At 64.5% G+C, this 54,133-nt stretch carries 60 protein-coding genes and 1 pseudogene (2 of these 61 only partly in view); 32 read left to right on the top strand and 29 right to left on the bottom strand.

The genetic code is table 11. The annotated features are described in order from the left end of the window. The 6 genes from ACYVF5_RS11470 to ACYVF5_RS11445 form a co-directional block, all read left to right on the top strand. Positions 1-560 carry the 3' portion of a nucleoside/nucleotide kinase family protein gene (locus tag ACYVF5_RS11470; protein ID WP_460946431.1) on the top strand. 157 nt of this gene lie to the left of the window's left edge, so the window shows 560 of its 717 coding nt (coding positions 158-717); the start codon falls outside the window, past its left edge; it ends in the stop codon at positions 558-560. An 84-nt stretch (positions 561-644) separates the two neighbouring features. Further along, the gene (locus ACYVF5_RS11465; protein ID WP_460946429.1) at positions 645-1,388 is read left to right on the top strand and encodes an SDR family oxidoreductase; all 744 of its coding nucleotides are present in this window, start codon (positions 645-647) and stop codon (positions 1,386-1,388) included. 19 nt (positions 1,389-1,407) lie between these two features. Continuing rightward, complete coding sequence (locus ACYVF5_RS11460) at positions 1,408-2,427, top strand: zinc-dependent alcohol dehydrogenase family protein (protein ID WP_460946427.1); 1,020 nt, start codon at positions 1,408-1,410, stop codon at positions 2,425-2,427. Continuing rightward, entirely contained in the window at positions 2,424-5,084 is a 2,661-nt protein-coding gene (locus ACYVF5_RS11455) for an ATP-binding cassette domain-containing protein (protein WP_460946425.1), read from the top strand. The genes ACYVF5_RS11460 and ACYVF5_RS11455 overlap by 4 nt, the downstream gene beginning before the upstream one ends. Beyond that, positions 5,081-6,169, top strand: a complete 1,089-nt coding sequence (locus ACYVF5_RS11450; RefSeq protein WP_460946423.1) for an ABC transporter permease — start codon at positions 5,081-5,083, stop codon at positions 6,167-6,169. Before ACYVF5_RS11455 ends, ACYVF5_RS11450 begins: the two co-directional genes overlap by 4 nt. Positions 6,170-6,264: 95 nt before the next feature. After that, positions 6,265-7,296, top strand: a complete 1,032-nt coding sequence (locus ACYVF5_RS11445; RefSeq protein WP_460946421.1) for a substrate-binding domain-containing protein — start codon at positions 6,265-6,267, stop codon at positions 7,294-7,296. Between the two features lie 311 nt (positions 7,297-7,607). Here the strand turns inward: ACYVF5_RS11445 and ACYVF5_RS11440 are convergent, their stop codons facing one another. From ACYVF5_RS11440 to ACYVF5_RS11430, 3 genes are all read right to left on the bottom strand, one after another. Continuing rightward, positions 7,608-8,462 carry an SDR family NAD(P)-dependent oxidoreductase gene (locus tag ACYVF5_RS11440; protein WP_460946419.1) on the bottom strand — a complete coding sequence of 285 codons (855 nt, stop codon included), beginning with the start codon at positions 8,460-8,462 and terminating at the stop codon, positions 7,608-7,610. Between the two features lie 66 nt (positions 8,463-8,528). Beyond that, entirely contained in the window at positions 8,529-9,524 is a 996-nt protein-coding gene (locus ACYVF5_RS11435) for an alpha/beta hydrolase (protein WP_460946417.1), read from the bottom strand. A 2-nt stretch (positions 9,525-9,526) separates the two neighbouring features. Continuing rightward, a complete protein-coding gene (locus tag ACYVF5_RS11430) occupies positions 9,527-10,084 on the bottom strand; it encodes a hypothetical protein (RefSeq protein ID WP_460946415.1) in 558 nt (185 codons plus the stop codon). Between the two features lie 232 nt (positions 10,085-10,316). Between ACYVF5_RS11430 and ACYVF5_RS11425 the strand changes: the two genes are divergently transcribed. The 3 genes from ACYVF5_RS11425 to ACYVF5_RS11415 all read left to right on the top strand — a co-directional run bounded on the left by ACYVF5_RS11425 (position 10,317) and on the right by ACYVF5_RS11415 (position 13,014). Beyond that, positions 10,317-11,345, top strand: a complete 1,029-nt coding sequence (locus tag ACYVF5_RS11425) for an AraC family transcriptional regulator (protein WP_460946413.1) — start codon at positions 10,317-10,319, stop codon at positions 11,343-11,345. A 116-nt stretch (positions 11,346-11,461) separates the two neighbouring features. Then, positions 11,462-12,394, top strand: coding sequence for an alpha/beta hydrolase (locus tag ACYVF5_RS11420; RefSeq protein WP_460946411.1), 933 nt, complete (start codon positions 11,462-11,464; stop codon positions 12,392-12,394). Positions 12,395-12,504: 110 nt separating this feature from the next. Continuing rightward, a complete protein-coding gene (locus ACYVF5_RS11415) occupies positions 12,505-13,014 on the top strand; it encodes an EXPERA domain-containing protein (RefSeq protein WP_460946409.1) in 510 nt (169 codons plus the stop codon). Between the two features lies 1 nt (position 13,015). On the opposite strand, the gene ACYVF5_RS11410 is transcribed toward ACYVF5_RS11415, so the two are convergent. The 3 genes from ACYVF5_RS11410 to ACYVF5_RS11400 are packed head-to-tail and all read right to left on the bottom strand — an operon-like array spanning position 13,016 to position 15,331. Then, positions 13,016-13,207 (bottom strand): hypothetical protein, encoded by a 192-nt coding sequence (locus ACYVF5_RS11410; protein WP_460946407.1) that lies wholly within the window; start codon positions 13,205-13,207, stop codon positions 13,016-13,018. Next, entirely contained in the window at positions 13,204-14,763 is a 1,560-nt protein-coding gene (locus ACYVF5_RS11405; RefSeq protein ID WP_460946405.1) for an endo-1,4-beta-xylanase, read from the bottom strand. Before ACYVF5_RS11405 ends, ACYVF5_RS11410 begins: the two co-directional genes overlap by 4 nt. A gap of 52 nt (positions 14,764-14,815) precedes the next feature. Continuing rightward, on the bottom strand, positions 14,816-15,331 hold the full coding sequence (locus tag ACYVF5_RS11400; protein WP_460946403.1) for a hypothetical protein: 516 nt from the start codon (positions 15,329-15,331) through the stop codon (positions 14,816-14,818). A 322-nt stretch (positions 15,332-15,653) separates the two neighbouring features. Between ACYVF5_RS11400 and fdhA the strand changes: the two genes are divergently transcribed. From fdhA to ACYVF5_RS11375, 5 genes are all read left to right on the top strand, one after another. Next, entirely contained in the window at positions 15,654-16,874 is a 1,221-nt protein-coding gene (gene fdhA / locus ACYVF5_RS11395) for a formaldehyde dehydrogenase, glutathione-independent (RefSeq protein WP_460946401.1), read from the top strand. Positions 16,875-16,958: 84 nt separating this feature from the next. After that, entirely contained in the window at positions 16,959-17,900 is a 942-nt protein-coding gene (locus tag ACYVF5_RS11390; protein WP_460946399.1) for a pseudouridine synthase, read from the top strand. Positions 17,901-17,999: 99 nt separating this feature from the next. Further along, positions 18,000-18,437 (top strand): VOC family protein, encoded by a 438-nt coding sequence (locus tag ACYVF5_RS11385; RefSeq protein ID WP_460946397.1) that lies wholly within the window; start codon positions 18,000-18,002, stop codon positions 18,435-18,437. 174 nt (positions 18,438-18,611) lie between these two features. Beyond that, positions 18,612-19,031 carry a YciI family protein gene (locus tag ACYVF5_RS11380; RefSeq protein WP_460946395.1) on the top strand — a complete coding sequence of 140 codons (420 nt, stop codon included), beginning with the start codon at positions 18,612-18,614 and terminating at the stop codon, positions 19,029-19,031. Positions 19,032-19,037: 6 nt separating this feature from the next. Beyond that, positions 19,038-20,291, top strand: a complete 1,254-nt coding sequence (locus ACYVF5_RS11375) for an RNA polymerase sigma factor (protein ID WP_460946393.1) — start codon at positions 19,038-19,040, stop codon at positions 20,289-20,291. Between the two features lie 122 nt (positions 20,292-20,413). On the opposite strand, the gene ACYVF5_RS11370 is transcribed toward ACYVF5_RS11375, so the two are convergent. The 3 genes from ACYVF5_RS11370 to ACYVF5_RS11360 are packed head-to-tail and all read right to left on the bottom strand — an operon-like array spanning position 20,414 to position 22,819. Then, positions 20,414-21,079: a response regulator gene (locus ACYVF5_RS11370; RefSeq protein WP_460946391.1), complete on the bottom strand. Its 666-nt coding sequence runs from the start codon at positions 21,077-21,079 to the stop codon at positions 20,414-20,416. Next, on the bottom strand, positions 21,076-22,209 hold the full coding sequence (locus ACYVF5_RS11365; protein WP_460946644.1) for a sensor histidine kinase: 1,134 nt from the start codon (positions 22,207-22,209) through the stop codon (positions 21,076-21,078). Before ACYVF5_RS11365 ends, ACYVF5_RS11370 begins: the two co-directional genes overlap by 4 nt. Positions 22,210-22,225: 16 nt before the next feature. Continuing rightward, the gene (locus ACYVF5_RS11360) at positions 22,226-22,819 is read right to left on the bottom strand and encodes a DUF2306 domain-containing protein (protein ID WP_460946389.1); all 594 of its coding nucleotides are present in this window, start codon (positions 22,817-22,819) and stop codon (positions 22,226-22,228) included. Positions 22,820-22,953: 134 nt separating this feature from the next. Here ACYVF5_RS11360 and ACYVF5_RS11355 point away from each other — a divergent pair, with 134 nt between their 5' ends. Further along, on the top strand, positions 22,954-23,613 hold the full coding sequence (locus ACYVF5_RS11355) for a nitroreductase/quinone reductase family protein (protein WP_460946642.1): 660 nt from the start codon (positions 22,954-22,956) through the stop codon (positions 23,611-23,613). Positions 23,614-23,817: 204 nt separating this feature from the next. Continuing rightward, positions 23,818-24,843 (top strand): PHP domain-containing protein, encoded by a 1,026-nt coding sequence (locus tag ACYVF5_RS11350; protein WP_460946387.1) that lies wholly within the window; start codon positions 23,818-23,820, stop codon positions 24,841-24,843. Between the two features lie 203 nt (positions 24,844-25,046). Here ACYVF5_RS11350 and ACYVF5_RS11345 read toward each other — a convergent pair whose 3' ends face one another. Further along, the gene (locus ACYVF5_RS11345; RefSeq protein ID WP_460946385.1) at positions 25,047-25,574 is read right to left on the bottom strand and encodes a hypothetical protein; all 528 of its coding nucleotides are present in this window, start codon (positions 25,572-25,574) and stop codon (positions 25,047-25,049) included. A 221-nt stretch (positions 25,575-25,795) separates the two neighbouring features. Beyond that, on the bottom strand, positions 25,796-27,568 hold the full coding sequence (locus ACYVF5_RS11340) for a DEAD/DEAH box helicase (protein WP_460946383.1): 1,773 nt from the start codon (positions 27,566-27,568) through the stop codon (positions 25,796-25,798). Between the two features lie 298 nt (positions 27,569-27,866). On the opposite strand from ACYVF5_RS11340, the gene ACYVF5_RS11335 reads away from it, so the two are divergent. Next, on the top strand, positions 27,867-28,271 hold the full coding sequence (locus tag ACYVF5_RS11335) for a recombinase family protein (protein WP_460946381.1): 405 nt from the start codon (positions 27,867-27,869) through the stop codon (positions 28,269-28,271). Further along, positions 28,165-28,455: pseudogene (locus tag ACYVF5_RS11330) on the top strand (recombinase family protein); the annotation flags it as partial. The gene ACYVF5_RS11335 and the pseudogene ACYVF5_RS11330, both read left to right, overlap by 107 nt. A gap of 115 nt (positions 28,456-28,570) precedes the next feature. Here the strand turns inward: ACYVF5_RS11330 and ACYVF5_RS11325 are convergent. The 3 genes from ACYVF5_RS11325 to ACYVF5_RS11315 are packed head-to-tail and all read right to left on the bottom strand — an operon-like array spanning position 28,571 to position 29,574. Further along, positions 28,571-29,023, bottom strand: a complete 453-nt coding sequence (locus ACYVF5_RS11325) for a nuclear transport factor 2 family protein (protein WP_460946379.1) — start codon at positions 29,021-29,023, stop codon at positions 28,571-28,573. Positions 29,024-29,071: 48 nt separating this feature from the next. Next, positions 29,072-29,230: a hypothetical protein gene (locus tag ACYVF5_RS11320; protein WP_460946377.1), complete on the bottom strand. Its 159-nt coding sequence runs from the start codon at positions 29,228-29,230 to the stop codon at positions 29,072-29,074. Beyond that, positions 29,227-29,574 carry a hypothetical protein gene (locus ACYVF5_RS11315; RefSeq protein WP_460946375.1) on the bottom strand — a complete coding sequence of 116 codons (348 nt, stop codon included), beginning with the start codon at positions 29,572-29,574 and terminating at the stop codon, positions 29,227-29,229. Before ACYVF5_RS11315 ends, ACYVF5_RS11320 begins: the two co-directional genes overlap by 4 nt. Positions 29,575-29,791: 217 nt before the next feature. Between ACYVF5_RS11315 and ACYVF5_RS11310 the strand changes: the two genes are divergently transcribed. From ACYVF5_RS11310 to ACYVF5_RS11300, 3 genes are all read left to right on the top strand, one after another. Beyond that, positions 29,792-30,406, top strand: a complete 615-nt coding sequence (locus ACYVF5_RS11310; protein ID WP_460946373.1) for a TetR family transcriptional regulator — start codon at positions 29,792-29,794, stop codon at positions 30,404-30,406. A 306-nt stretch (positions 30,407-30,712) separates the two neighbouring features. Continuing rightward, positions 30,713-31,018 carry a hypothetical protein gene (locus tag ACYVF5_RS11305; protein ID WP_460946371.1) on the top strand — a complete coding sequence of 102 codons (306 nt, stop codon included), beginning with the start codon at positions 30,713-30,715 and terminating at the stop codon, positions 31,016-31,018. A gap of 242 nt (positions 31,019-31,260) precedes the next feature. Continuing rightward, a complete protein-coding gene (locus ACYVF5_RS11300; protein ID WP_460946369.1) occupies positions 31,261-31,764 on the top strand; it encodes a DUF2231 domain-containing protein in 504 nt (167 codons plus the stop codon). A 33-nt stretch (positions 31,765-31,797) separates the two neighbouring features. Here the strand turns inward: ACYVF5_RS11300 and ACYVF5_RS11295 are convergent, their stop codons facing one another. Next, positions 31,798-32,094 (bottom strand): DUF503 domain-containing protein, encoded by a 297-nt coding sequence (locus ACYVF5_RS11295; RefSeq protein WP_460946367.1) that lies wholly within the window; start codon positions 32,092-32,094, stop codon positions 31,798-31,800. Between the two features lie 253 nt (positions 32,095-32,347). On the opposite strand from ACYVF5_RS11295, the gene ACYVF5_RS11290 reads away from it, so the two are divergent. Continuing rightward, on the top strand, positions 32,348-33,037 hold the full coding sequence (locus ACYVF5_RS11290; RefSeq protein ID WP_460946365.1) for a hypothetical protein: 690 nt from the start codon (positions 32,348-32,350) through the stop codon (positions 33,035-33,037). A gap of 63 nt (positions 33,038-33,100) precedes the next feature. After that, positions 33,101-33,583, top strand: coding sequence for an FBP domain-containing protein (locus tag ACYVF5_RS11285; protein ID WP_460946363.1), 483 nt, complete (start codon positions 33,101-33,103; stop codon positions 33,581-33,583). Here the strand turns inward: ACYVF5_RS11285 and ACYVF5_RS11280 are convergent, their stop codons facing one another. The 3 genes from ACYVF5_RS11280 to ACYVF5_RS11270 form a co-directional block, all read right to left on the bottom strand. Continuing rightward, the gene (locus tag ACYVF5_RS11280) at positions 33,584-33,865 is read right to left on the bottom strand and encodes a glutaredoxin family protein (protein WP_460946361.1); all 282 of its coding nucleotides are present in this window, start codon (positions 33,863-33,865) and stop codon (positions 33,584-33,586) included. 186 nt (positions 33,866-34,051) lie between these two features. Beyond that, the gene (locus tag ACYVF5_RS11275; protein ID WP_460946358.1) at positions 34,052-35,068 is read right to left on the bottom strand and encodes an NYN domain-containing protein; all 1,017 of its coding nucleotides are present in this window, start codon (positions 35,066-35,068) and stop codon (positions 34,052-34,054) included. A 101-nt stretch (positions 35,069-35,169) separates the two neighbouring features. After that, complete coding sequence (locus ACYVF5_RS11270) at positions 35,170-35,898, bottom strand: ribonuclease H family protein (protein ID WP_460946356.1); 729 nt, start codon at positions 35,896-35,898, stop codon at positions 35,170-35,172. Between the two features lie 85 nt (positions 35,899-35,983). Here ACYVF5_RS11270 and ACYVF5_RS11265 point away from each other — a divergent pair, with 85 nt between their 5' ends. Further along, positions 35,984-36,640 carry an FMN-dependent NADH-azoreductase gene (locus tag ACYVF5_RS11265; RefSeq protein ID WP_460946354.1) on the top strand — a complete coding sequence of 219 codons (657 nt, stop codon included), beginning with the start codon at positions 35,984-35,986 and terminating at the stop codon, positions 36,638-36,640. Here ACYVF5_RS11265 and ACYVF5_RS11260 read toward each other — a convergent pair. Beyond that, a complete protein-coding gene (locus tag ACYVF5_RS11260; RefSeq protein ID WP_460946352.1) occupies positions 36,633-37,694 on the bottom strand; it encodes an ATP-dependent DNA ligase in 1,062 nt (353 codons plus the stop codon). The two genes, ACYVF5_RS11265 and ACYVF5_RS11260, sit on opposite strands and share 8 nt — an antisense overlap. 93 nt (positions 37,695-37,787) lie before the next feature. Between ACYVF5_RS11260 and ligD the strand changes: the two genes are divergently transcribed. Continuing rightward, positions 37,788-38,816 (top strand): non-homologous end-joining DNA ligase, encoded by a 1,029-nt coding sequence (ligD, locus tag ACYVF5_RS11255; protein WP_460946350.1) that lies wholly within the window; start codon positions 37,788-37,790, stop codon positions 38,814-38,816. A gap of 106 nt (positions 38,817-38,922) precedes the next feature. Continuing rightward, entirely contained in the window at positions 38,923-39,672 is a 750-nt protein-coding gene (gene lepB, locus ACYVF5_RS11250; RefSeq protein ID WP_460946348.1) for a signal peptidase I, read from the top strand. Positions 39,673-39,789: 117 nt separating this feature from the next. Here the strand turns inward: lepB and ACYVF5_RS11245 are convergent, their stop codons facing one another. Next, positions 39,790-40,968: an alpha/beta hydrolase gene (locus ACYVF5_RS11245; protein WP_460946346.1), complete on the bottom strand. Its 1,179-nt coding sequence runs from the start codon at positions 40,966-40,968 to the stop codon at positions 39,790-39,792. 107 nt (positions 40,969-41,075) lie between these two features. Here ACYVF5_RS11245 and ACYVF5_RS11240 point away from each other — a divergent pair, with 107 nt between their 5' ends. After that, complete coding sequence (locus ACYVF5_RS11240; RefSeq protein WP_460946344.1) at positions 41,076-41,258, top strand: hypothetical protein; 183 nt, start codon at positions 41,076-41,078, stop codon at positions 41,256-41,258. A gap of 100 nt (positions 41,259-41,358) precedes the next feature. On the opposite strand, the gene ACYVF5_RS11235 is transcribed toward ACYVF5_RS11240, so the two are convergent. Then, on the bottom strand, positions 41,359-41,805 hold the full coding sequence (locus ACYVF5_RS11235; protein WP_460946342.1) for a nitroreductase family deazaflavin-dependent oxidoreductase: 447 nt from the start codon (positions 41,803-41,805) through the stop codon (positions 41,359-41,361). A 170-nt stretch (positions 41,806-41,975) separates the two neighbouring features. Here ACYVF5_RS11235 and ACYVF5_RS11230 point away from each other — a divergent pair, with 170 nt between their 5' ends. Together ACYVF5_RS11230 and ACYVF5_RS11225 are read left to right on the top strand one after the other, a co-directional pair. After that, positions 41,976-42,830 (top strand): DUF72 domain-containing protein, encoded by an 855-nt coding sequence (locus ACYVF5_RS11230; protein ID WP_460946340.1) that lies wholly within the window; start codon positions 41,976-41,978, stop codon positions 42,828-42,830. A gap of 68 nt (positions 42,831-42,898) precedes the next feature. Continuing rightward, positions 42,899-43,531, top strand: coding sequence for a UdgX family uracil-DNA binding protein (locus tag ACYVF5_RS11225; RefSeq protein WP_460946338.1), 633 nt, complete (start codon positions 42,899-42,901; stop codon positions 43,529-43,531). A 24-nt stretch (positions 43,532-43,555) separates the two neighbouring features. Here the strand turns inward: ACYVF5_RS11225 and ACYVF5_RS11220 are convergent, their stop codons facing one another. Both ACYVF5_RS11220 and ACYVF5_RS11215 read right to left on the bottom strand, forming a co-directional pair. Further along, positions 43,556-44,092 carry a mycothiol transferase gene (locus ACYVF5_RS11220; protein ID WP_460946336.1) on the bottom strand — a complete coding sequence of 179 codons (537 nt, stop codon included), beginning with the start codon at positions 44,090-44,092 and terminating at the stop codon, positions 43,556-43,558. Positions 44,093-44,175: 83 nt separating this feature from the next. Continuing rightward, positions 44,176-44,445 (bottom strand): hypothetical protein, encoded by a 270-nt coding sequence (locus tag ACYVF5_RS11215; protein WP_460946334.1) that lies wholly within the window; start codon positions 44,443-44,445, stop codon positions 44,176-44,178. A 127-nt stretch (positions 44,446-44,572) separates the two neighbouring features. On the opposite strand from ACYVF5_RS11215, the gene glgX reads away from it, so the two are divergent. The 3 genes from glgX to treZ are packed head-to-tail and all read left to right on the top strand — an operon-like array spanning position 44,573 to position 50,867. After that, positions 44,573-46,762 carry a glycogen debranching protein GlgX gene (gene glgX / locus ACYVF5_RS11210; RefSeq protein ID WP_460946332.1) on the top strand — a complete coding sequence of 730 codons (2,190 nt, stop codon included), beginning with the start codon at positions 44,573-44,575 and terminating at the stop codon, positions 46,760-46,762. Further along, positions 46,759-49,080 carry a malto-oligosyltrehalose synthase gene (gene treY / locus ACYVF5_RS11205; RefSeq protein ID WP_460946330.1) on the top strand — a complete coding sequence of 774 codons (2,322 nt, stop codon included), beginning with the start codon at positions 46,759-46,761 and terminating at the stop codon, positions 49,078-49,080. Before glgX ends, treY begins: the two co-directional genes overlap by 4 nt. After that, entirely contained in the window at positions 49,077-50,867 is a 1,791-nt protein-coding gene (gene treZ, locus ACYVF5_RS11200; RefSeq protein WP_460946328.1) for a malto-oligosyltrehalose trehalohydrolase, read from the top strand. Before treY ends, treZ begins: the two co-directional genes overlap by 4 nt. Here treZ and ACYVF5_RS11195 read toward each other — a convergent pair. The 6 genes from ACYVF5_RS11195 to ACYVF5_RS11170 form a co-directional block, all read right to left on the bottom strand. Then, positions 50,854-51,225: an RNA-binding S4 domain-containing protein gene (locus ACYVF5_RS11195; RefSeq protein ID WP_460946326.1), complete on the bottom strand. Its 372-nt coding sequence runs from the start codon at positions 51,223-51,225 to the stop codon at positions 50,854-50,856. The genes treZ and ACYVF5_RS11195 overlap by 14 nt on opposite strands. A gap of 1 nt (position 51,226) precedes the next feature. Next, entirely contained in the window at positions 51,227-52,387 is a 1,161-nt protein-coding gene (locus ACYVF5_RS11190) for a baeRF2 domain-containing protein (RefSeq protein ID WP_460946324.1), read from the bottom strand. Beyond that, positions 52,384-52,638 carry a hypothetical protein gene (locus tag ACYVF5_RS11185; protein ID WP_460946322.1) on the bottom strand — a complete coding sequence of 85 codons (255 nt, stop codon included), beginning with the start codon at positions 52,636-52,638 and terminating at the stop codon, positions 52,384-52,386. The genes ACYVF5_RS11190 and ACYVF5_RS11185 overlap by 4 nt, the downstream gene beginning before the upstream one ends. Then, entirely contained in the window at positions 52,635-52,817 is a 183-nt protein-coding gene (locus ACYVF5_RS11180; protein ID WP_460946320.1) for a hypothetical protein, read from the bottom strand. Before ACYVF5_RS11180 ends, ACYVF5_RS11185 begins: the two co-directional genes overlap by 4 nt. 58 nt (positions 52,818-52,875) lie before the next feature. Then, entirely contained in the window at positions 52,876-53,178 is a 303-nt protein-coding gene (locus tag ACYVF5_RS11175; RefSeq protein ID WP_460946318.1) for a hypothetical protein, read from the bottom strand. A gap of 203 nt (positions 53,179-53,381) precedes the next feature. Further along, positions 53,382-54,133 carry the 3' portion of an SGNH/GDSL hydrolase family protein gene (locus ACYVF5_RS11170; protein ID WP_460946316.1) on the bottom strand. 100 nt of this gene lie beyond the right edge of the window, so the window shows 752 of its 852 coding nt (coding positions 101-852); its start codon lies beyond the right edge, outside the window; the stop codon is at positions 53,382-53,384.

The raw sequence follows: 54,133 nt of genomic DNA, 5'->3' as shown, positions 1-54,133 counted from the left end.
GTGTGGGGAAGTCGACGGTGTCCGAACGTATTCTCGACACCTTCGGCGACGCGTGTGTGATCGTCGCGATGGATGGGTTCCACTATGCGGCATCTGCTATCGCAGGTACTGAACGTGCGGCGCGCCGTGGCGCGCCAGACACCTTCGACGCCGAGGGGTTTGTTCACCTGCTCACGAGGATCCGGTTGCGGGTCGAGGGCGCTGTCTATGCGCCCACGTTCGACCGTCGGATCGAGGACCCTGTCAACGCCGCCACGGCGATTCGGCGTGACACGCTTCTGGTGGTCGTGGAAGGCAATTACCTGCTGGGAGATGGAGTGTGGAGCCCCGTCAGGGAACTGCTCGACGAGGTGTGGTTCATCCAGCGGGCGAACGAGGATCGTATCGCCGATCTGATCGCCCGGCATCGGCGCAACGGCAAATCGGAGCCGGAGGCACGTGCATGGGCAACGGGCTCGGACGAACGAAATTCACAGGTGATCACACAGAACGCGCATCGCGCCGATCTCACTCTCGACATCGCCAGCGGCACTCTCTCCGGCTCTCGAGCGGGGTCTTGACCTTCCCGCGATGAGATTCGCGAGATGAACCAGAAGAACACGCCTGGGCAGAGCTGATGCTGCCAGGCGACGAAAGGAAAACACGTGGACGCCGAACTCAGAGATCTTCACGATGCAGTGATCGTCGTCACCGGTGCGGGCTCCGGAATTGGAGCCGTCACGGCGCGCCAGCTCCTCAGCGCGGGTGCACGCGTGGTCGCGGGCGAGCTGTACCCGGATCGGCTCAGCGAACTCGCCGATGAGTACGGTGACCGTGTCGTCGTTGTGGGCGGCGACGTCGGCAAGCCAGAGACAGCGGAGGCCCTCATCTCTGCCGGGGTGGAGGCTTGGGGTCGTGTCGACAGCGTGATCGCCAATGCCGGTGTCGGCTACTTCGGGAGTGTGCTCGACTATAACGAGGATCGTATTCAGCGCATGGTGTCGACGAATTTCCTCGGCACCGTCTGGCTGGCTCGCGAAGCCGTCAAGCACTACCGCGAAAGAGGCGGCGGCGGTGACGTCGTCGTCGTCGGATCCGTTGCGGGCCTGGGAGCCGGTGGAGGCAACGAATCCGTCTACGCGGCCACGAAAGCTGCGCAGATCCAGTTCGGTACCTCCCTCGACCGTGAGGTCCGCCACGAGGGCATCCGGGTCGCCGTGGTCGCCCCCGCGGCAGTGAACACGGGTTTCGCGGCAGCGACGGGTCGCTTCGGAGACAAACCCCCTGAGGAGGGCGAGTTCATTCGCCCCTCTGATGTCGCCTACTGCATCGTGACCAGCCTTCGGCAACCGCGAAGGATGCGCACAGCCCTGTGGACGATATGGAGTCTCGCAGAGGCGAATGGCTGACATGAAGACGGAGACGACAATGCGTGCGATCACTTACGACAAGCCTGAGAGCTATGAGCTCCTGACCACCCCCACCCCGGAGCCGGGGCCCGGCGAGGTTCTGGTGCGCGTCACCATGACGGGCATCTGCGGCACCGACGTCCACATCCACCACGGCAACTTCGGCCCCACCTACCCGCTTGTCGCCGGACACGAGATTCTCGGCACCGTCGAGCGGATGGGCCCCGCTGTGACCGGACTGGCGATCGGTGAGCGCGTTGTGTACGACACGATGGTCGCCTGCGGAGTGTGCGGGAACTGTCAGCGACAGCTTCCGAACTACTGCACGGACATCAGAGCTGTGGGTGTCACCGAGGCCGGCGGATTCGCCGACTTCGTCATCGCCGTGGCGGCTCGCTGCCACAGCGTCGAGGGCATCCCGGATGACATCGCCGTCTTCGCAGAGCCGCTCGCCTGCTCTCTGCACGCCATGGACGTCCTCGCGCTCAAGCCCGGTTCAGATGTGCTTCTTTTCGGAGCGGGCCCCTCCGGGCTTCTTCTGGCACAGCTGCTTCGCCACGGCGGAGCCGGCCGGCTCGTGGTGGCCGCGCCCACCCAGAACAAGCTCGACCTGGCGCGCAGTTATGCGGCGGACGAGGTCGTGCTCGTTGACCGTCACGATGCGGGCAAGACGATCAGCGAGCTGTGCCGACTCGCTCCCTCCGGGTTCGATGTCGTTGTGGACGCATCGGGCGCGATCACCGTGCTGCAGAATGTCCTGTCGCTGCTTCGCGACGGAGGAACCGCACTGGTCTACGGCATGGCCCCGGAAGGCGCGAAGATCGAGATCGAACCGAACGAGATCTTCCGCAGGCAGCTGGCCATCAAAGGCACGTTCTCGCAGGCGTACACGTTCGAGCGAGCACTTCGGATGATGCGCAGCGGTCGTATTCGCACAGACGGCCTGATCACTCACCGATTCGGTCTGGAGACGTACGCAGAGGCGATCGACGCGGTCGCACACAATCGCGCAGCTGTGAAGACGGTGCTCGTGCCATGACGGCTGTGACTGGACCAGACACGGAGGCGGCAGCAGACACCATCGTCGCCGAGCTGCGTGATGTGAGCAAATCCTTCGACTCCACGCGCGCCGTCCGTGACCTCACGGTCTCGCTCCGGGCGGGGGAGGTGCTGGCGCTTCTCGGCGAGAACGGCGCAGGCAAGAGCACCTGCGTGAAGATGTTCGCCGGGGTCTATACCCCTGACACCGGATCTCTGGTCATCGACGGTGAGGACGTGCAATTTCACTCGCCCCTCGACGCGCATCGTGCAGGCATCGCCATCGTCCATCAGCATCCCGCGATCTTCCCTGACCTGTCGGTGGCCGAGAACATCTTCGCCGGACAGATGGAGCACGGCCCTGTCGGAGTCCTGCACCTTCAGTCCATGCTGCACCAGGCACGTCAGCTGCTCGAAGTGCTTGGGCTTGACATCGACCCGAACACGCGCGCTGGCACGCTCCGCACCGGCGAGCAGCAGCTTCTCGAGATCGCTCGAGCCCTCGCCGCGGATGCCCGGGTGCTGATCATGGACGAGCCGACAGCTGCCCTGTCCAATCATGAGGTCGAGTTGCTGTTCACTGTCGTCGACACCCTTCGCGCTCGCGGGGTGACCATGATGTTCGTCGGTCATCGGCTTGAGGAGGTTTTTGCGATCGCCGATCGCATCACGGTGCTGCGGGACGGCGCGCTCGTAGACACCAAGTTGGCGTCAGAGCTCTCTCCGGCGCAGACGGTGCAGATGATGGTCGGGCGCGAGGTGAACCAGCTCTATCCCGAGAAACAGTCCGAGATCGGAAGAACAGTGCTTTCCGTCGAAGCGCTCACCCGTGTCGGTGAGTACAACGACATATCATTCGAGCTTCGAGCCGGCGAGATCCTCGGCTTCGGGGGGCTGGTAGGAGCCGGAAGAACCGAGGTGGCCCGAACCCTGTTCGGGATCAGCCGCCCCGACTCCGGCACGATCCGCATCGATGGCAAGATCAGCACGATCTCGTCCCCACAGGATGCTCTCCGGCACGGGATCGCCTATGTGTCGGAAGACAGACGCGGGCAGAGCCTGGTGATGGACTTTTCGATTCTCGACAATGCGTCTCTGCCGATTCTGAAGCAGACGACCCGATTCGGTCTGACCAGCAAACGCCGGGAACTCGACGTTGTGCGTAGGCCGCTCGAGCAGATGCGCCTGCGCTTCGCCAGCTACGACCAGCCGGTGTCCACCCTCTCAGGGGGGAACCAGCAGAAGGTTGTTCTCGCCAAGTGGATGGGGACGAATCCGCGTGTGCTCATCCTCGACGAGCCGACACAAGGCATCGATGTGCAGGCCAAAGCCGAAGTGCACCGCCTGATCGCCTCGTTCGCTGCCGCGGGAATGGCCATCGTCCTCATCTCGTCGGACCTTCCCGAGCTGATCGCGATGTCCGATCGTGTGCTCGTGCTGCGAGAAGGCAACCAAGCAGCCGTCATCGACCGCGCGGATGTGACGCCCGAGATCGTGGGCGCTGCTGCAACGGGGGCGTCCCTCGAGGCAGAAGCGGTGAAGGCCGGAACCGGCGCTCCCGGCCCGGCGGCCGCCGAGGCGCGAGCAGTCGACTCGGCCGCCGGCTCAACGCCTGTCACGACCGTGTCCCGGACAACGCCGGTGGTCAAGAGGGGCGCTCCCGAGACGCGCGGCGGCCTGAGACCAGCGCTCCGCAGACTGGGAGTCGCGCGAGAACTGGGACTGCTCGGGGTCATTTTTGCGATAGCAATCCCGGTCGCGATCATCAACCCACAGTTCCTCGACTCCGGAAACCTCACCTCCGTGGCTGTGGATGCGTCGCTGCTGCTCTTCGTCGCCGCAGGCCAGCTCTTGGTCATGCTCACCGGCAACATCGACGTCTCCGTGTCCTCCACAGTCGGTTTGACGGCCTACGTCTCCGCGATGGTCATGCGCGACGTCCCCGGCTTGCCAGTCGCCGTCGCCGTCGCTCTTGCGGTGCTGATCGGGTTGGCATGCGGCGCTTTCAACGGACTGGTCATTGCGTATGGGAAGGTGCCGTCCATCGTGGCGACCCTCGGTACGCTTGCTGTGTTCCGCGGGATTACCAGCCTGATCGCTCAGAGCCGACAGGTCAGTGCCAGCGACGTCCCCCAGGCATGGCTGGACTTCGCGGCCGCGAAGATCGGGCCGATTCCCGTTCTCGTCATCATTGTGGTCATCCTGCTGATCGTCGTCGCTCAGATGCTGAAGCGAACATCGTTCGGGCGCGAGTTCTTCCTGGTCGGTTCGAATGATGAGAGCGCGGGGCTGATCGGGGTTCGGGTCAAGCAGCGGATCTTGTCCGCCTACGTGATCTGCGGCGGCCTCTCAGGCTTCTGCGGAGCACTCTGGGCGTCTCATTTCGCCACTGTTGATTCGCGCGTCGCGACAGGCATAGAGCTGAGCGTCATCGCCTCTGTCATCGTCGGAGGAGTAGCGATCACCGGGGGAGTGGGCACGGTGATGGGAATCTCCCTGGGCACCATCGTCCTGCTGCTCATCCGCAACGGACTCAGCCTCACCAAAGTCGATCCGCTCTGGCTGCAAGCCGCATACGGCGTCGTCATCATCGGAGCCGTTGTTCTCAACTGGGCACTTTCGCGAACACAGAACCATCGTCAGAGGAGAGCAGCATGATGGCCACCGCCGTCGGCTCGGCACCCGTGGACGCCCGAGAGAAGGTCACCATGCCCTGGAGCGTGCGACTGACACAGTGGCACTATCTGCTTGCCTACGCCACGATGGCCATCGCTGCGATCGCCGCTGTCCTGACACCGCCATTCGTCTCGCCGAACAATCTGACCCAGCTCGTCGCCGGCGTCTCTGACCGGGCACTGATCATCCTGCCGCTGGCACTGATCATCATCATCCGCGAGATCGATCTGTCAGTTGCGTCGATCATGGGGCTGTGCAGCGTCACTCTCGGCGTCACACTCCAAGCGGGAGTCCCCCTGCCGGTGGCGCTTGTGGTCACAATGGCGGTGGGGGCCGCAGCCGGGGCGTTCAACGGATTCTTCGTATCTTTTCTGAGACTGCCTGCGATCATCGTCACGCTCGGATCGCTCGCCCTCTTCCGCGGACTGTGCTACATCATTCTCGGAAGCCAGTCGATCAACACCTTCCCCGAAGCGCTGACCAATTTCGGGTTCCTCAACATTCCGGGCACAAGGATTCCCTACGTCATCCTCCCGTTCATCGTGCTCGCCATCGTCTACGCGATCGTTCTGCACAAGTCCGGAACCGGACGCCGCATTCTCGCCCTCGGTGGCAATCCCGACGCCGCGAAGTACTCCGGCGTCAGAACACGACGACTGACGATGTGGCTCTTCATCACCACCGGCCTGGTCTGCTCCATCGGCGGCATCGTCTACACCGCTCGTCTGGCGAGTTCCCGAGCCGACAATGCTTTCGGGCTTGAGCTGGATGTCATCACTATCGTCTTCCTCGGCGGCGTCAGCATGCTGGGTGGCAAAGGCAACGTCGCCGGGATCATCTGGGCACTCGCGCTGGTCTCGATCGTTCGCAACGTCCTCGGCCTCAATCAAGTGGGAGGCGACGTGCAGGGAACGGTGGTCGGGCTCATCCTGATCGGCTCACTCCTGCTCACGAACACCGTCGGGGCTACGTTCTCCCGGCGGCGTCGGAGCAGACTGCAAAGCCTGTTCGTCGCAGAACCCGTCACCGCCGAACCGGGGAAGGAGACGGCGGTAACGACCCGATGAATGTGCGCCGTACAGCGCATCCCGCACCATCCCATACAGCGCGAAAGCGCTCACCAACGGCGCATCCGCGCCTACTGAGAACAAAGGAGTTGTCAATGAAGCATGTCACCAAAGGACTGATCGGCGCATCCGTCGCAGCGGTTGCCCTCCTGGCATTCACCGCCTGCGCGGGCGACAGCAGCGATGGCGGCGCAGCAGCGGCCTGCCTGGACGCACCAGCCAAGGTCGGTTTCGTCAACAAGCTAGACACCGATCCTTACTGGGGTGAGACCAAGAACGGGGCCGAGGCCGCCAAGGCGGACCTCGGAGGCGATCTGATCATCACGGCGCCCTCGAAGGACACCGGTGACGCCCAGGTCGAGTTCATCAACAACCTGATCGCGCAGGACGTGGACGTCATCGTCATCGCAGGCAACAACCCCGACACCGTCGCGCCCGCTCTCAAGCGAGCCGAACAGGCGGGAATCCGGGTGATGAGCTACGACTCCGACGTCGCAACCGACGCCCGCACGATCTTCGTCAGCCAGGCCGACCTCGGTGACGTCGGAACCACCATGTTGAAGACGATCAGCGAGCAGATCGGGGGAGAGGGACAGATCGCCGCTCTCATCGACAACGCGACAGCGACCAACCAGGTGCAGTGGGTTCAGGCCGTCGAAGACGCCATCGCCAACGATCCCGAATACTCGGGCATCGAACTGGTCACGACCGTCTATGGAGAGTCCAACGAGACCACCAGCCAGCAGCAGGCACTCGGCCTCGTGAACTCCTACCCCGACCTGAAGGGCATCATCGTTCCCAGCGGACTCGGTTTCCCAGCGGCCGCTCGTGCACTCGAGAGCGCCGGCGAGACGGATATCAAGATGACCGGCTTGGCCCCGGCGTCGATCATGAAGAGCTATATCGAGTCAGGGCAGGCGACGGATGTGTGGTGGAACGTGCACGACCTCGGTTACCTGACCTATGCCGCCGCACAAGCACTCGCCCAGTGCGAGATCACCGGCGCCACCGGTGAGTCCTTCGATGCGGGCGACCTCGGCGAATTCACCGTCGGTGACGACGGTGTTGTCATCCTCGGCCCCACCAAGCTGGTCACAGCGGAGAACGTCGAAGAGTTCAAGTTCTAGACGCACCATGACGATGGCGTCCTTCCAGCACAGCACGGAAGGGCGCCATCCGTACATCCAGCCCATCACCGGCGCGATGCGACACGAGGTCGCCCCGCGTCCCTATGGCTCGTGCACGTGGCGGCGGAGCGGCGCGCGTTCGGTAGCCCGTCCTCCGGAGCATCATCACCGCGACGCGGCCACGCAGGCCATGCCGATCGCCCTGGCCGCGACGGGGTTCGGCATGGAGCGGCGCTATGTCGGAAAGATGCTCGTGAACATGCTCAGGGCGCGGTCACGATTGCGTTCCACGTGGTCGGAGACGAGGCCTGTCAGACGCTATAGCGAGAGAGAGTTTCGCCGCCATCCACCTTGATCAGGTCTCCGGTGATGAACCCGGACTCTTCATCGCTCGCCAAGAAGACCGCAACGTTTGCGACGTCGGTGGAGCTCGCCCAACGCTTCAGCGGGATGCTCTCCGCGATTGTCCGATCAAGCTCGGGGTCCTGGAACACGACACGAGAAGCTGATGTCTTGGCATAGGTGGGGCAGATTCCGTTCGCACGGATTCCGACCTCTCCGTACTCCAGGGCAAGGCATCGCACGAGGTTCGCCTGCGCCGCCTTGGACATGTTGTACGGGGACTGTCGGGGGTGCGCGCCGAGACCTGCGGTCGAGACCGTCGCAATGAAGTTGCCGCGGATCCCCGAGGCGTTCTTCTCCTGATTTTTGAAGGCGAGAATCGAAGACTGTGCTGCGTGGTACGCACCCTTGACGTTGATGTTGAATACGTCGTCGAGGTCCTGATCGGTGTGGTCCTCAATCAATTGACCCGCTCGCACGATTCCGGCGTTGCTGAACATGACGTCCAAACGGCCGAAGTGTTCGATGGCTGCCGCGACGGCGGTGTCGGTGTCGGTACGCTGCGACACGTCGCACGTGACGAAAATCGCGTTGCCGCCCTGTGAGTTGATCAATTGCGTAGTGGACGAGACTTCATCGTCCGTGACCCCGCCACTCGCCGGAGCTTCGGCGAGATCGGCGATCACGAGGTTCGCCCCCTGTGCAGCCATGCGCAGGGCGCTCTCCCGGCCGATCCCGGAGGATCCACCTGTAACGATGATGGTCTTGTTATCAAGTCTCATTGCTCTTTTGCTCCACGACCTTGTGTTGGACAGTGATTTCACGTTAGACGTCGAGTGGCGTGCCTATCCGTGCTCCACGCGACTGCCGTATGTACACCCGCGACACGTTCAAGAATTTCGAACGCTCGGTGCCGGCACGTACGTCAGCATCACGTTTGCCAACCAGTTTCCGGCTTTTTTGAGCGCCTGGGCGGCCACCTCGACCTGGCCCGGGTGATTGAGGAAACCATGAGCCATGCCACCGTAGGTTTCGCAGGTTACGTTCACCCCGGCGAGTCCCATACGATCGGCGAGAGCTTGCCCCTCGTCGTGAAGCACATCAAATTCGGCGAGCTGAATCAGTACGGGAGGAAGCCCATGAAGATCCGCGCGCAGCGGCGCCGCGTAAGGATGGTGGCGCAACGCGCGCCCAGGGGCATAGCTTTCCCAGAAATATGACATCTGCCCCTGTGTGAGGGAGCATCCTTCAGCGAAGGCAACCATGCTCGCGGTAACTAAGCGGAAATCACACACCGGGTAGGCTGCAAAGATTCCACCGACTTTGGCGATATCGCCTGTGTCGCGAAGGCACAAAGCCATGCCCAACGCGAGATTGGCACCCGCCGAGTCGCCGGCCAATCCGAATTTGTCGCTGGCCAACCCGAGACTTTCGGCATGATCGCAAAGCCAGAACGCTGCCGCTAGGCAATCATCAAGCGCAGCCGGGAAGGGTTTTTCGGGAGCAAGAGCGTAATCAACACTGAGAATTGTCGTAGCTGAAGCATGAGCCAATTCACGGATCAGTCGGTCGTGCGTGACCGTCGAACCGACACACCAGCCCCCACCATGCAAATAGATCGTCACAGGCGAAGGCTGGGGGCACGTTACCGGGCGATAGATCGACCCTGACACGTCTCCTTCCCCTGCAGGAATCGAGACGCGCGTAACCATCGCCATTTCCGGTCCGCCCTCATTTGCGAAGGCAAGACTGTCATCAAACACGGAGCGCATGCCGGTGAGACCCTGATCTTGGCCTTGCGCGGAAGAATCGGACAGCGAACGGTCCATCTGCTCCAAGACCGCGATCATTTGCGGATCCCACGGCAGATCACCTCGGATGGCCATCCTTACTCGTCTACCGGGACGAAAGGCGCTATGGGGCCTTCGAGGATGAAGAATTCGATGCCCGAACGTCCATTTCCTTGCCGTGGCGTAAATCCAGGCACGGGCTCCGCAGTGTGGTAGATACCCAGATAGACGTTGTCGCCTACCGAACGCACCTCGTCGATCAGGTCAACGTCACCTCCCCAGTTTGGGAAGTGCGAGTAAACCATCAGTAGTGACGGTCGGCCATCGATCGTCGATGGTGCAATATCCCACACAAAGCGCCCGTCTCGGACAACGGTGCCATCTGGCCGCTTAAAACGGTTGAGGCCGTGCCCCGCGTGGCCATCGAATTCAACAGGGCTATACGACTTGCCCAACCAGAAGTCCTGGCCCATCGACTCCATCGTTGCCCGCCATTCATCATTGCTATAGCTGGGCAGAGCACCAATAAACTCACCGTCGAACTCGTCCGGTTTAGGCGCGGAGAGATCGTGGAACAACGCTTCAAGTTCTTCGCGGCTAGCGGTCGCGAGTTGCTCAACGCTTCGGCGCGCAACGGCGTCTGGAAATGCGGTCATGAGTATACCTTTCCCTTCAATTTTGCCCGAGCTTCGGCGAGATCGGCGATCACGAGGTTCGCCCCCTGTGCGGCCATGCGCAGAGCGCTCTCCCGGCCGATCCCGGAGGACGTAACAATGATGGTCTTGTTATCAAGCCTCATCGCTCTTTTGCTCCACGGCGTTGTGTTGGACAGTGATTTCACGTTAGACGTCCAGCGGCATGCCTATCCATGCTCTACGCGACTACAGTATGTACACCCGCGACACGTTCAAGAATTTCGAACGTGATTTACGGCACGGTGCCGCTCGATCGGTAAGCGAGAGGATCAAAGGAGTAAAGATGCTCAAAGCGGTTGCAGAGAGGTTGGAGTTGGGGCCGGGCTCGGTGTCGGCACGTACGGAAGCAATGAATGAGCTTCTGACTCGAACCCACATCGGCATGGAGGTCGCTCCGCTGGACACCGGCTTCCACGCGAGAATCAGCCGGTACGAGATTGACGATCTCGCCGTTGTTGATTGTGAATCTGGAGCGCATCGTGGGCGCGTGCTCTCGTCGCTGGATTCAGGAGGTGGCCCCGAACGTCTTGGCTTGTTGATTGTGCGCCAGGGGCTGGAGTTTATCCATACGGGAAGCGCACGCGTGCCGGTGAACGCAGGAGACGCAGTGTTTTGGAGGAGCGGCCCAGAGGGTGCGTTCTCTGCGCCGGGTCGTTACAGCAAACGTACCGTGATGATGTCCTTGAGTGCATATGCGGAGCACCCTTCTTTGCGCGCGATCGAGTCGGGGCGGAAGGTTCCCGCGGGTGCCGGCGCGCTGGGATTGTTGAATGGCTATCTCGACACGTTTGTCGGTTCGTTCGACACGCTGCGTGGGGAGAGCCTCAGCACCACGCGGGGAGCACTTATTCAGTTGATGGCGGGTGTCGCATTGGAAACCATGGGGACTACGAAGGAGATCTTCGGGCCCTCCATGGGAGAAATTCAGGCTTGGATCAACATGTCCCTGGGGCGACACGATGTCTCGGCTCGTTCGGCCGCAGCGGCGCACGCGATCTCCATACGCACCATGAACCGCATCTTCGCCGCAGCGGGCACGACATATTCAGAGGTTGTACGGCAGCGCAGGCTAGCCAACGGACGAATGGATCTCATCAACTCGCAGGACTCAATCAGCAAGATCGCGTTCAGATGGGGATTCGCCGACGGGAGTCATTTCTCACGCGCCTTCAAGGATTCATTCGGAGTCTCACCGGGGGAGTATCGCCACCGAATCACCTGATGTCGGATTTGTAAGGTGTCGCATTTCTTCACTCACGTGTCGCGCAACGCTACCGGAGCTCTTGTCGACCGGGATAGCGTCGAAGCGTTAGTTCGACACAACGTGTGGAGTGAAAGATGCTGCGTCAAGATATTGAGTTTCCCTCTCAGGGCGCGACGCTCAGAGGGTGGTTCTACCCCTCGAATACCCCGGATGTAGCGGCGCCAGGAATCGTGCTCCAACACGGATTCACTGGGGTGAAAGAGATGTACCTTGATGCCTATGCGGAGGTTTTCGCTGAGGCAGGGTTCGCGTGCGTCGTCTACGATCACCCGGGGTTTGGTGATAGCGACGCGATTCCTGGACAGCCGCGACAGCAGGTCGATCCTTGGCTCCAGGTGCGTGGCATCAGCGACGCAATTACTCACTTGCAGCGCATGGAAGGGGTTGACCCGAGTCGAATCGGCGTATGGGGTTCAAGCTACGGCGGCGGCAACGCCATTGTGGCCGGCGCGACCGACAAACGGATCCGGGCTGTCGCCGCACAGGTGCCCGCGATCGACGGTTCCATCAGTTTCAGCCAAACCGTCAGGATCGACAATTGGGCGGCCACCGAGGAGCTTTTTGCGTTTGACCGCCTGCAGCAGGCCAATGGTGAGCCTCCGATGGTCATTCCGGTCGTCGATGCTGACCCGCTCGCCCCCTCTGGGCTTCCCACTCCTGACTCCTATCAGTGGTTTACGACGACAGCAGCAGAACGAGCTCCGGGATGGCGCAACGAACTGACTCTTCGATCACTCGAGATGTTCCGTGGCTACGCCCCAGGAGACTTCGTTCGGCTACTCACCCCCACCCCTCTGCTGCTCGTTGTGGCAGAGAAGGACCGGCTTGCAGATACGACGCTGGCACTTCAAGCGTACGAGCGAGCTACTGAGCCCAAGAGGCTCCGAATGATCCCGGGAGGGCATTTCGACGCGTACACCGGCGATAATTTCCAGATGAGCGCCGAAGAAGCGGTGCAATGGTTCCGGCAGCACCTCAGCAGCGCCACACCGGTGTCTTCGTGCTGATCTACTCCCCGCACCCGCAATAACGTGTCTTCGCATCATTCACGTTGAGCTGCCGGACGCCTCGCACAGGCTGCGACGGCAGCGCGTCGGTGCACAATAGGGTCGTGACCGTGAGTGAAGCACCTACCTCGAACCTGCCCCTGAGGCAGCGGCCGATCGACATCGTCTTCGCCGTCTTCTTCTCGATCTTCATCATCACCTCGATCATCAGCGACCTGCTGCCGACGGTCGGCGTGGACTTCAGCGAGCCCAGCTCGAACTTCTTTGTGAACTCGAATCACTGGTACGCGAGCGACGCTGACCCGCTTTTTATGCATCCGCCGGTATGGATGCGCATCGTGACGGGGCTCTCGGCCTTCGTCTACATGCCCTTCTACTTCTTTCTCGTCTATGCCCTGATCCGCGGTCGCAACTGGATCCAGCTGCCCGCGGTGATCTACGCCACGATGATCGTGACCCTCACCGGAATCGTGGTGTTCGGCGTCGAGTTCTTCGGCGAACCGGAGTTCCAGACGCAGAACCCCGCCAAGTTCCTGGCCTTCAATCTGCCGTACGTGCTTGTGCCCCTGTTGCTGCTCATCCGCATGCGCAAGCCGCTGCCGTTTCAGCGCACGTTCTGATTCAACGCCCGAGCTCCGATCGCTGGTACCAGCCCTCGCTCCACAACAGGCGGCCCCTGACCTGGATTGCGCGCTTCGCCGAGCAGATCATCCCAGAGGTGCGCGAGCGGGTCGCAGAGGCGTGGGGATCGAGCCTGATCTCACGGACGTCCTCGTTCCAGACGGTGAGACGGAGCGGTCGTGCGCCTGTCATTCCGCCAGTGCCTCCTGCACCGCCCGGAAGGCGGGCTTCGGTTCGTTGTCCTCGGTGAAGAGCAGCGGGGATGCCTCGCCGAGTTCATCCCACGAGTGACGGTCGCTGAACCCGAACACCGTTGTGCCGGCACACGCGGCGACCTCGAGGCACAGGTCCACGATGTCGGCGTAGAGCTGAGCCTGCAGGTCGAGCTGCTCCTCTGACGTGCCCTCGATCGTCACATCGAGCTCGGTGATGCGGATGCCGAGGCCGAGGTCTGCGAAACGCTGCATGTTCTGCTGCACGCTCTTCAGGTCGGGCGGGTTCGCGGCCTCGACGTGGAACTGCAGACCGACGGTGTCGATCGGCACGCCACGTTCGACGAAGCCCGCGACGGTGTCATAGAGAAAATCCGACTTCGCGCCGAGCTCCTCCGCCCCGGTCTCGTTGTACATCAGCTCGGCGTCAGGATCGGCAGCCCTCGCCGTGCGGAAAGCCCTTTCGATGTGCTCCTCGCCGAGAACGTCGAGCCACACCGTCTCGGCGAACGCCGCTCCCGTGCCACCCGTCTCGTCCGGGCCCCAAATCGCCTCGTTCACAACAACCCAGGTGTCGACGGCATCCGCGTACCGGGTGGCGAGGGTCGTGATGTGCTCGTCGTACACCTCACCGAGTTGATCCGCATCACCGGTCTCGGCGATGTCGAGCACCCACTGGGGCAGCTCGAAGTCCCAGACGAGGAACATCCCCGTGATCGCCTGGTCGTGCACCGTGGCGTAGTTCACGCTGAGGTCAGCGGGAACGAAGAAGTAGCCGGAATCCTCACCGCGGGTCGTCGTCCAGTAGAACTCCGTGGGTGTGGCCGCATTGAACTGCTCGCCGAGCAGCGATTCGAAACCGATGTCGTGAAGCGGAGGCCAGATGTCCAGCGCGCTGCCGAACTCGACTCCCCGCCCGTCGGCGAGCTCACGGAGTGCCGTGCCGAGCTCCGGATGCGCGGGCAGCGGCTGTGACGATTCCAGCTCGAGAAGTCCCAGCGTCGTGCCGGGTTCGAGGTATGCATAGAGGCCTGCGGCTTCTCCCTCCGCCGCGAGCGGGGCCGACAGATCGAGAGTTGTGCTCTGCGCCTCGCCGGAGACGATCGTGATCTCCTCGTCCAAGACGTCCACCGTGAGCACATCGCTCGTGTCGCCATCGACCGGCTTCTCCTGAGTGATCTCGCCCCCCGTCGTCTCGCGCGCGATCCACTGTCCGGCTGAGGCCAGGATCTCGACGGCGAGCCGCTCCTTCGGGTCACCGGGGCCGGCGATCACGATGCCGCTCGAGCCGTCGCCGTCCGGTTCGAACCGCCCGCTGATCGTGACGGGTTCGTCGGGAACGAACGCGCCACCCCAGATCGGCCACACCACTGTCTCCTGCTGATGACTGGCGAGGGCGACGGGGGAGTCGCCGCGCACTATCGGTCGCATGCTCTCTGTCACCTCGGATGGGGACGGTGTCACCGAGGAGCACGCGCTCACCGCGAGGGCGGAGACGGCGATGGCGGTGACGGCGGTGGCCGGAATGCGTCGCATCTCGTTACCGCCTTTCAGATTGGATGCCGTACCGCCGGTGGATCGGGGCCACTCAACCGCTCCAGACGTCGCCATGAGGATCGTCCTCGCGAGGGGTGCGGACGACGACGGTCGGATCGACCGTCTCGATCACGAAAGGCCAGTCGGCCGGGGAGCCGGGAACGTGCCAGAACCGGGCGGCCGCGCCCACCCCGGGCACCTGCGATTGCAGAATGGGCTCGGAGTCCGAGGCTCGTGAGTGCCAGAGCCCGCTGACGCGAACGTCGGGGGAGAGCGCGACGGTCACTGCGAACCTGTGGACGCGGCCGTCTTCGAGCGTGGCCACGTCGCGCGCCATGATCACTCCGGGGACCGATCGAACACTGTTCGAGGATTCGAGCCAGCGCGCCTGTGCACGAGCTCGTTCGCGGCCGCTGCGAACGGCATCGGAATATACTGCCCAGAAACCTGCGACAACGAGAACGAGCAGCACGGTGAAGAGCAGAGAGAACCACCACCCCGGTGAGTCCATGGTCCAGAGGATCAGCACCAGCCAGCCCGAGAGCACGCTCGCGGCAGAAAGCAGCACAGCACATACCGTCGTCGACCCCGGGCTCATTCCTCTCCCGATCCGAAGATCCCGGGGAGGTGCGGGTTCACCCCATTCCTGAAGGAGATGGACGATGTTCCCCTGGGGGAGATCAGATGACGAGACCGACATACGCAGACAATAGCGCCCTCAGGTTGCGGGCATACCCAGAGGGATGTCGGACGTCGCGCGGGAGGCGAAGACCTTTGTTGACGCCGGCCGGTCAAACGGACACCTCTCTGGTCGAGTGGATGCGACGGAGCGTATGGTGGGAGAGACATGGAACGCTCACGTACGGCGTTCTCGGATCGAGGAGGATCACGTGTCAGGTAACAAAGCTGTCGCCTATAAAGGACCGGGGAAGGTCGAGGTCATCGACATCGACTATCCCACCTTCGAACTGCAAGACGGGCCGGGTGTGAACCCGGCCAATGTGGGGCGAAAGGTTCCCCACGGAGCAATCCTCAAAACAGTCGCCACCAATATCTGCGGCTCCGACCAGCACATGGTGCGCGGTCGCACAACGGCGCCCACCGATCTGGTGCTCGGCCATGAGATCACCGGGGAGGTCGTCGAAATCGGCCCGGACGTCGAGTTCGTCAAAGTGGGTGACGTCGTCTCGGTGCCATTCAACATCGCGTGCGGTCGGTGCCGGAACTGCAAGGAGCGCAAGACGGGAATCTGCCTGAACGTCAACCCCGACCGCCCCGGCAGTGCGTACGGATACGTCGACATGGGCGGCTGGGTCGGGGGACAGGCGGAGTATGTTCTGGTGCCCTACGCGGACTGGAACCTGCTCGTGTTCCCCGATCGCGACCAGGCGCTCGAGAAGATCATGGATCTCACGATGCTCTCCGACATCTTTCCCACCGGGTTCCACGGTGCGGTGACGGCTGGCGTCGGCGTGGGTTCCACGGTATACGTCGCGGGGGCAGGACCTGTCGGCCTCGCCGCGGCGACCGGCGCGATGCTGCTGGGCGCGGCCGCTGTGATCGTGGGTGACATGAATGCAGACCGACTGGCACAGGCTCGCAGCTTCGGGTGTGAGACCGTCGACCTCACCAGGGGCGACCCCGCTGATCAGATCGAGCAGATCCTCGGTGTTCCCGAGGTCGACTGCGCTGTGGATGCCGTGGGCTTCGAGGCAAAGGGACACGGTGGCAAATCGGGTGAGGAGGCGCCGGCGACGGTGCTGAACTCGCTGATGGACATCACGGCTGCAGGTGGAGCCCTCGGTATTCCCGGGCTCTATGTCACCGGCGACCCCGGCGGAATCGACGAGGCGGCCAAGAAGGGCTCCCTGTCGCTCAGCCTCGGAACGGGATGGGCGAAGTCCCTCTCGTTCACGACCGGGCAGTGCCCGGTGATGAAATACAACAGGGGTCTGATGATGGCTATCCTGCACGACAAGGTGCACATCGCAGACAATGTGAACGCGAAGGCGATCTCACTCGACGACGCCCCGCGCGGCTATGCGGAGTTCGATGCGGGCGCCGCGCAGAAATACGTTCTCAATCCGAACGGATATCTCGACGCCGCATAGGCGCACCGCCGGGCATCGGCGCCACGACGGTGATGGCGCCGATGCGTCGAGAGCGCCCCCAGAAAGGCCGGATACGATCGCTGCATGCCTCCGCGTTCTCCACTGACGCAGCGACACGGTTTGGATGCCGCGTGGCTGCGCACCCCCGACCGCGATCGGTCGAGACCGCATCCCTGGCCGACCATGGGCGACTGGCTGCGCCATCGCTTGCCTCCTTTCGTCGACGTTTCCGGATTCCTGGCCGACGAACGCGTCGTCTACGAGTCGGGGGAACCTGTCGTCGGCGAAGACCCGTATCAGCCGAATACCTTCGTCTGGTTTCATCGTGACCTCGCAGACGAGACGCCTGTGCCCGGCGAGATCCACGTGGTCCACCGCGACGAGCGGATCGTTGTGATCGACAAACCCGCGTTCCTCTCGACCATTCCGCGCGGACGACACGTGCAACAGAGCGTTGTGGTTCGCCTGCGTGCCCAGCTCGGGCTTCCGCAGCTGTCGCCGTTGCACCGCCTCGACCGCGTGACATCCGGTCTTCTGCTGCTGGCGACGGAACGGCGCTGGCGTGGGGCGTATCAGTCCATGTTCCAGAACGGCGACGTGAGCAAAACGTATCGTGCCCTCGCTCCGCTGCGGCCCGACCTCGAGCTCCCCGTCACCGTCAGAGATCACCTCGTGAAACCGCGCGGTCGATGGCAGGCAGAGATCGTTCCGGGTGCCCCCGTGAACGCCGAGTCTCTCATCGAGCTCGAATCCGAGTGCGCTGGCGCCGGCGTCTACCGCTTGAGCCCGAGAACCGGGCGCACCCATCAGCTCCGGATGCACATGACGGGCCTGGGGATCCCGATCATCGATGACCCGCTGTACCCGATTGTTCGGCATGTCTCGGTAGACGACTTCGACCGCCCGCTGCAGCTGCTGGCCAGCGAGGTGGCTTTCGCAGACCCCATTGACGGTCGTCTGCGCCGTTTCGAGAGCGTGCGCAGTCTTCCCCTGAACACGGAGAATATCGCCCGCACGGTGAGCTGACGTCAGAGAGAGGCGCGAACCCGCGCCTCTCTCATCGAGGCGGGGCCGTCCCGGGCCGGCCACCTGGCTCACTCGGCCCGGCTCGGTAACATGCAAGGCATGGACATCTCACTCGAGAACGTCGGCATCGCCGTTCGCGACCTCGAAGCAACGATCTCCTTTTTCACCGACCTCGGTCTCAGGGTGGTCGGCCGTGACACCGTCAGCGGTGAGTGGACCGACACTGCCGTCGGTCTCGATGGCAACCACGCCAAGATCGCGATGCTCCAGACGCCAGACGGTCACGGTCGCCTTGAGCTCTTCGAGTACATCCATCCCAAAGCGATCGAGTCGACGCCCGCTCGCCCCAACGAGATCGGCATGCACCGCGTCGCCTTCTCAGTCGACGACATCGACAAAGCCCTTGAGATAGCCGCGAGGCACGGATGCCGTCCCCTTCGTGGCGTGGCGACCTATAAAGACGTCTACAAACTTGCGTATATCCGTGGTCCTAGCGGCATCATCGTGATGCTCGCCGAGGAACTGACGAAGACCTGACGTCCCCACGGGCCGGGTCAGAGGACGTGAGCCCCGGGACGGCGCTCGTCCCGGCCGCGATCACCGCCACCAGTTTGCCCAATTTTTTCTGCTTCGTTGTCGATTTAGCGTCGCGCCGTTCGACCTCTGGGTGAGAAGGTCGAAGAGAGACCTTTCAGAACGAAGGAGAAGACAATGGCCAAGTACATGCTGATCATGCGGGCGACCGATGAGTCGATGGAGAAGTTCCAGAACGCGGACTTCACCGAGCTGATGAATGCGATGGGCAGGTTCAACGACGAGCTGATCCGCGCCGGCGTCCTGCTGGCGGCCGAGGGCCTCGAGGACCCGAGCGAGGGGGTTGTGGTCGATTTCACCGGCGACACTCCCGTCATCACCGACGGCCCGTACGGAGAGACCAAGGAGCTCTTCAGCGGCTTCTACATCCTTGATGTCGCATCGAAGCAGGAAGCCGTCGAATGGGCCAAGCGTGCGCCATACACCGAGGGCAGCAAGACCGAGATCCGCCGTGTACCGTCGATCGACGAGTTCCCGCAAGACAACGAGTGGATTCAGAAGGAACGTGCCTGGCGCGAGCAGACCGGGCAGCTCTGATCGACGGTGAGCACCACGGAGGCGCGGGGCGCCGTCGAAGCTGTGTGGCGGATGGAATCCGCACGCATCGTCGGCGCCCTCGCCCGCTACACGGGTGACTTCTCGTTTGCCGAGGACCTCGCTCAAGAAGCCCTCGCCGAGGCCCTTGTCTCGTGGTCGGTCGGCGGGGTGCCCGCCGAGCCGACCGGATGGCTGCTCACCACCGGTCGCCGCCGGGCCATTGACAGCTTCCGCCGGCGAGCAGCGCGCGACGAGCGATACGCCGTGCTTGCGCGTGATCTCGACGATCAGGTTCCGGGGGCTGACGCGCTGTTCGACCCCGATGCGATCGACGACGACGTGCTCGCGTTGATGTTCATCTCGTGCCACCCCGTGTTATCGAAAGAGGCACGGATCGCCGTGACCCTGCGGGTGGTCGGCGGACTGAGCAGCGACGAGATCGCGAAGGCGTTCCTCGTGCCCGTATCGACGATCCAGGCACGGATCACCCGGGCGAAGAAGACACTCGCCGCGGCGAAGGTGCCGTTCGCCGTGCCCGCATCGCACGAGGTGGCCGAGCGTCTCGGTTCGGTGCTTCACGTCGTCTACCTCATCTTCACCGAGGGATCGTCTGCATCGGGCGGCGGTCAGTGGATTCGCGCCGACCTGGCCGCCGAGGCCCGGCGGCTCGCTCGCGTTCTCGTGCGGCTCGCACCTGAGCCCGAGGTGTTCGGGCTGCTCGCTCTGATGGAACTCACGGCGGCGCGGTTTCCCGCGCGCCTCGATGCGTCGGGACACCCGGTGCTCCTCGAGGACCAGGACCGGCGGCTATGGGATCGATCAGCCATTCAGCGTGGACGCGCGGCGCTGGCGCGAGCGGCGGGGGCAGGTCGCGGTCTCGGGGCGTACGGTCTTCAGGCATCCATCGCGGAGTGTCACGCTGTGGCGCGTTCGGTTGCTGAGACGGACTGGAAGCGCATAGTCATCCTCTACGAGGCGCTCGGCCGCCTGATGCCTTCTCCCGTCGTCGAGCTCAATCGCGCGGTAGCGGTCGCCATGGCATCCGGTCCTGCCGACGGACTTGCTATCGTCGACGCGCTGGCGTCGACGAGCGAACTGGCCGGCTCTCATCTGCTCCCGTCGGTCCGTGGTGAGATGCTCACCAGGCTCGGCAGACCAGACGAGGCGCGTTCAGCGCTTCTGCGGGCTGTCGAACTGTGCGGGAATGCCGCAGAACGCACGGCGCTCGAGCGCAAGGTCGCCGCGCTCGGCCGGCCGTAGGATGCCAGACGAGATCGAGCGCTACTCATTCTGTGACGCGCGCCCCTATTTCGTGTAGCGCGCCGCAAATGGGATAGCGCGTGACGGATGGTCTCGCTCGGCCGGCATCTTGCGCATTCACCTCAGTCCCGATCGAGGGTGATCCGGTTCGTCGAATAGGCCCAGATCGCGATCTCGACACGATTCCTCGCGTTGAGTTTGTGCATCAGGCTCGCCAGGTGTGTCTTGACGGTGCTGAGAGTGATGTGAAGCTCGTGGGCGATCTCGTTGTTGCTCCGACCACGCGCCACGGTCGCGAGCACCTGTTCTTCGCGCGCGCTGAGCGGTTCAGCGGGTTCAGGCGGTCGTCTGCCCGGCGAGGATGCCGCGAACGCCTCGAGCAGTCGGACCGTCACGCTGGGTGCGATGAGTGCGTCGCCGTTCGCCGCGGCTCTCACCGCCTGGGCGAGGAGTTCGGAGCCCGCGTCTTTGAGCAGAAACCCCTTGGCGCCCGCCTGCAGCGCTGCGAAGACATACGTGTCATCGTCAAAGGTTGTGATCATCACAACGGCCAGAGGATCGTCGACGCCAGGGCCGGCCAGGGCACGCGCCGCCTCGATTCCATCCATCATCGGCATCCGGATGTCGAACAGGCAGACATCGGGGCGCAGCCGACGTGCGAGTTCGACGGCACGACGGCCGTCGGCCGCCTCGCCGACGACGTCGATGTCGGGGTGGGTGTTGAGGATCATCGTCAGTCCCGTGCGCACAACCTCCTGGTCGTCGGCGATGAGAACGCGAATGCTCATGCGGACGCTCCCTGTCTCGGCAACACGGCGGTGACGACCCAGCCGCGGTGGGGTGTGCGACCCGCCGTGCAGCTGCCGCCGAGGAGCGCAGCCCGTTCGATCATCCCGGGTATTCCGTATCCTGTCGTCGCGATGCCTGCCCCGGCATGCTCACCGTCGTCGGTCACGGTCAGTGAGACCGTCGTCTCGTCGGCCTGGACCACAACCTCTATGCGGGTGGCGTTACGAGCGTGTCGCCTGGCATTCGTGACCGACTCCTGAGCGAGTCGGTAGACGGTGGTCGCCAGACCCGGCACGAGACCGCCGATGTCGCCCTTGAGCCGAACGTCGACGTGAGGACCGCCCTGATCGTCGTCACCGAGTCGGGCGAGTTGGGCCACACCCGGAGCCGGCGTCGCGCCCGCAGTCGCGTCTAGCCGCAGCACCCGAACGATTGTGCGCATCTCGTCCAGAGCACGTGACGCCTCTGCCTCGATGACCCGAAGGGCGTCTGCCGCTGCGGCCGGATGCGTCTGCGAGGTGGCGAGGCCTGCCTGCGCTCTGACGGCGATCGCCGAGACGTGGTGGGCCACCGTGTCGTGCAGATCGCGTGCCAGGCTCTCACGCTCGAGCAGACGGGCACGTTCGAGCGCATCCAGCCTGGCGCTCGCGCGGAATCTGAAGGCAAGACCGAGCAATGCGATCAGGAGTATGACCACTATCGATCCGACGACATCAGCGAGAACCGTGCGACCGAGGAGCACGGTCAGCCAGAGGTGGGCGAGCACAACCGAGAATCCCAGGATGACCGAACGCCCCGATCCCCACCGTGCGACGGCATACAGAAGGATCATGACGAACGCCGAGGCGATCGGCTGATCGTCGTTCCCTGCGAAGAGCGAAACGATGCCGAGTGCGGCCACAGCGACCACGAGCATGGTGAGCGGCATCGTGCGGCGCCAGAGGAGCGTGGGCACGAGCAGGATGACGACGGCGACGGCCGCCAGGAATGGCATCCGGTTCACGTCTTGCCGCAGGAGGGCCTCGAGCACGGCAAACACCGGAATGAGCGCGAGGAGCGCGTAGTCGCGCCACACACGTCGTGGCGGGGAGGGAGACGCGGCCGGAGCCCGCCACATCGAGCGCAGCATGGCGATCACATCCTCATCATACGAGCGCATTCGCCTCGCCCGAGTGAGCGGGCGTTCGACGTGCTCCACGGATGCGTGCGGAGCGTCGCACGATCACGTACTCCGCGACGGCAAGGTTGATGAGCCATCCGGCGCCGTGCAGGAGGGCGACAGCCATCGCGTCCGGAGTTCCGAACACGAGTGTCCAGAACGAGAAGGTGAACACCTGGGTGCCCGCTCCCAATCCGATCGCGTATGCACGCGTCATCCACGCACCGTGCTGGTGGATGCGGCGACGCACGACGGCGAGCACTCCGAGTGCGATGCTGAGAGCCATTGCCGATCCGAAGAAGAGTCTCAGTGCAGAGAGAAGCGGGTTGGGGCCGTCCGGGTGGCTGTAGAAGAGGGTCATCCACACCCCTGACAGCGCTGCGAGCAGGCCGAGCGGAGCCAGCAGGCGGCCGGATGCCCGGTGCCAGCGGGAGCGGAGCCTCAGCGAGGGGACGAACTGCAGTGCGCCGAGAACGCAGTACACACTCGCTGCGATGACGTGAACGAGAACCGGAACGGGGGAGACGAAGAACCGTTCGTTCGCCTCGGTGACCGGCGCCCCGACGGTGAGCTCTGTCACGCGGAAAGCACCAGCGATCAGGGGAACGACACTCAGCAGTATCAGGCCGGTTGGCACAAGCCAATGACGTCTGCCAGGTGCTCGCGGGCCAGGCAGCGGGGCTGACGCTCGCGGGCCAGGCGGTTGTGGGGCGGATGGTTGTGGGATTGTCGCCATGCCTGAATTGTCGCGGGGGAGCTGGCTCAGGGGCATCGGCTTTCGGGCCGCACTTTTCTCAGCCTTTCGGCCGATACGGCTCGGGGTTTTTCTCTCTACGCTGTGAACGTCGTTCCCAATCCCGCTCGTTGTGCGGAGAAAGGCTGTGTGTTGTGCCTGTTGATTCTGAACCCGTCGGCTCGCCTCCTCGTCTTCCGCCGCGATGGTTCATCAGGAGTTTCTGGTGGGGACACCGCGCCCTCTATCGTCTGAGCGGCGGCAGGTTCGGCCTTCGCGCGCCACAGCGTGGTGGTACAGCCGGCATGATGAGACTCCATACCGTCGGACGTCGTTCCGGCGTGGTGCGAACGGTCATCCTCGCCTACTTCGAAGACGGCGACGATCTCGTCACCCTCGCCATGAACGGCTGGGACGAGTCCGACCCGGCATGGTGGCTCAACCTGCGGGCGAATCCAGACGCCCACGTGGACCTGCCTGGCCGGCAAACCCGCTCGGTGCGCGGCAGGGCCGCGGCCGGTGCTGAGCGTGAACGCCTCTGGTCCCGGTTTTCGGAGTTTGCCGGCTGGGGAGACATCAACGCGTTCAGCCACACCCGTGACCGCGAGCGGCCCCTTGTCGTCCTTGAGCCGCGGGACTGAAACCTTCGGCGGGTGAGAACTCGAGCGCCACTCGTTTTGTGGCGCGCCACCCTATCTCGGGGCGCGCGTCGCAAAAGGTGTAGCGCGTTGCGTGGGATTCTCGGTTCCTACACGGGCGAGTAGACGAGTGCTGCGAGTGGAAGCCGCTGTCTGCACTCGGAGCGAATGCGGGTGGAATCCGCGCAACGTGGGCAGGATGGGGGCATGGAACCCATCGACGCTCTCAATGAAATCGCGTTTCGCCTCGAGCGAGAGCTGGCGCCGTCGTTCAAGGTCAAGGCGTTCCGTCGAGCAGCCGGTGTGATCGACGGCCTGTCGGCCGACGATCTCGCCGAACAGCTCGACGACGGTCGCCTTCGCCGAGCTCCAGGTATCGGCGACACGACCTTCCACGTGATCAGCGAAGCCGTCGCGGGCGGTGTGCCGGTGTACCTGCAGAAGCTGCGCGATCGCGCCGAGCCGCTGCTCGGCGAGCGGAGGAGCGGTGAGCCAGACGACGTCGTGTCGGCGATCCGCGGCGACCTGCACACCCACAGCGAGTGGACGGACGGCACAACGCCCATCGACCGGATGGTGGATGCCGCTCGCTGGCTCGGCCGTGAATACATCGCGCTGACCGATCATTCGCCGACCCTGACGATCGCGAACGGGCTGAGCACGGAGCGGCTTATGGAGCAGCTCGACGTCGTCGCGCAGATCGATGAGCTGCACAACGACTTTCGGCTTCTCTCCGGCATCGAAGTCGACATTCTCGAGAGCGGGCGCCTCGACCAGTCGTCAGAGATGCTCCGCGCTGTCGACATCGTCGTCGCGAGCGTGCACTCGAAACTGCGTGCCGATGAGAAGACCATGACGACACGGATGCTGCGGGGCATCGAGAACCCCCGCACCAACGTGCTCGGGCACTGCACCGGTCGCCTCGTCAGGGGGTCGCGCGGCACACGCCCGCAGTCGGCCTTCGACGCCCAACGCGTCTTCGCAGCCTGCGCCGCGAACAACGTCGCCGTGGAGATCAACTCACGACCCGAACGGGAGGACCCGCCCGACGAGCTGATCCGTCGAGCGCTCGACGCCGGATGCCTGTTCAGCATCGACAGCGACGCCCACGCTCCCGGCCACCTCGACTTCGTGAGCCTGGGCGCCGAGCGTGCCGAGCGAAACGGTGTGCCCGTCGACCGTATCGTGACGACCTGGCCGGTCGACCGCCTGCTGGCATGGGCGGGTGCCTGAGCTGAACGCTCGTGATGACGACGCTGAGACGACATCCGTCGCGTTGTCTGCTCGTCGTCGGCGTCGTTGATGTCGGAGGTCTCGCCGACACCAGCATTGCCGTTCCCGACGAGCGTCGCCCGCGCGCTCGCCCGTATACACCGGGCGCCGCGGGCACGAACCCCTTCGCTCTCAAAGCGGCAGCGTCACCGATGCTTCCGGAATCACTCCGGCCGTGCGTCGACGGTCTCTCGTCGCTCGGCCGGGGACGTCTCGATTGTGGAGAGCAGCCAGGAGCAGGGGAGGAGGAGCAGTCCCAGAGGGAGTGCCACCATGGAGATGATCGGGACGACGACCAAGGTGATGTCACCGGCGAGGCCCACGTTCGGCTGAACGCCGCTGATCAGGTTGTGCTGTGACGTCTCCAGTCCGAAGCCAACCACGATCAGAACGATTGCGGTGATCAGAACGATGCGAGCGGTCAGTCGCCCGAACGGGCCAGGCGATGCGGAACCGCCCGATTCGCGCACCGAGACGTGATGTGCCTCCAGGACGAAGCCCACCAGTGAGAACACAACGAATGCGAGTCCGAGCATCGGGAGCCGGCTCAGCACGAACGTGATGAGCCACAACACGTCGTTCGCTTCGCTCGCCTGCTGCCAGGCGGTGAACAGCTGTGTGAGAACCATGGGCAACGCCACGCCGATCGCTGTGAAGCCGATCCCCAGCCAGAGCGCCTGTTTCGGTGACATACACGCCTTCCGTTGCTCGTGTCGTGGTTGAGGATTTCGTCTGCAGGGGGCGCGCGGCGCCGACCCGTATCTATCCCTCCATGCTGGCATTCATCGTTGCGAAGCGCCAGAGCGCCGAAGCCCCAGAGCCCCGAAATGCCGAAGTGCCGAAGCGCCATTCACGGCGCGAACATAACGGATCGGCGCGAGCCGAGCCGCAGCTGCCGGCCGCATGCCTCGCTCTACGCGGGCCGACCGCCGCGATCGGGGCGAAGCTCGATGAGCTTTCCGCCGATGCGCGTGTTCTCGAGCTTCGAGAAGACTGCCTTCGGCAGGTCGGCGGGCAGCTCGACGAGTGAGAAGTCCGGGCGGATGTCGATGGCGCCGAAATCCTGCCTGCTCAGCCCGCCTTCGTTTGCGAGAGCGCCGACGATCTGACGCGGCTCCACCTTCTGACGCCGACCGACCGCGATCCGGTACGACGCCATCGACCCGCTGCTCGGGCGACTGCGGCGCTCGGGGCGTTCGCTACGACTACCGCGTTCGGGTCGGTCTCGGCGTTCGCCGCGGTCACGCCGGCCGTCGCGGTCGTTGCTCGTGCTGCGGGCTCCGCGCTCTTCGCGTTCGCGGTCTTGGCGTTGCTTGCGCTCTTCTTCAGGCGACAGCAGCAGTGGGGTCTCGCCCTGTGCGACGACGGCGAGCGCTGCTGCGACGTCGGCCTCTGGAACGTCGTGGTGAGTGACGTAGTGCCCGATGATGTCGCGAAAGCTCTCGATCCGCTCGGTCTGGCCGAGTGCCGCGGTGATGGCGTCGTCGAAGCGGGCGAGACGTGTCGCGTTCACGTCTTCGGCCGTGGGCAGGTGCATCTGCGTGAGAGGCTGCCGCGTCGCCTTCTCGATCGATGTGAGCAGTCGACGCTCTCGCGGGGTGACGAAGCTGATGGCCGTGCCGCTGCGCCCGGCCCGGCCCGTGCGCCCGATGCGGTGTACGTAGGACTCGGTGTCGATGGGGATGTCGTAGTTGACGACGTGGCTGATCCGCTCGACGTCGAGGCCCCGTGCAGCGACGTCTGTGGCGACGAGGATGTCGAGTTTGCCCGACTTCAGCTGGTTCACCGTGCGCTCGCGCTGCACCTGAGCGACGTCGCCGTTGATCGCGGCAGCCGAGTATCCGCGGGCGCGCAGCTTTTCGGCGAGTGTCTCCGTCTCGTTCTTGGTGCGGGTGAAGACGATCATGCCCTCGAAGTTCTCGACCTCGAGAATGCGCGTGAGAGCATCCACTTTCTGCGGGTACGACACCACGAGGTAACGCTGGGTGGTGTTCACAGAGGTCGTCGTCTTGTTCTTGACGGTGATCTCTTCTGGATCGTGCAGATACTTCGTTGAGATCCGGCGAATCGGCGCGGGCATCGTGGCCGAGAACAGGGCGACCTGCTTGTCGTCGGGGGTGTCGGCGAGGATCGTCTCCACGTCCTCTGCGAAACCCATCTTGAGCATCTCGTCTGCCTCGTCGAGCACCAGATACTTCAGTTCGGACAGGTCGAGGGTTCCCTTGTCGAGATGATCCATGATGCGCCCCGGAGTGCCGACGACCACATGGACGCCGCGCCGAAGCGCGGAGAGCTGGATGCCGTATCCCTGGCCTCCGTAGACCGGAAGCACACGCACGCCCTTCAGATGTGAGGCATACCTCTCGAACGCCTCGCACACCTGCAACGCGAGTTCGCGTGTCGGGGCGAGCACGAGGGCCTGGGGAGTCTTCTGCGCCATGTCGAGACGCGACAGGATCGGCAGGGCGAACGCCGCGGTCTTGCCGGTGCCGGTCTGCGCGAGACCGACGACGTCGCGGCCTTTGAGAAGAGGGGGAATCGTCGCGGCCTGGATGGCCGATGGCGTCTCATACCCGACATCTTTGAGCGCTTTGAGCACTGCATCACCCAGGCCGAGGTCGGTGAAGGTCTGGCCCGCTGCGGTGGTGTCTGCGTCGCTGCGCGTGGATGTGTCTGGGGAAGTCATACCCTAACGGTAACCGAGGTTTTGTAAACGCACCTACCTCTTACACGAGTAGGAAGGTGGGGCCGGAGCATGGGCCACAACGAGCAGGAACAGGCAGCGGAGTCGTTGCGGGCGGTGGTGTACGTCAGGATCAGTGATGATCCCGAGGGCACGGAGCGTCGGGTGGATCGGCAGGAGACGGACTGCCGCGCCTACGCCGCTGCCCAGGGTGGGAAGTCGTCGCAGTGTTCCGTGAGAATGACACTTCTGCGTTCAACAGCGCGCGATCACGCTGCCGGCTGGTGAGCGGGTGCGGCGGGTGATCCGCCCGCAGTTCCGAGCCATGCTCAAACACCTCGCCGATAGTCAGGCACAGGTGGTGGTCGCGTATGACTTAGATCGGGCGGTGCGCGACCCGCGCGGCTTGGAAGACCTCATTGACGCGAAGGTGCTCGGCGGGTTTACCGTCCGCTCCGTGACAGGCTCGCTCCGGTTGGACACCGATTCTGATGTGGCGATGACACGGGTGCTGGTGGCGATGGCGAACAAGCCCTCCGCGGACACCGCAAGGCGTGTGGCGCGCGCGGCGAAGCAGCAGGCCATCGAGGGTGCCTGGCATGGGGGTAAGGTGCCGTTCGGGCACCGCGGAGAACGGTGTCCTGGTGATCGATCCGGTGACGGGGCCACTGGTCGTCGAGGCGTTCCCGCGAGTGCTGGCCGGTGATTCGTTGTACCGGATTCGCAAGGACTGGAACGAGCGCGGCATCCTCACTACTCACGGATGCGCGTGGTCGGATCGGACGCTGAATCTGATGCTCCGCAATCCCTCGAACAAGGGGGTGCGCGAGTATCCGCCCGTTCTGCCGGACGGGAGTCGTGCGAAGCCGTCGAAGATGCAGGTGCAGGCGGCGTGGCCTGCGATTGTGGATGAGAACACTTGGCAGCAGGTCTCCGATGTGCTCGACGCGAGGAAGAAGGCCCGGAACTTCCACCAACCCGGTACCGGAGCCTGGCGTCTCCAGCTCAGTCCGCGATTGGGCGCGCGAGGGCTTCCGGTTCACCTGCCTTGGCAACGATGCCGAGTGCATGTTCGAGCACTTGGAGGTCTTCGACGGTCTCGACGGAGGTCACCTTGCCCCAGGAGAGGGTGAGGAACTGGAACACCGTGTTCTCGTACCGCCCGCCGCCCGGCAGGTCACCCGATACGAGGGAGCGCACCGCTACACGAGTGCGCCAGGGGCCACCATTGACGAGCACGTCTTGGATGTCGAACCGTGCACCGGGCAGGAGGCGGAGCGTGCGTTGCCACCACCGGATCATCGCGTCCCTGCTCGTACGGCGGCCACCGAGGGCGTGGTCTCCGTGGAAACGGTACTCGAACTCGGGGGCGAGCCCGTCGACCATCGCCATGTAATCACCGACATTGATCCGCTCAAACGTGGATCGAACCTTGGCGCGGACGATGCTCTTGTACATGAACAGACTTCGAGATTCTGGCCGGGTCGTCGGTGAGGTCGAAGGCGATCAGTTGAACATGAAGGTGTTGGCGCAGGTGCCAAACAACACCACGAATGCGGCAAAACCGATGAGCGTGACCCAGGCCATCGGGGGAAGGTTCTGCGGAGACTCGTCTGCTCGGTCCTGATCCGGCTCTGCCATCTGATCGTCTCGTGTCGTGCTCATGAGGTGCCCACAATCTCTGAGATGTCCACGGATACGGTGATCGCCACAACGATGAAGACGACCAGGATGAACGCGGTGTACATCCATCGATATCGGTTATCGCTTCGCCAGAACTTGCGGAGGCTGATCACCCCAGTAACCACTGCTATAGCGCTCAGAAGGAGTCCGATGGGAGCGGACGCGGTCCGACTGAGGCCGATGATGGGCACCGCAATCGGGATCAGTAGGTAGGTGATCAGGCACCGAATCCCGCTGATGATCATCGAGACTTGCAGGTATCGATGCGCCGACCGTTCCAGGTTCGCCGTCCGCGTCGTTGATTCCACGCGCAGGAGCTTGCGCATGAATCGATCGGTAGGGCGTCGGGGCCGAGCGTCGGTGGCCGTCTCCGCCACGTCCGGCCTGTCGAGGGTGGTCTCGTTTCGTGTCGGCACTACATCACCTCCGTGGCGCGGCATGCTCCTCCGCACTTCAAAACCGTACGTCTTGTATGATTTTAGATAATACTACATGCAGGTGAGGCCCCGCCTGGTAGGAGGCGCGAGCACCGGGAGGACGGCTATGGCACAGCAGGAGCGTGCGCGTGCGACACGTGAGTCGATCATTCGCGCCGGAGCCGTAGTGTTCGGTCGGCAGCATTTCGACAGCGTGCGGATCGTTGATCTGCTTCGTGAGTCCGGGACCACGCAGGGCGGCTTCTACTTCCACTTCGCGGGGAAGAAGCAGGTCGCCGAGGAACTCATCAGGCGGCAGGAACAAGCATTCGTCGAGCTGCGGGACAAGCTCGCCGTCCGTGCTTCTGATGATCCGGTTCACGTGATCCTGCAGTTCATGACACAGGCGGCGATGCTGTTGCGAGACGATCCCGTAGCGCGGGCGGGAATGCGTTTGGTACTTCAAGCCGCCGAGCACTTTCCAGACGTTGCCCACATGCCACACCCGGACTGGATCGAGCTTCTTGAAGGTGTGCTCAACGCTGCCATCGGAAACGGAACACTGCGCCCTGACATCGATGCGCCGACGACGGCACGAACACTGATCTACCTGTTCATCGGCACGCAGGTCAGTTCCTACATCACCGACGACTGGCAGTCCTTGCCAGAGACCATCGAAACCACTCTGTCTGCCACGCTGCGAAACCTTGCCACGCCGGTACATCCCGATCTACCGCGATAGAATCAGTAACCGCCAAAGTGCCACGGGATCGCGCTCCGCATCCTGAACAGGTGCCGAAATGCGCCGCGCGTCAGTCTACGGCGGAGAGCCGCATGGGCGGGAGCGTGGGAGCTCAACTCCCGCGGAACCGATGCCCCCGAGGCAGGCTGGGAATGCGCGCACGCGCACGATCACAGGTGAGTATGTGTGGGGCACCTCGGCTAACCCGTCGCGCCCACCTGTCCACACGCCTGTGTCAGCGTGCCTCCGATGCGGGGCGGTGGTGCGCCTCGCGCCGGGGGTCTGAGCGTGGGGCATGATTGTCAGATGGACAGCCAGCGACGGATCACCCTCGAGCTGCGTCGCCCGGCTCTCTCGCTCCACGTCGGTGTGCGGCCCACGGTGGTGATCGACGGACGCGGCCAGCCAGCGCAGTGGGGCACGGGAACCTGGCAGCTGCCGGTGGGAGAGCCGGTGACGATCGGCGTATATCTGTTCAACCGACTCTGGCGTTACGGTGGCGCCGAGACGACCGTCGACCCGTCGGACGAGGGGCCACTCGTCTACACGGCGCCGGTTCTGCCGTTCGGTCGCGGCGCCTTCGCACCACACATCGCCGTGCGACGACGCTGAGCCGCTGAGCGACAGCGGCTCGGCCAGCTGCAGACGTTGCGCGGGCGTTCAAACGCGCGCGCACCTTCCAAACGCCCGCGCGAAGGCTCCCGGGCGCGAAGGCTCCCGGGCGCACGCCAGTCCGCGCCGCGGAGCGAGTCTTCGTGCAGAGCCCGTTGCGCGATTGAGGCGAATCTCCCCGCGGCCTACGGTGGGGGCAGAGCACAGCAGAGCAGCGTCAGCGGCGACGAACAGGAGCACGCATGGAGGAATCGCCCGCTCACCGGCGGTCAAAACAGCCGAGGTCGATCATTGCAGGGCCGTATGGACATCCGTTCCATCCGATTGCCGTGACCGTGCCGATCGGGGCGTGGACCGCCGCGATCGTGTTCGACATCGTCGGCTACTTCTCGGCAGACCCGGCCGCCTTCGCGACGGGTGCCATGTGGCTCGTGGGCATCGGGATCGTCGGCGCCCTGCTGGCAGCGCTCTTCGGCCTTCTCGACTTCAGCATGCTCGCCTCCGGCACCCCCGCCCGTGCAACCGCCGCCACCCACATGATCCTCAACCTCGTGGCCATCGCACTCTTCGCGGTCAGCTTCGTTCTCAGGCTGAACTCGGCCCCCGGCGAGCTGAACACGGCTGCGTTCATCGTGAGTGTCATCGGATATCTGCTGGTCGGGGCATCCGGATATCTGGGAGGCAAGCTGGCCTACCACTACGGTGTGCGTGTGGCGAGCGAGCGAACCCAGACAGAGGGATTCTGAGGAATCGCTTGAGCAGAAACTCCTGTTCCGCCCCTACTCGTCGCTGCTCGACCGCACAGAACGGTGTGCAGACAACAACTCGATCTCGGGTCGGCCGGCGACGGTTCTCTCGATATCGTCGAGCATCGTGACCACCTGGTGCCGGTCGGCAGAGACGACTGCCGTTCCGATCATCGTGCGGCGATGCACGTCGAGGTTGCCCACCTCGGCGATCGAGAGGTCGTATCGCCGTCGCAGTTCGGCGATCACCGGGCGAACAACAGATCGCTTCTCTTTCAGCGAGTGAACATCGCCGAGCAGGATGTCGAATTCGATCCAGCCGATCCACATAGGTTCAGGATGCCATGGCGCTCTGTGAGAGAGAAGCTCACGGTGATTCGGCGGTTGCCTCCGGCAGGGAGCGCAGTCCATCTCATAAGGCACAGAGATCGATAAGACACAGAGATCATAAGACACGGAGGCCGTTCCGGGGCCCGGCTGGTATCGTGGGCGACCACGGCGTCCGATGAACGCCGACCTTTATGACACACCGGGTTTATGAGCACATCGAGTTTGACCCTCTTACGAGCACACTGAATCGTTTATGAGCACAACGAGTCGTCACGCGCTACCCCGCACCGAGCGCCGCCGCACACGTCGCATCGCGGGGCGGCAGCGCCCGGTTCTCGCCGTCGGGGCTGTGTTCGTGGTGTTCACCCTGGCGGCGCTGACCGCTCTCGCCCCGCCTCCGCAGCCGTCCGAAGCCCAGGCTCGTGAGAGCATCCTCTTCTCTGACGCGCAATCGCTCTCGGTGTCACCCAAGGCGGCGTCTGTCACCGTCTCGAGGGACGGTTACGACGCGGTGTCCGCCGTCGAAACGGTCACCGTCGAGGGCAGCACGAATCAGGACTGGGCGAAACTCGTGCTGCTGTTCGGCGGGTTTCCCGTGTCGGACTCCAACGTCACGGTGATGCTGCGCTGGATGCGGCAGGAGAACGGCACGAACAACTGGTGGAACCGCAACAACCCGCTCAACAACGGCTGGGGTTCAGGCGGAGGCAGCGGACTCGGCAGTTACGACAACCTCGTGATCGCCGCCGAGAACGCCGCAGAAGCTCTGCACGGCAACCCGTCGTATCACGCCATCGTCGCCGGGTTCGCATCATCCGCACCCACAGAGGTCATCGAGAGCGCGATCTGGGCCTCACCGTGGGCGAGCAGCCACTACAACAACGGCAGCCACTGGGCATATACCCCGGTTCCCGTTGTGCCGTCGCCGGCCGGCACGTGGTGACTGTTCCGGTCAACACGACCGGGTTAGCCTGAAGATGTCGTCGTACGGGAGGACAGCAGAACCGTGAAGCCACTGACCGAGGCAGACATCCGTTCGTCGTTTGTGAACGCGACACCAGAAGAGGTGCAGAGGATGCCGTTGCCCGGTCTGCACGAGACACTCTGGAACGAGCGTGAATACCTCGGGTGGCGTGATCCACAGGCGGCACGTCTCGGCTACCTGGTGCACTGGGCGGACGACAGGCCGGTGGGTGTGCTCCTGAGGGCCGCGGCGGGATCCCTTCGGTCGGGCATCGCCGCCATGTGCTCGTTCTGCCATACGGCCCAACCGGCGACGCAGGTGCGCCTGTTCTCGGCACCCCGAGCGGGCGAAGCGGGTCGCAACGGCGACACCGTCGGAACCTACATCTGTGAAGACCTGGCCTGTTCGCACCTCATCCGCACGGTTCCGCCGCATCTCAACCCACCGCAGCTGATCGCGCAGAGGGGCGAGGCGATGCTCGGCAGGGTCGAGAACTTCACCGCGGGCATCATGAGAACCGCGTGACTAACCGTCGAGCTTCGATTGAAGCTCACGGTCGCTCGGCTCGACGACGAACGTGCCGTCTGGGAACACGACAACGGGGATCTGGGTGCGTCCGCTGATGGTGCGCGCACGATCGGCGGCACCCTCTGTCGCCTCGAGGTCGATGTAGTCGTACTCGATTCCGAGGCCGTCGAGCAGCTTCTTCGAACGGCGGCAGTCGCTGCACCAGTCCGCCCCGAACATCGTGATCCTGTCGAACGTCTCGGCGCTCGGTGTCTCGGTGCCCGGTGTTTCGGTGCTCATTCTCGCCTCTGTTCTTTCGGTATCTGTCCGCTGACGGTCGGTGGTGTGCCGCACGATGCCCCCCTGCGAGATCGATGAGCGATCGCGCATCCCGTCGAGACAACCGCGCGGCTCCGCAGCTGATTCCCGCGAGGCCTTCGGCGCCCGTCGCACCGATCTGTGTGTGCGATCGGGAATGGAGCATCCTCAGACCGCGGCGGCGCGCTCCGGAGCGAGGCGCACAAGTCGCGCCGTGCTCGTCTCGTCGAGTTCTGCGACATCCTCTCGTGACTTCACGAAGTCAGAGAATGATCTGAAGCCGAGGGCCTTTTCGCTGAACGACGGGTCCATTCTCTTCATCTGGGTCTTCACGTTCGAGCTGTGCAGCCAGTCGGCGTCGTCTTTCTCGTGCCCGAGTCGCAGGGCGCGTTCGAGAAGGCTCGTCGCCACGGCCTGCGGATCCTCCTCTGGCTCTGGCTCGACGTCGTCTTCTGGCGCTCGTTGCGCGGACTTGGCACGACGGGTCGACCGGCGCTTCGGAACAGCGGGGGCTGTGTCTTCGGTGGTCGGCTCAGCCTGCTCCCCGGCTGCAGAGGCTGAAGCGGCAGGGGCGTCTGCGCCGCTCTTCTTCGGCTCTGCCAGGCGGGCCGGCGGCACGATCGCCTTGATCCCGGGAATCGCGTCATAAGTGGCGAACTCGTCGCACGCCGCGGCGAGCGACCTGCTCGTCGACCCGGCCACTCCGATGCCGATGACGTAGCGCCCCAGTCTCTTGCAGCGCTGTGCCAGGGCGATGTAGTCGGAGTCTCCGGCGACGATGACAACGTGTGTCAGGTCGGGCAGACGGAACATGTCTTCAACGGCATCGACGGCAAGACGGATGTCCGCACCGTTCTTCGCATACGCGGCCGCGGGGAACAGTTGCACCAGGTCGACGGCGCGACCGACGAGCTGGCCCCGGTATTCCGCGTTGACCGGCACAGACCAGTCGGCATAGGCGCGCGTCAGCACCAGGGTGCCGAACGATGACGCGAAGTCGATGACGGCGCCGATGTCGACGGTGGCCATCGAGAGCTTCTCGGCGAGCTCGGGATCACTCGCAATGGAACCTTTGCCCTTGTCTCGCATGAACTGGTTGCGACCGTGCACCTGGTCGTAGCGCGAGATGACGATGTTGTCGAAATCGATGTAAACGGCGACTCGTGTATCCACGGATTCGGTCATCTTCGGCTCGTCTCTTGTGACATGGTCTTGGTCCAGTCTGTCTCGCGGGTGTGCGTCGGGCAATGCATCCGTCATCGAGTGATCGGTGGGGCATCGAGCGATCAGATGAGGCTGCGCAGAAACTCGTCGGGGGCCAGCCCCGTCTGCCGGGCGCGGCGCTGCAGCCTGCTGTGCTGGTCGTCGGTGAGGGCCACGACCACCGTGTGGCGGTGAGCGTCGTCGAAGCCGAGGGGACCGTCGTCGAACAAGAAGAGGCTCGGTTCTTCTGGTCGCGGCGCCGGTGGGGCCGGCTCGGGCCGGGTCTGCTGAGTGGGGGCTTGCGCGCGGACCCCGCGCGTCTGCCCCGGCCGCGCCGTCTCAGAGGTGACACCCTCGAACCCCGGGCCGCTCGGAATCGGCATGGCGCGCTGGAACGCTTCGGCGGCGGCGCGTGCACGGGCATCCGCTGCCTCGTTGAGCACGTGACCGACATGGCCACGCACCCATTCGAATGTGTACCTGCGCCCGACAAGCGCCTCGTCGATCTCTGTCAGCATGTCGACGTTCATCACGGGTTTGCCGTCGCCCTTGCGCCAGCCTTTGCGCTTCCACCCCGGCATCCACTTGGTGATGCAGTTGATCACGTACTGGCTGTCGCAGAGGATCAGAAGGTCGTCGTCGACGTGTGCGGTGGCGCGGAACAGCTCGAGCACGGCTTTCAGCTCGCCCTGGTTGTTGGTCGCGTGTTTCCACCCACCGGCATCCCAGTTGTCATCGTCCACGTACCAGGCCCAGCCTGCCGGGCCCGGGTTGCCGAGCGCGGATCCGTCTGCTGCCGCCGTGATTGTCATTCCTGCCCCTCGTTGTGCCTGCCGTCAATGGTATCGACGCGCACCGGCGCATCCGTTCATCGCCGGCTCCGGGTAGCGTGAAGACATGCCGAATCTTCTGCACCTGGACTCCTCGATCGACCCGGCGAACTCGCGTTCGCGCGCGATCACGCGAACCTTTTCCGAGACCTGGCGTCAGGCCGGAACCCAGCACACGGTCACATATCGTGATCTGCACGCGGATCCGATTCCCCACCTTCCGGATGCCGCGCTGCATTGGGCGCCCCGGCTGCGGGCCCCAGAGGCGCAACCTCCCGTCGCCGCCGAGGTGCTGCAGCGCGAGCTGATCAATGAGCTGCTGGCCGCAGACGTTGTGCTGATCGGTGCTCCGATGTACAACTATTCGCTCTCCTCTTCACTCAAAGCCTGGGTCGATCACATCCATGTTCCCGGCGTCACCACGCCGGCAGACACCGACGACCGGCCTCTCGCCGGCCGACACGCCGTTGTGGTGACGAGCAGAGGCGGGGCGTACGACAGGGGCACGCCGACCGAGGACTGGGATCACGCTGTTCCCGTTCTGCGGATCGTGCTCGGCGAGGCACTCGGCATGTCGGTCAGTGTCATCACGACGAGCCTGACCCTCGCCGAGTCCCTTCCAGACCTGGCTGAGCACGTCGACAGGAGCAGGGCGGAGCTTTCGGCGGCACACGACGAGGCGCAGGCCCTCGCGGCCACGCTCAGCGGGGCTCACCTCAGCTGAGAACCTCGTTGAGGTCATAGAACACCGGCCGGTCGAGCTGTTCGAAGGTGCAGGAGCGGGGTTCGCGGTCTGGGCGCCACCTGTAGAACTGGGCGGTGTGACGAAAACGCCAGCCCTCCATCTGGTCATACGTGACCTCGGCGACAAGCTCTGGTTTCAGCCGAATGAACGAGACATCCTTGCCAGAGGCGAAACGGCTGCGTTCCGTCTCGTCGGTCATCACCTCGCCCGATTCGTCGTGCATCACGTAGGGTTCCAGCTCGTCGATGAGCTCCAGTCGGCGAGCGTTGCTGAAGGCTGACGCCCCGCCGACCGGGCGCAGCGTCCCCGTGTCGTCATAGAGGCCGAGCAGCAGCGAACCGACACCCGTTCCGCTCTTGTGAATCCGGTAACCGTACGGCACCACGTCGGCGCTGCGATGGTGTTTCGCCTTGAGCATCGTGCGTTTGCCCGGGTTGTATGGCGCGGAGAGGGGCTTCGCGACCACGCCGTCGAGCCCGGCGCCCTCGAATTCGACGAACCATCGCCTGGCGAGTTCGGCGTCATAGGTGAGCTGTGTCAGGTGGATCGGTGCCGGCACGGATCCGAGGAAGGCCTCGAGGCGTGCCCGGCGTTCGGAGAACGGTTTGTCGAGCAGGGACTCATCCGAACGAGAGACGAGATCGAACGCGACGAACGATGCAGGGGTCGATTCCACCAGTTCACGGATGCGTCGTGCAGCCGGGTGAATCCGCTGCGAGAGGGCTTCCCAGTCGAGACGCTCGTGCCCGGGCTCACCCGTGCGCACGATGATCTCACCGTCGAGAACGCAGGGTTCACGCACAAGCCGCGTGAAGGCATCCACCAGCTCCGGAAAGTACCGGGTGAGCATCTTCGAGCCGCGGCTTCCGATCTCACAGCCGTTCTCGTCGAGGTAGACGATGGCGCGGAAGCCGTCCCACTTGGGCTCGTAGGCCAGGCCGCCGTCCGCCGAGTCGGGCTCAGGCACCGAAGGAACGGCCTTCGCCAGCATCGGCGACAGGGGAGTGGTCGGAGTCGGAGGCGTCGTCGGCATACTCCGATCATGTCCCATCGTCGGCTGTGTCGACAGGGGAGAAGCACGGGCAGTCTATCGGCGCCCAACCGGTCGGGGAGTAGCGTGGTGCTCATGGCAGCCCGGGCAGCAGACGCAGAGGTCCTGACGGTCGGGGGACCGAACGGCGACCGAGAGGTGCGGATCTCGAGCCCGGGGCGTGTGCTCTGGCCGGAGGTCGGCATCACCAAACTCGACCTCGCCAGATACCTGGTCGACGTGGGGACGGAGTTCGTTCGTGCGAACGGCGACCGTCCGGTGTCGTTGGAGCGGTTTCCGGACGGGGTGGACGGTGAGCGGTTCTTCTCGAAGAACCCGCCACGAGGAGCCCCTGACTACGTGCGCTCCGTCACGGTGGTCTACCCGAGTGCCCGGTCGCATCCGCAGCTCGTCATCGACGAACCGGCAGCGGCGGTCTGGGCCGCGCAGATGAACACCGTCGTGTTCCACCCGTGGCCATCGCGTGCCGAGAACCCAGACAACCCCGACCAACTGCGGATCGACCTCGATCCGCAGCCGGGCACCGACTTCGACGATGCGATCCCCGCCGCGCACGAGCTGAGGTCGATCCTCGCCGAGGCCGGGCTCACAACGTATGTGAAGACATCCGGAAACCGGGGGCTCCACCTCTTCGCCCCGATCGAGCCGACACACGAGTTTCTCGACGTGCGCCACGCGGTGATCGCCGCCGCCCGAGAACTCGAGCGTCGGATGCCCGGCGAGGTGACGACATCGTGGTGGAAGGAGGAGCGCGGCGAGCGTGTGTTCGTCGACTTCAACCAGGCGAACAGGGATCGCACGATGGCGGGAGCCTACAGCCCGCGACCGCTCGCTCACGCTCCGGTGTCGTGCCCGCTCGAGTGGGACGAACTCGAATCCACGGACCCGAAGGACTTCACCATTCTCACGGTTCCCGATCGGCTGAAGACGACGGGGGACCCCTGGGCGACGATGCACGATGAGGCCGGAACCATCGACGTTCTGCTGGAGTGGTGGCAGCGCGATCTCGACGATGGTCTCGGCGAGCTGCCGTTTCCGCCCGACTACCCGAAAATGCCCGGCGAGCCGCCCCGGGTGCAGCCGAGTCGCGCGAGACACAACTGACCCGCGCCGAGAGGCTCAGACTCACTCTCTTGGGCCCACTGTTCTTCTGGGTCGCATATACTCACCGCGTTCATACACAGAGTGCATGGAGGATCTCAGGTGAACGATGCTTCATGAGAGCGCCGCGGTCACGGGAGCGGCCGGTCGGGGCGGAAGGAACCGTTATGGTTCGAGCCTGCGCTTCCTGCGGGACGTCGCGGTCATCGTCGTCATCGCGGTCCTTGTCTCCTTTCTCCTGAAGACCTTCTTGGTCCGTTCGTTCTACATACCGTCGCCGTCGATGGAGAAGACCTTGCTGGTGAACGATCGGATTCTGGTGAATCAGCTCGTGCCGGATCTCGTACCGATCGAGCGCGGCGATGTGGTTGTCTTCCGTGATCCGGGTGGGTGGTTGAACCCTCAGCCAAAGCCGGAGGAAAACCCTGCACTCGGATTCGTCGATTGGGCGCTTTCGCTCATCGGCCTGACATCGCCCGACAGCAACGAGCACCTCATCAAACGCGTCATCGGTCTGCCGGGGGATACCGTCGTCTGCTGTGACGAGTTCGGGCACATGTCCGTGAACGGGATTCCTCTGAGTGAACCGTATATCTCTGTGCCGGACGGTGTCACGCGAGCCTCTCGCGACGACTTCACCGCCACCGTTCCTGAGGACTCCCTCTGGGTCATGGGCGACAACCGCAACAACTCTGCCGACTCACGATTCAACCGAGACAAGCCTGGAGACGGCTTCGTGCCATTCGAGAACATCGTCGGCCGTGCCGTCATCGTGAACTGGCCGTTCGATCGATGGAAGGTGCTCGACAATTATCCGGGGGTTTTCAGCGGTGTGGCGAAGGCTGCCGCGAAGGGATGAGCGGACTCATTCCGAATGTCGGAGAACAAGGGGTTCGCTGACCTCGTTGGCGCCCGGTGTTCTCGTCGTCAGGTTCTCGTCGTCTCAGCTGCTGCCCGTTCTGCTGTGCTGCAGGGCTCAATCGTCCAACCCGCGCAGCAGAGACGCGACCTCATGGTTCCAGCGTCGTGCGGCAGGCAGCACACCTGTGAAGATCGGCGTGTCGTGGGTGACACCGAGATACTGCACGGCGCTCGCCTCGACACCGTCTGCCCGAAGTGCTGCCGCATAGGCTGCTCCGTCGCCGCGCAGGGGATCGAACTCTGCGGTGAGAAGATATGCGGGCGGCAGACCGGCGTGTGACGAGGCGAGGAGCGGCGACGCGAGGGGTTCTCGCGCCAGCGACCGATCCCCGAGGTAGGTGCGCGCGACCGAGCGGAGCTCGCGGATGGCGAAGAAACTCGGAATGCCCATGGCGCGTGTGGCGCGCAGGTCTATGTGTCGTCCCGTGAGATCGACGACGGGAACCTCGAGGATCTGGAACCTGATCGGAAGCCGCTGTCGATCGCGATTCATCAGCGTGAGCGCGGCAGCGATATTCGCCCCGGCAGAGATGCCCGAGACGGCGATGCGCGAGGCGTCGATCGAGAGCGACTCGGCGTGCGTGAACAGCCAGGTGAGCGCTGCATGTGCCTGTTCGACCTGTGTCGGATACCGGTGTTCAGGTGCGAGGGCATAGTCCACGGCCACGATCGCCACACCAGAGTCTGCAGCGCGATGGCGAAAACCCGCATCGGTTGTGGGGTAGTCGATCCCTCCGATCCTGAATGCACCGCCGAAGAACGAGAGGCAGGCGGCGAGACGATCGTCTGCATCAGGGGAACCGTTCGGATAGTAGACGCGGATGCGGACGTCGGGATGCCCATCGACGGGGACCGTCTCATCGACGGTGTGGACCTTCGGTGCGGGCACACCGACGGTGGCGAGCTCTGTGACGTCCCACGCGAGCGCTGACTTTCGATAGCGCGCCCGTGCCGCCTTCGGAGAGGACTTCGCGCGAGAGGACGTGGCGCGAGCGGGCTTGGGCCGGGTGGGCTTGGGCCGGGTGGGCTTCGTCAGTGGCGGAGTCGACGGCAATCCGCCGAGCGCTGAGCGCTCGACTTCGGTCGCGGCGACCTCTGCCGTTGCCTTCGCGCGTTCCTTCTTCGCGGGTTGGCGTGCCCAGGGCAGTTTCTCGGTGAACCGGTCGACCATCTGGCCGATCAGGTAACGTCGATGCGTTTTCACGCGCTCCGAGAAGAACGGGTCGAGTGGCACTGCGCCTCCAGCGTCGATGGATATCTTGCAGTGTATGCGCGGCCCGCATTCGCGACACTCGCCGAGCATGACATGGCGATGTCGGTGGTGTGTTTTACGCTCACTGCATGAACATCGACAACTGCCCCGAATGCGGCGAGATCACCATCAGCGCAGGGCTGGCGTTCTGGCCAGAGATCAACGGACCGGTCGACGTCGCGGAGTGCGCCGCACCCGACTGTGGCTGGGCCGGCGTCGAGGCGGAGTACTGGGCGCAGACAGAGGTCCATCGCTCCACGATCGCCGCCTGACCAGACCTGGCCTCGTCCCAGACGAGATCTCTTTCTCAGAACCGGATCCTGGTCGGAGTGATGATACCGGTCGAACCGACATCGGTTCGAGGGCCGCCGCCTATGAAGCGGTGTCGACCGGGGTCAGCACCAGCACGGGAATCTCGCGCTCCGTCTTCAGCTGGTAGTCGGCATAGGGCGGATACGCCTCGAGCGCGCGCTCCCACCACACAGCCTTTTCGGCACCCGTGACCTCGCGGGCCACGTAGTCCTTCTTGACCGGGCCGTCCTGCAGCTCGACCTGCGGGTGCGCGAGCACATTGAAATACCACACAGGATGCTTCGGTGCCCCGCCCAACGAGGCCACAACCGCGTATTCCCCGTTGTGCTCCACCCTCATCAGCGCCGTCTTGCGGAGCTTTCCGCTCTTCGCTCCGACAGAAGTGAGAACAACGACCGGGCGTCCCTGCAGGGTCGTGCCCTTCGTTCCCCCCGATCGCTCATAGGTTTCGACCTGCTCGCGAGCGAGCGTCGAGGTGCTGGGTTCGTATTCACCGGTCAATGGCATACCAGGCGCAACGGCGCACTCAGCGCGCTTATTCCGGATTTCTTGCTCGTTCGGATGTTGTTCCTCTGGCGACGAGGTTGCCTGAGAACGAGAGCTGAGGCACGCTGGTGATCACCGTGCTGCTCCGGGTTCCCGGGCATCGCGGGCGGATTTCAGCGAAGGCGACGAACATGCACACACAACGCGGCCGTGCTCGGATCGGCATCTCAGGGTGGCGCTACGCACCCTGGCGCGGGGTGTTCTACCCGAAGGGCCTCACTCAGAAACGTGAACTGGCGTATGTCGCTGAGCGGCTCGACACCGTCGAGATCAACGGAACGTTCTATTCCCTTCAGCGCCCGTCGAGTTTTCGGCGGTGGAGTGACGAGGTGCCAGACGACTTCGTCTTCGCGCTCAAAGGCGGCAGGTACATCACTCACATACTTGGTCTGCGCGGCGCTGAAACGGCTCTGGCGAATTTCTTCGCATCCGGCCCGCTGAGCCTCGGGCCGAAGCTCGGGCCGATCCTGTGGCAGCTTCCGCCCTGGGCGCGATTCGACGCCGACACACTCACCGCATTCCTCGCGCTGCTTCCGCGCACCACCCGTGATGCGGCGCTGCTCGCCCACCACCACGATGAGCGCCTCGACGACCGATCGTGGCTCGAGACCGATGCCGACAGGCCGATCAGGCACGCGCTCGAGATCAGGCATCCGAGCTTCGACGATGCCGCTTTCGTCGACCTCATGCGCGAGCACGACATCGCCATCGTCGTCGCAGACAGTGCGGGCAGGTTCCCGCAGCTGTTCCACGTGACCGGTCAGATCGTGTACGTGCGCCTGCACGGGGCGGAAGAACTCTATGTGAGCGGGTATCCCGAAGAGCTCCTGGCCCAGTGGGCGGAGCGGATCGACGGATGGCTCACCGGGCGGGGGAGTCCTGACGGCGTGCCCAGAGACGTCTATGCCTACTGCGACAACGATGCGAAGGTCCGCGCGCCGTACGACGCCGAACGGTTGCGCGAACTGGTCGACCGACTCGCCTGAGTGATCTCGGCCTCCGGTTCCGCTGAGGGCTGCAGCGGCTTACCGTGTGGAGCACAAGGAGGTTGCGTATGGATCGCCCCGGTGCTGACGAGTGGGTTCCCGATTCTCCGGACGTCCCGCTGATGAGAAAAGCGGTGAACGCCTGCAGGGGATGCGAACTGTGGAAGCCCGCAACACAGGCCGTGTTCTCGAGCGGGCCGGCAGACGCCGTCATCATGCTCGTCGGAGAACAGCCGGGAGACAAAGAGGATCGCGAGGGCGAGCCGTTCGTCGGCCCGGCCGGGCGTGTTCTCGACGACGCGCTCCTCGCCGCGGGCGTCGACAGCGGTTCGGTCTATCTCACCAACGCGGTCAAGCACTTCCGGTTCACCGAGCGTGCCGGTGCGAAGCGGCGCCTGCACGCCAAACCCGCTGTCGCACACATCCAGGCGTGTTCGCCGTGGCTCCATGCCGAGCTCAACGCCGTTACGGCTCGTGTTGTCGTGTGCCTCGGCGCGACGGCGGGGCGAGCTGTTCTGGGCCGGCCGGTCGCGATCAACGCGGAGCGTGGTCAGGCGATCGACGGCCCCTCCGGGCAGCGTGTGGTGGTGACCACACATCCGTCTGCAGTGCTTCGGCTGAGAGGACGTGACGGCTGGGACGAGGCGTTCGACGGCCTCACCGCCGATCTCGTTGTGGCCTGGGATCTCGCCCGTTCCTGATCGACCCCGGTCGACGAGCCGGCCTCAGACGGATGCCCGTGAGGGGCTTCCTGAACGCCTCTTGAGCATTCCGCGGACGAACGCCGCCTGCCCGGCGTGCTGAAGGTCGTCTGAGATCACACTCATCAGGCGGACGCCGAGCGTGACGGCCGGGGTCCAGCTGGTGTCCACAATACGATCGAGGTCGTCATCGTCGAGTGTGCTGACGAAATGGGTGGTGAATTCGTGCACGGCATCGAAATATCCGAGGAGCAGGTCGGGTGAGTCGACCTGCACGGCGGCGACGTCGTCGCTGCCGTGGCCGTAGCCCGTCTCGTCGTCTGAGAACGGCAGGCCGAAGCGGTCGGCCCACCCCTCCGCGGTGTACAGCTGTTCGGTGCCGGCGGCATCTGCCACGTGATCGTCTTGCACACGCGTCAGGTGCCAGATCAGCCACGCGATCGAGTTGGCGTCCGCGTCGACCCTCGCGTTCAACTCGCCCGCGTCCAACCCGCGCGTCGCGACATGGACTGCGTCAGAGACCCTCGCAAACGCGTCTGCCAAGACATCTGTGCTTTTCATCCTGCTCCCGTTCCGCCGGTACCCGCCACGTTCTTCACCCGGTGCAACGCGCTGCCCACCCGATGATTCCCGACTACGGGTGATCAGTTCCCGCCGTCGTCTCTGTGCGCAGTGTCTCTGTGCGCAGTGTCTCTGTGCGCAGTGTCTCTGTGCGCAGTGTCTTTGTGCGCGCCCTCTCCGTACGACCGTGTTTTGTCGATCAGCGAAGCAAGGTCTGAGGCGTCGCCGGTTCGATGGGGAAGATCATCGAGCGTGAGCAGGCCGTCCGGGTTCTTCGGGTCGTCCTCACCGCTGATTCTGCGGCCGATGTCCGAGCTCGTGCCCTTCGCATCCGTCTCGTTCTTTTCGCTCATCAGGTGTCTCGCGCTTCGTCGATGGTGGGGATGCTCTCCATTCAATCCCCGCGGCTACGATGTGGCAAGCGGTTCCTCTCAGCCTGCTGACGTGATAGACGAGAGAGGCACGACAAAAAGGAGCACAATGGAATCCTGGCCGGGAACCGCGTATCCGCTCGGCGCCAGCTACGACGGCAGCGGAACGAACTTCGCCCTCTTCAGCGAGTCGGCATCTCGGGTCGAACTGTGCCTGTTCGACGAGCACGGCGACGAGAAGCGACTCGACCTGATCGACGTCGACGCCTACATCTGGCACTGTTACCTTCCCGAGGTCCAGCCCGGTCAGCGCTACGGCTATCGTGTGCACGGCGAATACGAGCCGGCGACGGGCAGGCGCGCCAATCCGAGCAAACTGCTGCTCGATCCCTATGCCAAGGCGATCTGCGGAGCCATCGACTGGGACCAGGCTCTGTTCTCATACGACTTCGGCGACCCCGACTCTCACAACGATCTCGACTCGGCGGCCCACACCATGCTGAGCGTTGTGGTGAGCCCGTTCTTCGACTGGATGGGTGACAGGCATCCGCGCACCCCGTATGGCGAGACGGTCATCTACGAGGCCCACGTGAAGGGCCTCACCGAACTGCATCCGGATGTTCCTGAAACGCTGCGCGGAACCTACGCGGGCATTGCCCATCCGTCGGTCATCGACCACCTGCACAAGCTCGGCGTGACGGCCATCGAGCTGATGCCCGTGCACCAGTTCATCAACGACAGCACCCTGATCGAGAAGGGGCTGAACAATTATTGGGGGTACAACACAATAGGTTTTTTCGCCCCGCACAACGGCTATTCGTCCTCGGGCGAGGCCGGCCAGCAGGTGCAGGAGTTCAAGGCGATGGTGAGGGACCTGCACGCAGAGGGCATCGAGGTCATCCTCGACGTCGTCTACAACCACACGGCAGAGGGCAATCACCTCGGCCCGACACTGTCATTCCGCGGTCTCGACAACGAGGCGTATTACCGCCTCGTCGAAGACGACAGGCGGTACTACATGGACTACACCGGAACAGGGAACACACTCAACGTCCGTCATCCGCACGCACTCCAGCTGATCATGGACTCGCTCAGGTACTGGGTCACCGAGATGCACGTCGACGGCTTTCGCTTCGACCTCGCGGCGGCTCTCGCCCGTGAGTTCTATGACGTCGATCGCCTGTCGGCCTTCTTCGACCTCGTGCAGCAGGATCCCGTCGTCTCACAGGTCAAGCTGATCGCAGAACCCTGGGATGTCGGGCCGGGGGGATACCAGGTCGGCAACTTTCCCCCGCAGTGGACCGAATGGAACGGCGCGTATCGCGATACTGTTCGTGACTTCTGGCGCGGAGAGCCGTCGACACTCGGCGAGTTCGCGTCGAGGCTCACCGGGTCTGCTGATCTCTACGAGAGCTCGGGCCGCCGCCCGCGCGCCTCGGTCAATTTCGTCACGGCACACGACGGATTCACCCTGCGGGATCTCGTCTCATACAACGAGAAGCACAACGAGGCGAACGGTGAAGACAACAACGACGGTGAATCGAATAACCGCTCGTGGAACTGCGGCGCAGAGGGGCAGACGAACGACCCGGAGATACTCGGCCTGAGGGCCAGGCAGCAGCGCAACTTCATCGCCACCCTGCTGCTGTCGCAGGGTGTGCCGATGATCCTGCACGGTGACGAGATGGGCCGGACCCAGGAGGGCAACAACAACGGCTACGCGCAGGACTCCGAACTCACCTGGATGCACTGGGACGACGCCGACCTGCCGCTCGTCGAGTTCACCGCTGCGCTCTCGAGACTGCGCCAGGAGCATCCGATCTTCAGGCGCAGCACGTACTTCGACGGCCGGCCGGTGGCCAGAGGTGAAGGCGAACCGTTGCCGGACATCGTCTGGCTGGGAATAGACGGCGTCGAGATGGAGCCGACCGACTGGGACGAGCGGCTCGCCCGCACCGTTGGGGTGTTCCTGAACGGAGACGGCATCCGCGAACGGGATTCTCGCGGACGCCCGGTCTCTGACGTCAACTTTCTGCTCTATTTCAACGCGGATGCCGGTGACGTCGAAGTCACCCTGCCCCCCGCCGAATACGCCCCGGCATGGGAGATCGTCGTCGACACGGCGGGCGACGGAGTCGATTCCGTTGCGAGACCGGCAGGTGCGAAGCAGAGCGTGCTGAGCCGGTCGGTGGTTGTGCTCCGTGCGTACAGCGAGCCGTCCACAGAACCGGACAACTCGGTGGCGGCGTCGCTCGCCGTGCAGGCCGGTGTGCTCTCGGTGCCGACGGTCATCCGATGAAGGCGCCGCTCTCGACCTATCGTCTGCAGATCAGGCAGTCCTTTGACCTCGATGCCGCAGCCGATGTGATCGGGTATCTCACGGCGCTCGGTGCCGACTGGGTCTACCTGTCGCCGCTGCTGACGGCTGAGCCCGGGTCAGATCACGGTTATGACGTGGTCGACCCCTCGGCAGTCGATCCCGCGCGCGGTGGTGAGGACGGACTCGTTCGGTTCTCGTCGGCTGCCCGCGCGGCGGACCGTGGAGTGCTCGTCGACATCGTGCCGAACCACATGGGGGTCGCGACGCCGTCGCAGAACGCCTGGTGGTGGGACGTGCTCACCTATGGCCGGGCATCGCGATACGCAGAGGCGTTCGACATCGATTGGGAGGCGGGAGCAGGACGGCTGCGTGTTCCCGTTCTCGGTGACGATGACGGTGAGGGCGACGGCGAGCTCGATCGGCTCGAATACCGCGACGGCGCCCTGTGGTATCACGACAACAGGTATCCGGTCGCCCCCGGAACCGCAGACGACGGCTCCGACGCCCGCACGGTGCATTCCAGGCAGCACTACGAACTGGTGAACTGGCGTGTCGCGGACGCCGGCCTCACCTACCGCCGCTTCTTCGCCGTCAACACACTCGCCGCTGTACGCGTCGAGGTGCCGTGGGTCTTCGCCGAGTCACATGCCGAGATCCTGCGGTGGATTCGCGATGGTCTCGTCGACGGGCTCCGCATCGATCACCCGGACGGTCTCGCGGACCCCGGCGCCTACCTCGAAGCCGTGCGCGAGGCGACGGGCGGGTGCTACGTGCTCGTCGAGAAGATCCTCGAGGGCGGCGAACGGCTTCCCGCTCACTGGTCGGCGGCGGGCACAACAGGCTACGACGCGCTCGGCGACGTCGACAGGGTGCTCGTCGACCCGAGCGGTGAGTCCGTGTTCGACGATCTCGAGGCCCGTCTGCACAGCCGTGCTTCGGAGGAGCACGTCGTGTGGCACGACCTCGTGCACGAGAGCAAGCGACGCGTCGCAGACGGCATCCTGCGTTCCGAGGTGCTGAGACTCGCGCGCGCGGCGACCGTGGCGGGGGCAGACGATGCACTCGCCGAGCTGCTCGCCTGTTTTCCCGTCTATCGTTCGTACCTGCCGGTCGGGATCGAACACCTGAACGCGGCGGCAGACGAGGCGAAGCGGCGTCGTCCGGACCTCTCCGACGTCATCGACCGGCTGGTTCCGCTGCTCGCCGACCCGGGGCATCCTGTTTCGGTCAGGTTCCAGCAGACCTCTGGCATGGTGATGGCGAAGGGCGTCGAAGACACCGCCTACTACCGCTACAGCCGGCTGACGATGTTGAACGAGGTGGGAGCGGATCCGGGGGAGTTCGCGATCGACGTCGGCGCCTTCCACGCCCGTCAGGCCGCGCGACAGGCCGGATTCCCCCTGTCCATGACAACGCTGTCGACACACGACACCAAACGCGCAGAAGACGTGCGCGCGCGTATCGCCGTGCTGTCTGAGATCGCCCCGGAATGGGCTGAGGCCTTCGGCGAGCTGAACGGGCTTCAGCCCATCGGCGATCCGCCGTTCGCCAAACTGCTGTGGGAGGCGATCGTGGGGTCGTGGCCTGCGTCGACCGATCGGCTGAGGGCATACGCAGAGAAGGCCGCTCGAGAGGCCGGCACGTCGACGACCTGGACCGAGCCGGACGAGCGGTTCGAACAGCGACTGCGTGAACTCGTGGATGCCGTCGGCAGGCCAGGGCCTGTGCGCTCGGTCGTCGAGTCCGTCGTCGGTCGTGTCCGCGATGCGGGCTGGAGCAATTCGCTCTCGGCGAAGCTGATCCATCTCACCGCGCCCGGCGTGCCGGATGTGTATCAGGGGAGCGAGCTGTGGGAGACCTCGCTCGTCGACCCCGACAACCGTCGGCCGGTGGACTTCGCTCTGCGGCGCGAGTCGCTGGCGAGGATCGACGGGGGATGGCTGCCGCCGGTCGATGAGACCGGCGCCGTGAAACTGCTTGTGACCTCGCGCGCGCTGCGGGCGAGGCGCGATCACCCCGGCTGGTTCTCGAGGTACCTGCCGGTCCCTGCCTTCGGAGCGGCTGCCGGTCACGTGGTCGCCTTCGATCGGGGTGAGGCCATCACCGTCGCGACACGTCTGCCCATCCGCCTCGAGCGTGTGGGCGGGTGGCGCGACACAACGGTGATGCTGCCGCATCGACCGCTGATCGACCTCATCACCGGCGAGAGCCACGGGGGAGGACCGACGATGCTCCACGACCTGACACGCCGATATCCCGTTGCACTGCTGGCACCGAGGGTGGGAGAACGTCCGTGAGCCCGACAGGTCCATGGTCTGACGGCCGTCCAGCACCGTGGAGTGTGTGGGCGCCGTCCGCCGAACGCGTCGAGCTGGTGGCTGACGGCGAGACCGTCGCGCTGGAACCCGCGGAGTCGGGTTGGTGGTCGCCGGCCCGCGACGCGCCACTCGATTCATCGGCAGGCGTCGACTACGCCTACATCGTCGACGGTGCAGGGCCATACCCGGACCCGCGCTCGCGCAGGCAGCCGGCGGGTGTCCACAACGCGTCTCGCACGTTCGACCCGGGCGAGTTCACCTGGAGCGACGCGGGCTGGTCGGGGCGGCAGCTCGCCGGCGCGGTGATCTACGAGCTTCACATCGGCACGTTCACCCCGGAGGGAACCCTGGACGCCGCTGCCACACGGCTCGACCATCTCGTGTCGCTCGGGGTCGACTTCGTCGAGGTCCTGCCCGTCAACGCGTTCAACGGCACTCACAACTGGGGGTACGACGGTGTGCTCTGGTACGCGGTCCACGAGGAGTATGGCGGACCGGCCGGGTATCAGCGCTTCGTCGACGCGTGCCACGCGGCGGGGATCGGCGTGATCCAAGACGTTGTGTACAACCACCTCGGGCCGAGCGGGAACTACCTGCCTGCCTTCGGACCGTACCTGAGCGAGGGGCGTGTGAACACCTGGGGTTCCTCGATCAACCTCGATGGTCCCGGATCCGATCGTGTGCGTGACCACATCGTCGACAACGCGCTGATGTGGTTGCGCGACTATCACGTCGACGGCCTGCGCCTCGACGCCGTTCACGCGCTGCGTGACGAACGCGCCGTTCACATCCTCGAGGAGCTCGGGACGGCCGTCTGCGTGCTCAGCACCGCCGTTCGGCGTCCGCTCACGCTGATCGCCGAATCGGACCTGAACGACCCGCGGCTCATCACCCCGCGCGAGGCGGGCGGCTATGGACTGCAGGCACAGTGGAGCGATGACTTCCACCACGCTCTGCACGTCGCCCTGACGGGCGAGACCACGGGTTACTACGCCGACTTCGAGCCGTTGTCCGCCCTCGTCACGGTCATTCGACGCGGTTTCTTTCACAACGGAACCTGGTCGAGCTTTCGCGAGCGCTCACACGGCCGGCCGCTCGATCTTGAGCGCACACCGGCGTGGAGTCTCGTCGTCTCCTCTCAGAACCACGACCAGATCGGCAACCGCGCGGCCGGCGACCGGTTGAGCGCCACGCTCTCCGAAGGGCAGCTGGGCATCGCCGCCGCGCTGACGCTCCTGTCGCCGTTCACCCCCATGCTCTTTATGGGCGAGGAATGGGGCGCATCCACGCCGTGGCAGTTCTTCACGTCGCACCCGGAGCCCGAGCTGGGCGAGGCGACGGCTGCAGGGCGTGTCAACGAGTTCCAGAAGATGGGCTGGGATCCGTCTGTTGTGCCCGACCCGCAGGATCCGGGCACGTTCGCCGACTCGACCCTGCGGTGGGACGAACGGGACGATGCGCGTCATGCCCGGCTGCTCGAGCTCTACCGGAGCCTCATACGACTCAGACGAAGCAGCCCGCAGCTCACCGACCCCCGCTTGACGAACGTCAGCGTGGACTACGACGAGACCGACAGATGGCTCATCGTCTCACGCGGAACGGTCAGTCTTCTCGTTAATCTCTCAGACCGGCCTGTCGTCCTCCCGGCTGTGCGAGGGCAGGTGCTGCTGCTCGCACATGCGGGCGAGACGCCGGCGGTGCGTGCGCGGGCAGAGGATGCCGTTGAGCTGGCTCCGCACGCGTTCGCCGTCGTCAGCGCCCCCTGAGTCGCTCGAGGTCGCGACGCTCTCGTTTCGTGGGACGCCCGGCACCGCGTTCCCTCGTCACCGCCGCCGGCGCGTCGAGGCGAGACGGCTTGGGCGGCGAGACGTCTGCGTAACATTCTGCCGCCACCGATGCGCCGACGCGTTTGACGAGGATGCGCGACACGATCAGGGTGCGGTCGAAACCCTCGATCCGCACACGGACTTCGTCTCCCTGGCGGATCGACTGGGCAGGCTTGGCCCTGTCGCCGCCCACTCTCACGTGTCCTGCGCGGCATGCGGCTGTTGCGGCAGAGCGCGTTTTGTACACTCGCACCGCCCACAACCAGCTGTCTACACGTGCCGTCGCCTGAGCATCCACGTCACGAGTTTATGTCTTGCACTCCGGGGACCGCCGGGCCCGTCGGCCACCGCAGAACCGCTGCCGCCTCCGCGTGCTCCGGAAGCGCGGTTCCGTTGTTGATGAGGTCGACGAAAACCAGGCCGGCCCCCGTCAGGATCGCCGCCCGTGCGAGCGCCGTCTCCGCATCGATCCGCTCGATGATGCCTGCGCCCGCGGCCTCTTCTGGCGCCGTCGCCACCCACGGTTCGGCATCGAGTGCCAGGAGTGTGCGATCGCCCAGACGGTTTGTGTCGATGAGCACGGTGTCTGCCTGCCCCTGCTGCAGCGCAGAGACAACGGGTCCGACGCCGAGGGCGCCGTCGCGGCCGTGCGCGCGCCCGATCGTGTCGAGTGCCTCACGCGCATCCGACTCGACGACGGCGTTGAGGCGCTCCGCCAGGTGTGTGAGCACAGCGGCTCGGGACGCACCGTCTGCGCGACCGTGCACGGGAACATGCGACGCGATCTCTTTGCCCGCCGGCGCGAGTTTCTCTTCGAGCAACTGCACCGCCCGCAGATCTCCGGCCAGCACGAGCACCCTCGCCCGATGGCTGGTGACCAGCTCGTTGATCGCCGTTGCGATATCGGACTGGTTGTGCTTCCAGACCTCTTCGGCGTGATGCTGATAGCGCGCGTGCGACATTCCGCCCACCTGCACCTTCGAGAGGTGCTCGGTCTCGCCATCGATGGACCGCTCGTCGATGGCTGTTGTATGCCCTGCGCAGTACAACCTCACCTCGCCGCCCTCGCGATCGACGAGGGCGACGAGGTAATGGAACTCACTCGGGCGGTGCCTGACGAGCGGAACGATCCGGGCGACGCGTCCGTGTTCAGTCACTTCAGAGCTGAGCATCGCTCCGCTCAGCACCTCGCTCAGCTCGATGCGGCCGTCTTTCGCGAGGATGAACCTGCTCACCGGGTCGGGCAGCCCGTTCGGCTGCATGAGTTCGCGTTCGACCGCGTCGATGTCGGCAGCGGGCGCCCCCGCATCGCGCAGCCGTTCACTCACCGTTCGGCGTCTGAGCTCTCCTGTGCGCTCGGGGTCGTTCACACCACCGGACACGTCGATGTACACGGATGTCCACGCATCCGTCGTGCGCAGCGCGGCAGCGAGTTGGCTCTGGGTCTGCGACAGGGTCATCTGCGGGTGCTCCCCTCTTCTTCGTCGTCGGTGTTGGCCGTGGGCACAGAGCTCACAGAGGCATCGGCCTCTTCTCCGTCCACACCAGAGGCGGCAACGATCTCATCACTGTCGGTGTCATCGGGCATCGGCTCGGACTGCCTCCATTCCTCGACGTGACTCTGACCGTGCCCCTGCACGATCGGTTGGGCCTCATACTTCATCTCGTCGTCTTGCCGTGGGCCGTGTGTGCTGTTTCCGCGTTCGCTCACGGTTCTTCCTCTCCTTCCCGATCATCCGATGTGGGTGACCGATCGATGTGCCTGTGGTCTTCGATGGTGCTCTGGTCCGGGGTGTCCTGCTCGACGCCCAGGTCTGCGAGGGTGTCCTGCTGGACGATGTCCTGGTCATATCCCTCATCGTCAGAGAGATCGATCTCTCGTTCATTCATCTGTGTCTCCTCCCGCTTGCGGAGTTGATGTTCCGCGTTCGATGCGCTTCCAGCGCGGTCAGCTAGCCGGCGTCGTGGACTCTGCCGCGCTCACGAGGAACACGCAGACGAGTGCGACCAGCGCCATCGCCCCGAAGAGAACCGCGAGAACGAACAGGCGCATCCGCCCGGGCGGCACAGAGAGGCGCGTGATGAGGATCGCGACATAGAGCACGATCACGGTGACGGCGCCGAACCAGGCGATGCCGGGCTGAAGCGCTGTCATCGGCACGAGCACGATCAGGCAGACGATGGCCAGCAGGCCGCCGACGACGATCCAGACGAGGCCGCTCGACGTGCGCAGGGCCGGCTGGTTCCTCACCAGGGTCGGATCCGTGTCTGATCCTGGTGGGTCCTGACCCTGCGACGGCGCTGGATCGCGCGGCGGATCCGCTCGCCGATCAGGCTGTCTGGGTTCCGTCAACAGAAGCACCCCCTTCCGGCGTCCCACGACGCACGAGTCGCCTCGTGGCCGCTGCACTGGCCACGCTACGCCTCGACGTCGAAGGCGAAAAGGGCCTGCCGTCAGCCGGTGATCGCGGCGAGCACAACGTCGGCCGTGAGGCGTGACCCCTCGACGCTCGGGTGAAGCAGATCCGGCAGCAGCAGACTCGGTTCGCGGCCTGAACCGATGTAGGCGGCGAACACGTCGATCACGCGCACCGTCTCTTGGCTCTTCGCCCACTCGGTCACCGTGTCGATAACGGTTCTATGCGCCTCGGACCACTCGTCGAAACGTGGATTCTCGAGGATCGCGGCGTAGCCGACGGTGCCCGTCCACCGTTGCTCGATTGCCCTGATCAGCGCTGTGAACTCGGCAGCAGTCTGCGTCGGCTCGCGCACGTTGTTGAGGCCGTGATTGACGATCACCACGTCAGGTCGTTCCGGCAGGATGGTGTCGAGGTGCGCAAGCGAATACTCGGCTGTCTCGCCGCTGGCCGATCCGTTCCAGACCACCAGGGGTGCATTCGGGGCGGACTCGAACCGTCGAATCTCGGACAGGTAACCAGAGGTCTGCTTGTCCCACGGGTGCATCACGAGAGTGCGCCCTGTGAGCTCGGCAAGCTCGGTGAAGGCGAGGTCCACCCATTCCCCGGCCTCGTCTCCGGTCGAATCCCCGAGCACGGCCACCACGAACGGTGTCGCCGTGTCTTCTATGCGATCCCAGGCCGAGCTGAATGGCAACTCGGTGAGCAGGCCCGTCGTCGCGTCTGACGGGCCCTGCGCGGTGGTGACGGCCGGCGCCTGGGGCAGCAGCGACGGGATCACCGCAGCAG

This window comes from Okibacterium endophyticum, assembly GCF_054780075.1.
The sequence above is the reverse complement of the archived record's forward strand: the minus strand, read 5'-3'. Positions and strand labels throughout refer to the sequence as shown.

What these genes read in the sequence shown, in the direction of transcription:
- ACYVF5_RS11460 (WP_460946427.1), top strand. Translation starts at nt 1,408, where the DNA reads ATGCGTGCGATCACTTACGACAAGCCTGAGAGCTATGAGCTCCTGACC.
- ACYVF5_RS11455 (WP_460946425.1), top strand. Translation starts at nt 2,424, where the DNA reads ATGACGGCTGTGACTGGACCAGACACGGAGGCGGCAGCAGACACCATC.
- ACYVF5_RS11450 (WP_460946423.1), top strand. Translation starts at nt 5,081, where the DNA reads ATGATGGCCACCGCCGTCGGCTCGGCACCCGTGGACGCCCGAGAGAAG.
- ACYVF5_RS11445 (WP_460946421.1), top strand. Translation starts at nt 6,265, where the DNA reads ATGAAGCATGTCACCAAAGGACTGATCGGCGCATCCGTCGCAGCGGTT.
- ACYVF5_RS11435 (WP_460946417.1), bottom strand. Translation starts at nt 9,524, where the DNA reads ATGGCCATCCGAGGTGATCTGCCGTGGGATCCGCAAATGATCGCGGTC.
- ACYVF5_RS11430 (WP_460946415.1), bottom strand. Translation starts at nt 10,084, where the DNA reads ATGACCGCATTTCCAGACGCCGTTGCGCGCCGAAGCGTTGAGCAACTC.
- ACYVF5_RS11425 (WP_460946413.1), top strand. Translation starts at nt 10,317, where the DNA reads ATGTACACCCGCGACACGTTCAAGAATTTCGAACGTGATTTACGGCAC.
- ACYVF5_RS11420 (WP_460946411.1), top strand. Translation starts at nt 11,462, where the DNA reads ATGCTGCGTCAAGATATTGAGTTTCCCTCTCAGGGCGCGACGCTCAGA.
- ACYVF5_RS11410 (WP_460946407.1), bottom strand. Translation starts at nt 13,207, where the DNA reads ATGACAGGCGCACGACCGCTCCGTCTCACCGTCTGGAACGAGGACGTC.
- ACYVF5_RS11405 (WP_460946405.1), bottom strand. Translation starts at nt 14,763, where the DNA reads ATGCGACGCATTCCGGCCACCGCCGTCACCGCCATCGCCGTCTCCGCC.
- ACYVF5_RS11390 (WP_460946399.1), top strand. Translation starts at nt 16,959, where the DNA reads ATGCCTCCGCGTTCTCCACTGACGCAGCGACACGGTTTGGATGCCGCG.
- ACYVF5_RS11385 (WP_460946397.1), top strand. Translation starts at nt 18,000, where the DNA reads ATGGACATCTCACTCGAGAACGTCGGCATCGCCGTTCGCGACCTCGAA.
- ACYVF5_RS11380 (WP_460946395.1), top strand. Translation starts at nt 18,612, where the DNA reads ATGGCCAAGTACATGCTGATCATGCGGGCGACCGATGAGTCGATGGAG.
- ACYVF5_RS11370 (WP_460946391.1), bottom strand. Translation starts at nt 21,079, where the DNA reads ATGAGCATTCGCGTTCTCATCGCCGACGACCAGGAGGTTGTGCGCACG.
- ACYVF5_RS11365 (WP_460946644.1), bottom strand. Translation starts at nt 22,209, where the DNA reads ATGCTGCGCTCGATGTGGCGGGCTCCGGCCGCGTCTCCCTCCCCGCCA.
- ACYVF5_RS11355 (WP_460946642.1), top strand. Translation starts at nt 22,954, where the DNA reads ATGGTTGTGGGATTGTCGCCATGCCTGAATTGTCGCGGGGGAGCTGGC.
- ACYVF5_RS11350 (WP_460946387.1), top strand. Translation starts at nt 23,818, where the DNA reads ATGGAACCCATCGACGCTCTCAATGAAATCGCGTTTCGCCTCGAGCGA.
- ACYVF5_RS11345 (WP_460946385.1), bottom strand. Translation starts at nt 25,574, where the DNA reads ATGTCACCGAAACAGGCGCTCTGGCTGGGGATCGGCTTCACAGCGATC.
- ACYVF5_RS11340 (WP_460946383.1), bottom strand. Translation starts at nt 27,568, where the DNA reads ATGACTTCCCCAGACACATCCACGCGCAGCGACGCAGACACCACCGCA.
- ACYVF5_RS11325 (WP_460946379.1), bottom strand. Translation starts at nt 29,023, where the DNA reads ATGTACAAGAGCATCGTCCGCGCCAAGGTTCGATCCACGTTTGAGCGG.
- ACYVF5_RS11320 (WP_460946377.1), bottom strand. Translation starts at nt 29,230, where the DNA reads ATGAGCACGACACGAGACGATCAGATGGCAGAGCCGGATCAGGACCGA.
- ACYVF5_RS11315 (WP_460946375.1), bottom strand. Translation starts at nt 29,574, where the DNA reads ATGCGCAAGCTCCTGCGCGTGGAATCAACGACGCGGACGGCGAACCTG.
- ACYVF5_RS11310 (WP_460946373.1), top strand. Translation starts at nt 29,792, where the DNA reads ATGGCACAGCAGGAGCGTGCGCGTGCGACACGTGAGTCGATCATTCGC.
- ACYVF5_RS11305 (WP_460946371.1), top strand. Translation starts at nt 30,713, where the DNA reads ATGGACAGCCAGCGACGGATCACCCTCGAGCTGCGTCGCCCGGCTCTC.
- ACYVF5_RS11300 (WP_460946369.1), top strand. Translation starts at nt 31,261, where the DNA reads ATGGAGGAATCGCCCGCTCACCGGCGGTCAAAACAGCCGAGGTCGATC.
- ACYVF5_RS11295 (WP_460946367.1), bottom strand. Translation starts at nt 32,094, where the DNA reads ATGTGGATCGGCTGGATCGAATTCGACATCCTGCTCGGCGATGTTCAC.
- ACYVF5_RS11290 (WP_460946365.1), top strand. Translation starts at nt 32,348, where the DNA reads ATGAGCACAACGAGTCGTCACGCGCTACCCCGCACCGAGCGCCGCCGC.
- ACYVF5_RS11280 (WP_460946361.1), bottom strand. Translation starts at nt 33,865, where the DNA reads ATGAGCACCGAAACACCGGGCACCGAGACACCGAGCGCCGAGACGTTC.
- ACYVF5_RS11275 (WP_460946358.1), bottom strand. Translation starts at nt 35,068, where the DNA reads ATGACCGAATCCGTGGATACACGAGTCGCCGTTTACATCGATTTCGAC.
- ACYVF5_RS11270 (WP_460946356.1), bottom strand. Translation starts at nt 35,898, where the DNA reads ATGACAATCACGGCGGCAGCAGACGGATCCGCGCTCGGCAACCCGGGC.
- ACYVF5_RS11265 (WP_460946354.1), top strand. Translation starts at nt 35,984, where the DNA reads ATGCCGAATCTTCTGCACCTGGACTCCTCGATCGACCCGGCGAACTCG.
- ACYVF5_RS11260 (WP_460946352.1), bottom strand. Translation starts at nt 37,694, where the DNA reads ATGCCGACGACGCCTCCGACTCCGACCACTCCCCTGTCGCCGATGCTG.
- ligD (WP_460946350.1), top strand. Translation starts at nt 37,788, where the DNA reads ATGGCAGCCCGGGCAGCAGACGCAGAGGTCCTGACGGTCGGGGGACCG.
- lepB (WP_460946348.1), top strand. Translation starts at nt 38,923, where the DNA reads ATGCTTCATGAGAGCGCCGCGGTCACGGGAGCGGCCGGTCGGGGCGGA.
- ACYVF5_RS11240 (WP_460946344.1), top strand. Translation starts at nt 41,076, where the DNA reads ATGAACATCGACAACTGCCCCGAATGCGGCGAGATCACCATCAGCGCA.
- ACYVF5_RS11235 (WP_460946342.1), bottom strand. Translation starts at nt 41,805, where the DNA reads ATGCCATTGACCGGTGAATACGAACCCAGCACCTCGACGCTCGCTCGC.
- ACYVF5_RS11230 (WP_460946340.1), top strand. Translation starts at nt 41,976, where the DNA reads ATGCACACACAACGCGGCCGTGCTCGGATCGGCATCTCAGGGTGGCGC.
- ACYVF5_RS11225 (WP_460946338.1), top strand. Translation starts at nt 42,899, where the DNA reads ATGGATCGCCCCGGTGCTGACGAGTGGGTTCCCGATTCTCCGGACGTC.
- ACYVF5_RS11220 (WP_460946336.1), bottom strand. Translation starts at nt 44,092, where the DNA reads ATGAAAAGCACAGATGTCTTGGCAGACGCGTTTGCGAGGGTCTCTGAC.
- ACYVF5_RS11215 (WP_460946334.1), bottom strand. Translation starts at nt 44,445, where the DNA reads ATGAGCGAAAAGAACGAGACGGATGCGAAGGGCACGAGCTCGGACATC.
- glgX (WP_460946332.1), top strand. Translation starts at nt 44,573, where the DNA reads ATGGAATCCTGGCCGGGAACCGCGTATCCGCTCGGCGCCAGCTACGAC.
- treY (WP_460946330.1), top strand. Translation starts at nt 46,759, where the DNA reads ATGAAGGCGCCGCTCTCGACCTATCGTCTGCAGATCAGGCAGTCCTTT.
- ACYVF5_RS11190 (WP_460946324.1), bottom strand. Translation starts at nt 52,387, where the DNA reads ATGACCCTGTCGCAGACCCAGAGCCAACTCGCTGCCGCGCTGCGCACG.
- ACYVF5_RS11180 (WP_460946320.1), bottom strand. Translation starts at nt 52,817, where the DNA reads ATGAATGAACGAGAGATCGATCTCTCTGACGATGAGGGATATGACCAG.